56 protein-coding genes (1 of these 56 cut by a window edge) are annotated in these 57034 nt (G+C 67.9%); 37 read left to right on the forward strand and 19 right to left on the reverse strand.

All coding sequences use genetic code 11. The features are described from left to right. Positions 1-715, reverse strand: the 5' portion of a protein-coding gene (gene fdhD, locus G6N18_RS00795) for a formate dehydrogenase accessory sulfurtransferase FdhD (protein ID WP_083001327.1). 110 nt of this gene lie to the left of the window's left edge; 715 of the gene's 825 nt are visible here — the first part of the coding sequence; its start codon is at positions 713-715; its stop codon lies beyond the left edge, outside the window. Positions 716-823: 108 nt separating this feature from the next. On the opposite strand from fdhD, the gene G6N18_RS00800 reads away from it, so the two are divergent. From G6N18_RS00800 to G6N18_RS00825, 6 genes are all read left to right on the forward strand, one after another. Continuing rightward, a complete protein-coding gene (locus tag G6N18_RS00800; protein WP_163689778.1) occupies positions 824-973 on the forward strand; it encodes a hypothetical protein in 150 nt (49 codons plus the stop codon). 301 nt (positions 974-1274) lie between these two features. Beyond that, positions 1275-3230, forward strand: coding sequence for a 2-oxoacid:acceptor oxidoreductase subunit alpha (locus tag G6N18_RS00805; protein WP_083001408.1), 1956 nt, complete (start codon positions 1275-1277; stop codon positions 3228-3230). Beyond that, positions 3227-4297: a 2-oxoacid:ferredoxin oxidoreductase subunit beta gene (locus G6N18_RS00810; RefSeq protein WP_083001325.1), complete on the forward strand. Its 1071-nt coding sequence runs from the start codon at positions 3227-3229 to the stop codon at positions 4295-4297. Before G6N18_RS00805 ends, G6N18_RS00810 begins: the two co-directional genes overlap by 4 nt. A 10-nt stretch (positions 4298-4307) precedes the next feature. Continuing rightward, on the forward strand, positions 4308-4898 hold the full coding sequence (mobA, locus tag G6N18_RS00815; RefSeq protein ID WP_083001323.1) for a molybdenum cofactor guanylyltransferase: 591 nt from the start codon (positions 4308-4310) through the stop codon (positions 4896-4898). Positions 4899-5913: 1015 nt separating this feature from the next. Further along, positions 5914-6240 (forward strand): transglycosylase family protein, encoded by a 327-nt coding sequence (locus tag G6N18_RS00820; protein ID WP_059102489.1) that lies wholly within the window; start codon positions 5914-5916, stop codon positions 6238-6240. Positions 6241-6456: 216 nt separating this feature from the next. Then, on the forward strand, positions 6457-6963 hold the full coding sequence (locus tag G6N18_RS00825; protein ID WP_083001322.1) for a transglycosylase family protein: 507 nt from the start codon (positions 6457-6459) through the stop codon (positions 6961-6963). A gap of 6 nt (positions 6964-6969) precedes the next feature. Here the strand turns inward: G6N18_RS00825 and G6N18_RS00830 are convergent, their stop codons facing one another. Continuing rightward, complete coding sequence (locus G6N18_RS00830; RefSeq protein WP_083001320.1) at positions 6970-8136, reverse strand: FAD-dependent oxidoreductase; 1167 nt, start codon at positions 8134-8136, stop codon at positions 6970-6972. A 74-nt stretch (positions 8137-8210) separates the two neighbouring features. On the opposite strand from G6N18_RS00830, the gene G6N18_RS00835 reads away from it, so the two are divergent. The 12 genes from G6N18_RS00835 to proB all read left to right on the forward strand — a co-directional run bounded on the left by G6N18_RS00835 (position 8211) and on the right by proB (position 23674). Continuing rightward, on the forward strand, positions 8211-10244 hold the full coding sequence (locus tag G6N18_RS00835) for an alpha/beta hydrolase family protein (protein WP_083001318.1): 2034 nt from the start codon (positions 8211-8213) through the stop codon (positions 10242-10244). A 10-nt stretch (positions 10245-10254) separates the two neighbouring features. Continuing rightward, complete coding sequence (locus G6N18_RS00840; protein WP_083001317.1) at positions 10255-11511, forward strand: saccharopine dehydrogenase family protein; 1257 nt, start codon at positions 10255-10257, stop codon at positions 11509-11511. A gap of 94 nt (positions 11512-11605) precedes the next feature. Further along, entirely contained in the window at positions 11606-12232 is a 627-nt protein-coding gene (locus G6N18_RS00845; protein ID WP_083001407.1) for a DUF937 domain-containing protein, read from the forward strand. Between the two features lie 52 nt (positions 12233-12284). Then, on the forward strand, positions 12285-14951 hold the full coding sequence (locus G6N18_RS00850) for a valine--tRNA ligase (RefSeq protein WP_083001315.1): 2667 nt from the start codon (positions 12285-12287) through the stop codon (positions 14949-14951). Then, positions 14948-16369, forward strand: a complete 1422-nt coding sequence (folC, locus tag G6N18_RS00855; RefSeq protein ID WP_083001313.1) for a bifunctional tetrahydrofolate synthase/dihydrofolate synthase — start codon at positions 14948-14950, stop codon at positions 16367-16369. The genes G6N18_RS00850 and folC overlap by 4 nt, the downstream gene beginning before the upstream one ends. Before the next feature lie 113 nt (positions 16370-16482). Further along, positions 16483-16824, forward strand: a complete 342-nt coding sequence (locus G6N18_RS00860) for a DUF4233 domain-containing protein (protein WP_083001406.1) — start codon at positions 16483-16485, stop codon at positions 16822-16824. A gap of 24 nt (positions 16825-16848) precedes the next feature. Next, positions 16849-17268: a nucleoside-diphosphate kinase gene (gene ndk, locus G6N18_RS00865; RefSeq protein ID WP_109749415.1), complete on the forward strand. Its 420-nt coding sequence runs from the start codon at positions 16849-16851 to the stop codon at positions 17266-17268. Between the two features lie 295 nt (positions 17269-17563). Continuing rightward, complete coding sequence (locus G6N18_RS00870; protein WP_083001309.1) at positions 17564-20269, forward strand: ribonuclease E; 2706 nt, start codon at positions 17564-17566, stop codon at positions 20267-20269. A gap of 193 nt (positions 20270-20462) precedes the next feature. Next, positions 20463-20774 carry a 50S ribosomal protein L21 gene (gene rplU, locus G6N18_RS00875; RefSeq protein WP_083001307.1) on the forward strand — a complete coding sequence of 104 codons (312 nt, stop codon included), beginning with the start codon at positions 20463-20465 and terminating at the stop codon, positions 20772-20774. A gap of 10 nt (positions 20775-20784) precedes the next feature. Further along, positions 20785-21042: a 50S ribosomal protein L27 gene (gene rpmA, locus G6N18_RS00880; protein WP_067226446.1), complete on the forward strand. Its 258-nt coding sequence runs from the start codon at positions 20785-20787 to the stop codon at positions 21040-21042. A 77-nt stretch (positions 21043-21119) separates the two neighbouring features. Further along, positions 21120-22568: a GTPase ObgE gene (gene obgE, locus G6N18_RS00885; RefSeq protein WP_083001305.1), complete on the forward strand. Its 1449-nt coding sequence runs from the start codon at positions 21120-21122 to the stop codon at positions 22566-22568. Next, entirely contained in the window at positions 22565-23674 is a 1110-nt protein-coding gene (gene proB, locus G6N18_RS00890) for a glutamate 5-kinase (RefSeq protein ID WP_407663539.1), read from the forward strand. Before obgE ends, proB begins: the two co-directional genes overlap by 4 nt. 17 nt (positions 23675-23691) lie before the next feature. Here the strand turns inward: proB and G6N18_RS00895 are convergent, their stop codons facing one another. From G6N18_RS00895 to G6N18_RS00915, 5 genes are read right to left on the reverse strand one after another with little or no spacing between them, the layout of a single operon-like run. Beyond that, on the reverse strand, positions 23692-24363 hold the full coding sequence (locus tag G6N18_RS00895) for a hypothetical protein (RefSeq protein ID WP_083001303.1): 672 nt from the start codon (positions 24361-24363) through the stop codon (positions 23692-23694). Between the two features lie 8 nt (positions 24364-24371). After that, a complete protein-coding gene (locus G6N18_RS00900) occupies positions 24372-25211 on the reverse strand; it encodes an NAD-dependent protein deacetylase (RefSeq protein ID WP_083001301.1) in 840 nt (279 codons plus the stop codon). 43 nt (positions 25212-25254) lie between these two features. Beyond that, the gene (locus tag G6N18_RS00905) at positions 25255-25734 is read right to left on the reverse strand and encodes a hypothetical protein (RefSeq protein ID WP_067226433.1); all 480 of its coding nucleotides are present in this window, start codon (positions 25732-25734) and stop codon (positions 25255-25257) included. Then, positions 25731-28181 (reverse strand): molybdopterin oxidoreductase family protein, encoded by a 2451-nt coding sequence (locus G6N18_RS00910; RefSeq protein ID WP_083001299.1) that lies wholly within the window; start codon positions 28179-28181, stop codon positions 25731-25733. Before G6N18_RS00910 ends, G6N18_RS00905 begins: the two co-directional genes overlap by 4 nt. A 41-nt stretch (positions 28182-28222) precedes the next feature. Beyond that, positions 28223-28762 (reverse strand): cysteine hydrolase family protein, encoded by a 540-nt coding sequence (locus G6N18_RS00915; RefSeq protein ID WP_067226428.1) that lies wholly within the window; start codon positions 28760-28762, stop codon positions 28223-28225. 43 nt (positions 28763-28805) lie between these two features. On the opposite strand from G6N18_RS00915, the gene G6N18_RS00920 reads away from it, so the two are divergent. Further along, a complete protein-coding gene (locus G6N18_RS00920) occupies positions 28806-30860 on the forward strand; it encodes an NAD(+) synthase (RefSeq protein ID WP_083001297.1) in 2055 nt (684 codons plus the stop codon). 51 nt (positions 30861-30911) lie between these two features. Here G6N18_RS00920 and G6N18_RS00925 read toward each other — a convergent pair whose 3' ends face one another. From G6N18_RS00925 to G6N18_RS00945, 5 genes are all read right to left on the reverse strand, one after another. Further along, positions 30912-31517: a methyltransferase family protein gene (locus tag G6N18_RS00925; RefSeq protein WP_083001295.1), complete on the reverse strand. Its 606-nt coding sequence runs from the start codon at positions 31515-31517 to the stop codon at positions 30912-30914. 21 nt (positions 31518-31538) lie between these two features. After that, a complete protein-coding gene (locus G6N18_RS00930) occupies positions 31539-32144 on the reverse strand; it encodes a cation efflux transmembrane domain-containing protein (protein ID WP_083001293.1) in 606 nt (201 codons plus the stop codon). Next, a complete protein-coding gene (locus tag G6N18_RS00935; RefSeq protein ID WP_083001292.1) occupies positions 32144-32473 on the reverse strand; it encodes an ArsR/SmtB family transcription factor in 330 nt (109 codons plus the stop codon). Before G6N18_RS00935 ends, G6N18_RS00930 begins: the two co-directional genes overlap by 1 nt. Before the next feature lie 110 nt (positions 32474-32583). Continuing rightward, entirely contained in the window at positions 32584-33423 is an 840-nt protein-coding gene (locus G6N18_RS00940) for an enoyl-CoA hydratase/isomerase family protein (protein WP_083001290.1), read from the reverse strand. Then, positions 33420-34310 (reverse strand): ribokinase, encoded by an 891-nt coding sequence (locus G6N18_RS00945; protein ID WP_083001404.1) that lies wholly within the window; start codon positions 34308-34310, stop codon positions 33420-33422. The genes G6N18_RS00940 and G6N18_RS00945 overlap by 4 nt, the downstream gene beginning before the upstream one ends. Positions 34311-34384: 74 nt before the next feature. Between G6N18_RS00945 and G6N18_RS00950 the strand changes: the two genes are divergently transcribed. The 11 genes from G6N18_RS00950 to G6N18_RS01000 are packed head-to-tail and all read left to right on the forward strand — an operon-like array spanning position 34385 to position 42718. Continuing rightward, complete coding sequence (locus G6N18_RS00950; RefSeq protein WP_083001288.1) at positions 34385-35641, forward strand: glutamate-5-semialdehyde dehydrogenase; 1257 nt, start codon at positions 34385-34387, stop codon at positions 35639-35641. A gap of 17 nt (positions 35642-35658) precedes the next feature. Next, positions 35659-36534, forward strand: a complete 876-nt coding sequence (locus tag G6N18_RS00955) for an AAA family ATPase (RefSeq protein ID WP_083001287.1) — start codon at positions 35659-35661, stop codon at positions 36532-36534. Between the two features lies 1 nt (position 36535). After that, entirely contained in the window at positions 36536-37984 is a 1449-nt protein-coding gene (locus G6N18_RS00960) for a vWA domain-containing protein (RefSeq protein WP_083001285.1), read from the forward strand. Between the two features lie 32 nt (positions 37985-38016). Beyond that, entirely contained in the window at positions 38017-38655 is a 639-nt protein-coding gene (nadD, locus tag G6N18_RS00965) for a nicotinate-nucleotide adenylyltransferase (RefSeq protein WP_083001283.1), read from the forward strand. Then, a complete protein-coding gene (gene rsfS / locus G6N18_RS00970) occupies positions 38652-39020 on the forward strand; it encodes a ribosome silencing factor (protein ID WP_083001281.1) in 369 nt (122 codons plus the stop codon). Before nadD ends, rsfS begins: the two co-directional genes overlap by 4 nt. 20 nt (positions 39021-39040) lie before the next feature. Beyond that, positions 39041-39700, forward strand: a complete 660-nt coding sequence (gene gpgP / locus G6N18_RS00975) for a glucosyl-3-phosphoglycerate phosphatase (protein ID WP_083001403.1) — start codon at positions 39041-39043, stop codon at positions 39698-39700. Further along, positions 39690-40421, forward strand: coding sequence for a diglucosylglycerate octanoyltransferase (gene octT, locus G6N18_RS00980; protein WP_083001279.1), 732 nt, complete (start codon positions 39690-39692; stop codon positions 40419-40421). Before gpgP ends, octT begins: the two co-directional genes overlap by 11 nt. Continuing rightward, on the forward strand, positions 40412-41248 hold the full coding sequence (locus G6N18_RS00985) for a DegV family protein (protein WP_083001277.1): 837 nt from the start codon (positions 40412-40414) through the stop codon (positions 41246-41248). The genes octT and G6N18_RS00985 overlap by 10 nt, the downstream gene beginning before the upstream one ends. A 44-nt stretch (positions 41249-41292) precedes the next feature. Continuing rightward, positions 41293-41610: an ArsR/SmtB family transcription factor gene (locus G6N18_RS00990; protein ID WP_067226377.1), complete on the forward strand. Its 318-nt coding sequence runs from the start codon at positions 41293-41295 to the stop codon at positions 41608-41610. Continuing rightward, positions 41610-42089 (forward strand): SRPBCC family protein, encoded by a 480-nt coding sequence (locus G6N18_RS00995; RefSeq protein WP_083001402.1) that lies wholly within the window; start codon positions 41610-41612, stop codon positions 42087-42089. Before G6N18_RS00990 ends, G6N18_RS00995 begins: the two co-directional genes overlap by 1 nt. Further along, entirely contained in the window at positions 42089-42718 is a 630-nt protein-coding gene (locus tag G6N18_RS01000) for a maleylpyruvate isomerase family mycothiol-dependent enzyme (protein ID WP_083001276.1), read from the forward strand. Before G6N18_RS00995 ends, G6N18_RS01000 begins: the two co-directional genes overlap by 1 nt. Before the next feature lie 28 nt (positions 42719-42746). Here the strand turns inward: G6N18_RS01000 and G6N18_RS01005 are convergent, their stop codons facing one another. Genes G6N18_RS01005 through G6N18_RS01015 form a run of 3 tightly spaced genes read right to left on the reverse strand, consistent with a single transcriptional unit; the run spans position 42747 to position 45363 of the window. Then, a complete protein-coding gene (locus G6N18_RS01005; protein ID WP_109749414.1) occupies positions 42747-43799 on the reverse strand; it encodes an NAD(P)H-dependent amine dehydrogenase family protein in 1053 nt (350 codons plus the stop codon). A 25-nt stretch (positions 43800-43824) separates the two neighbouring features. Beyond that, the gene (locus tag G6N18_RS01010; RefSeq protein ID WP_179962343.1) at positions 43825-44631 is read right to left on the reverse strand and encodes an SDR family NAD(P)-dependent oxidoreductase; all 807 of its coding nucleotides are present in this window, start codon (positions 44629-44631) and stop codon (positions 43825-43827) included. Between the two features lie 27 nt (positions 44632-44658). Then, positions 44659-45363: a hypothetical protein gene (locus G6N18_RS01015; protein ID WP_083001273.1), complete on the reverse strand. Its 705-nt coding sequence runs from the start codon at positions 45361-45363 to the stop codon at positions 44659-44661. A 113-nt stretch (positions 45364-45476) separates the two neighbouring features. On the opposite strand from G6N18_RS01015, the gene G6N18_RS01020 reads away from it, so the two are divergent. From G6N18_RS01020 to holA, 3 genes are read left to right on the forward strand one after another with little or no spacing between them, the layout of a single operon-like run. After that, positions 45477-46295: a ComEA family DNA-binding protein gene (locus G6N18_RS01020; protein ID WP_083001272.1), complete on the forward strand. Its 819-nt coding sequence runs from the start codon at positions 45477-45479 to the stop codon at positions 46293-46295. Further along, a complete protein-coding gene (locus G6N18_RS01025; protein WP_407663540.1) occupies positions 46292-47857 on the forward strand; it encodes a ComEC/Rec2 family competence protein in 1566 nt (521 codons plus the stop codon). The genes G6N18_RS01020 and G6N18_RS01025 overlap by 4 nt, the downstream gene beginning before the upstream one ends. Further along, positions 47854-48813, forward strand: a complete 960-nt coding sequence (gene holA, locus G6N18_RS01030; protein WP_083001270.1) for a DNA polymerase III subunit delta — start codon at positions 47854-47856, stop codon at positions 48811-48813. Before G6N18_RS01025 ends, holA begins: the two co-directional genes overlap by 4 nt. 82 nt (positions 48814-48895) lie before the next feature. On the opposite strand, the gene rpsT is transcribed toward holA, so the two are convergent. Further along, positions 48896-49156, reverse strand: a complete 261-nt coding sequence (gene rpsT / locus G6N18_RS01035; protein ID WP_067226357.1) for a 30S ribosomal protein S20 — start codon at positions 49154-49156, stop codon at positions 48896-48898. Positions 49157-49305: 149 nt separating this feature from the next. Next, positions 49306-50166, reverse strand: a complete 861-nt coding sequence (locus G6N18_RS01040) for a ribonuclease Z (RefSeq protein ID WP_083001268.1) — start codon at positions 50164-50166, stop codon at positions 49306-49308. Positions 50167-50340: 174 nt separating this feature from the next. Here G6N18_RS01040 and G6N18_RS01045 point away from each other — a divergent pair, with 174 nt between their 5' ends. Both G6N18_RS01045 and G6N18_RS01050 read left to right on the forward strand, forming a co-directional pair. Then, positions 50341-50769 (forward strand): CBS domain-containing protein, encoded by a 429-nt coding sequence (locus tag G6N18_RS01045; RefSeq protein WP_059102414.1) that lies wholly within the window; start codon positions 50341-50343, stop codon positions 50767-50769. Beyond that, positions 50762-51367 carry a GNAT family N-acetyltransferase gene (locus tag G6N18_RS01050; protein ID WP_179962344.1) on the forward strand — a complete coding sequence of 202 codons (606 nt, stop codon included), beginning with the start codon at positions 50762-50764 and terminating at the stop codon, positions 51365-51367. The genes G6N18_RS01045 and G6N18_RS01050 overlap by 8 nt, the downstream gene beginning before the upstream one ends. A 70-nt stretch (positions 51368-51437) precedes the next feature. On the opposite strand, the gene G6N18_RS01055 is transcribed toward G6N18_RS01050, so the two are convergent. Beyond that, entirely contained in the window at positions 51438-52028 is a 591-nt protein-coding gene (locus G6N18_RS01055; RefSeq protein WP_083001267.1) for a type II toxin-antitoxin system PemK/MazF family toxin, read from the reverse strand. A gap of 49 nt (positions 52029-52077) precedes the next feature. Between G6N18_RS01055 and lepA the strand changes: the two genes are divergently transcribed. Together lepA and G6N18_RS01065 are read left to right on the forward strand one after the other, a co-directional pair. Continuing rightward, positions 52078-53988 carry a translation elongation factor 4 gene (lepA, locus tag G6N18_RS01060; protein ID WP_083001265.1) on the forward strand — a complete coding sequence of 637 codons (1911 nt, stop codon included), beginning with the start codon at positions 52078-52080 and terminating at the stop codon, positions 53986-53988. Between the two features lie 5 nt (positions 53989-53993). Beyond that, complete coding sequence (locus tag G6N18_RS01065) at positions 53994-54704, forward strand: sensor domain-containing protein (RefSeq protein ID WP_083001263.1); 711 nt, start codon at positions 53994-53996, stop codon at positions 54702-54704. A gap of 258 nt (positions 54705-54962) precedes the next feature. Here the strand turns inward: G6N18_RS01065 and G6N18_RS01070 are convergent, their stop codons facing one another. Then, entirely contained in the window at positions 54963-56345 is a 1383-nt protein-coding gene (locus tag G6N18_RS01070) for a hypothetical protein (RefSeq protein ID WP_109749411.1), read from the reverse strand. Between the last annotated feature and the right edge of the window lie 689 nt (positions 56346-57034).

Raw genomic sequence — 57034 nt, forward strand, 5'->3', positions numbered from 1 at the left:
GCGCCGACACCGCGGCCAGCACCGGAACGCCCGCCATCACCGCCTTCTGGGTCAATTCGAACGACGCTCGTCCGCTCACCAGCAGCACGGTGCCGGCCAGCGGTATGCGACCGTGCTCCACGGCCCACCCGATGACCTTGTCGACGGCGTTGTGCCTGCCGACGTCTTCGCGGACGGCGAGCATGGTGCCGTCGGCGTCGAACAAGGCAGCGCCGTGCAGGCCGCCGGTGCTGGCAAACACCTTCTGCGCCTTGTGCAGTCGGGCCGGCAGCGCCGAAAGCGTGTCGGCGGTCACGGTCGTCGGATCGTCACCGGGACCGTGGCGGCTGCTCAACTGCACCGCCTCCAGCGAGGCCTTGCCGCAGACCCCGCAGGACGAGGTGGTGTAGAAGTTGCGTGTCACATCGACATCGGGCGCCGGAACATTCTGCGCGAGCCGCACGTCGAGCACGTTGTACGTGTTGAGATTGTCTGGGCCGGCGCCCTTGCAGTAGCGCGCGGCGAGCACGTCCCCACGGTCGCCGATGACCCCCTCGGTCAGCAGGAAGCCCTGCGCGAGTTCGACATCCGAACCGGGAGTGCGCATCGTCACGGTGATCGGCGCACCGTTGACGCGGATCTCCAAGGGCTCCTCGACCACCAGGGTTTCGGGCCGCGCAACCGCGGTGTCAGCGGTCATGTGCTGTGCCCGTCGCCTGGCTGTGACCCGACCCATGAGACCACCCTATGACCTGCAGGTGCGGGCGAGCGTTCCAATGCCGTTCACCCCGCAGGCACGCGCGCCGGGCGGCGGTACCGCCGCAGAGACGGCACAATGTAGGACGTGCACAACGATCTCGAACCGAAGCGCCATTCGCCGGTCTGGCGTGACCCGCTGTCGGCTGGATTCCGCGCGCACCAGCATCTGTTGCTGTTGAGACTGCGCTGGCGCGAGCGGCGCGTGGAATCCCAGCCGGCCGACGCCGATAGCTGACGCGTCGACCCTGCTAGCTGACAGCTACTGAGCGGTAACCATTTCCTTAGAAAACGCTGTCTCGCGAACGTGACGAACAACACAGTAATGTCTCATCCGCGCCATCGACACACCGCATGAGCTGTGTGTTCATCGCCGCGGAACCGACGCGCCGTCCGCGAGTCCGGTAAAGGGCTGCCTAAGAGAAGTGCAATAATCGGTACTGGCAGTGACATAAAAACTTTGGTGGGTGTTTTCCGGCGGCGCGTCGGCCCGACTGCGACTCGGAGGCATCACCAAGACAGCGTGGGAGGCAGGCTTCGTGGCAGCGAAGGACAACGCCGTCAGCCCGGGGACGGCGGGCCCCCGGCAGAAGCTCGAGAAGGTCGTCATCCGCTTCGCCGGCGACTCGGGCGACGGGATGCAGCTCACCGGTGACCGGTTCACCTCCGAGGCCGCATTGTTCGGCAACGACCTGGCCACGCAGCCCAACTACCCGGCCGAGATCCGCGCGCCGCAGGGGACGCTGCCCGGTGTGTCGTCGTTCCAGATCCAGATCGCCGACTACGACATCCTCACCGCCGGTGACCGCCCCGACGTGCTCGTCGCGATGAATCCCGCCGCGCTGAAGGCCAATGTCTCGGATCTGCCCCGGGGCGGCCTGATCATCGCCAACTCCGACGAGTTCACCAAGCGCAACCTGGCCAAGGTCGGCTACGACGGCAACCCGCTGGAGAGTGACGAGCTGTCCGACTACGTCGTGCAGGCCGTTCCGATGACCACGTTGACGTTGGGTGCGGTCGAGTCGATCGGCGCCTCGAAGAAGGACGGTCAGCGCGCGAAGAACATGTTCGCGCTCGGGCTGCTGTCGTGGATGTACGGCCGCGAGCTACGGCACAGCGAATCGTTCATCCGAGAGAAGTTCGCCCGCAAACCTGACATCGCCGAGGCCAACGTGCTGGCGCTCAAGGCCGGCTGGAACTACGGCGAAACCACCGAGGCGTTCGCCAGCACCTACGAGGTCGCGCCCGCCAAGCTCAAGACCGGCGAGTACCGCCAGATCTCCGGCAACACCGCGCTGGCCTACGGCATCGTCACCGCCGGGCAGCTCGCCGATCTGCAGGTCGTGCTCGGGACCTACCCGATCACCCCCGCGTCGGACATCCTGCACGAGCTGTCCAAGCACAAGAACTTCAACGTGCTGACCTTTCAGGCCGAAGACGAGATCGCCGGCATCGGCGCGGCGATCGGCGCCTCCTACGGCGGGGCACTCGGCGTGACCAGCACGTCGGGTCCCGGTATCTCGCTGAAGTCGGAGGCGATCGGCCTGGCCGTGATGACCGAACTGCCGCTGATCATCATCGACGTCCAGCGCGGCGGCCCGTCGACGGGCCTGCCCACCAAGACCGAGCAGGCCGACCTCCTTCAGGTGATGTACGGCCGCAACGGCGAGTCGCCGGTTGCGGTGGTTGCGCCCCGCTCACCCTCGGACTGCTTCGACGTGGCTGTCGAGGCGGCCCGGATCGCGGTGAACTACCACACGCCGGTGGTCATCCTGTCCGACGGCGCGATCGCCAACGGCTCCGAGCCATGGCGCATCCCCGACGTCAGCACGTACAAGCGCATCGAGCACAATTTCGCCAGCGCGGACGAACCCTTCCAGCCCTACGCCCGCGACCCGGAAACCCTCGCCCGGCAGTTCGCCATCCCGGGCACGCCCGGCCTGGAGCACCGGATCGGCGGGCTCGAGGCGGCCAACGGGTCGGGCAACATCTCCTACGAGCCGAAGAACCACGACCTGATGGTCCGACTGCGGCAAGCCAAGATCGACGGCGTCGCCGTTCCTGACCTCGAGGTCGATGACCCGACCGGTGACGCGGAGTTGCTGATGGTCGGTTGGGGCAGTAGCTACGGGCCGATCGGCGAGGCGTGCCGACGCGCGCGGCGCAAGGGCATCAAGGTCGCCCAGGCGCATCTGCGCAACCTCAACCCGTTCCCGGCGAACCTGGGGGAGGTGCTGCGGCGCTATCCGAATGTTGTGTGCCCGGAGATGAACCTCGGCCAGCTCGCGCTGCTGCTGCGCGGCCGGTACCTGGTCGACGTGCAGTCGGTGACCAAGGTGGAAGGTATGGCGTTTCTGGCCGACGAGGTCGAGGGCATCATCGACGCCGCGTTGGACGGGACATTGGGTGAGAAGGAAAGCGACAAGGCCGAGTTCGCGCGGTTGGCGGCGGCGACCGTCGAGATCGGTGCGGCTGGTGTGGGAGCAAGCGCATGACTGACCTGATCGGTAGTGACCTCGGATTGACGGCAGGCACCAGCCGGGTGCCCACGTCGGACCAGCCGCAGAAGTCCAAGGACTTCACCAGCGACCAGGAGGTCCGATGGTGCCCCGGTTGCGGCGACTACGTCATCCTCAACACGATCCGCAACTTCCTGCCCGAATTGGGGTTGCGGCGCGAGAACATCGCGTTCGTCAGCGGCATCGGGTGCTCGAGTCGGTTCCCCTACTACCTGGAGACCTACGGGTTTCACTCCATCCACGGCCGGGCCCCGACGATCGCCACCGGTCTGGCCTTGGCGCGCGAGGACCTGTCGGTGTGGGTGGTCACCGGTGACGGCGACGCGCTCTCCATCGGCGGCAACCATCTGATCCACGCGCTGCGCCGCAATATCAACATCACGATCCTGCTGTTCAACAACCGGATCTACGGGCTGACCAAGGGCCAGTACTCACCGACCTCGGAGGTCGGCAAGGTCACCAAGTCCACCCCGATGGGCTCGCTGGACTACCCGTTCAACCCGGTGTCGCTGGCGCTGGGCGCCGACGCGACGTTCGTCGGCCGGGCGCTGGACTCCGACCGCAAGGGCCTGTCCGAGGTGTTGCGCGCGGCCGCTGCGCACCGCGGCGCCGCGCTGGTCGAGATTCTGCAGGACTGCCCGATCTTCAACGACGGCTCCTTCGACGCATTGCGCAAGGAGGGCGCCGAGGAGCGACTGATCGGCCTCACCCACGGCGAGCCGATCACCTTCGGCGCCGATGGCGAGTACTGCGTGGTGAAGTCGGGTTACGGCCTGGAGATCGCCAAGACCGCCGATGTGTCGGCCGAGGAGATCGTGATCCACGACGCCAACCTCGAGGATTCGGCGTACGCGTTCGCGCTTTCGCGGTTGAGCGAGCAGAACCTCGAGCACATGGTGATGGGCATCTTCCGCCAGGTGAGCAAGCCGACCTACGACGACGCCGCACGCCAGCAGGTCGTCGCAGCGCGTAACGAGAAGGCGCACGACACGACCGCGCTTCAGTCACTGCTTCGCGGCAAAGACACCTGGACCGTCGACTAACGTCACGGTCATGACGACCGACGTTCCGTTGGCCGCGGTGATCCTGGCGGGCGGGGCTTCCCGCCGCATGGGCCGCGACAAGGCCACGCTGCCGTATGAAGGAACCACGCTCGTCCAGCGGATGGTCGACATTCTCAAGCCGCGCTGTGCGCCGGTCTTCGTGATCGCGGCGCCCGGGCAGGCGCTGCCCGCGCTGGACGCCGAGATTCTGCGTGACGAGGCGCGTGGGGTGGGGCCATTGCTGGCCACCGGGCGAGGGCTGCGGGCCGCCGCGGAGGCCGGGTCGGCCCTGGCATTCGTCGCGGCGGTCGACATGCCGCTGCTGACCGTCGAGTTGATCGACGAGCTCGCCGGGCCGGCCGAGCGTCTCGGCGCGGACGTGGTGCTGCCGTGGGACGGTCGCGACCACTATCTGGCCGGCGTCTACCGAACTGCGCTGGCCGGCCGTGTCGCGGAGTTGGTGGCCGCGGGCGAGCGCAGCATGCGGGCACTGGTCCAGAGGGTCGACACGCAGCGGATCGTGATGACCGAACAAGCGGCCCTGACCAACGTCAACACGGCCGCCGACCTCGCCGCGATGCGCGGCCCAAAAATCGCCTAGCAAATTCGCGATATCAAATGCGCATAATTCCGAATTTCGCCGGCAGAATTCCTGACAGTGAATTACTCGGGTTACGGCCGTGATATTCCGTTCGTTGCGCATCGGTGCCGGGGACGAATGGTTCCAGCCGATCGCAGACCGGCGCCTTCCGAATGACCATGTCCGGGAAGCACTCTCACGGAGTGCGATGCGCCATCTGGTGACCAATTCAAGTGACTTGGCGCCCATTCTGGCGCGTTGACGGGTGAGAAAAGCCATCGGATGCAGCCGCGCGCGACTATCGGCGACCGGCCACGACCGCCGCCGTGACGACAACTGCACCGTGCCGAACACCTAAACTGGGCTTGTCTCTACTAAACACATTGTCGGACAAGCTGATTAGGCCGATCCTGGCAGATGCACAACAACTTGCCGGCAGCCTACCGCAACCGGACGACATCGAGATAACCTGAGCTGCAGGTCATTTCGATGACCTCATCAGTCGGCGGTCAGCGAACCGATCTACCAACACCGCCATCCAACAGCACGTCATCACGATTTACGCGTTCGCACTGAGCGTTTCGACCCACACCGGCGGCGTCGTGAAGGTGGTCCAGCTCACAATTAACCCGTGAGATGGCTCACGCGGACCTGCGATCCACTGCGGTCATGCAGCTGCGTCAATGTCCGTTATGACCTGCGATAACGAAAAGACGCCGGCACCGTGATCAGTCCGTGATCTCGCCGCAACACGTCCGTCGCCAATATGACTTTCGGCGGGCCGGTTTGTACGGTCCCAAACGGCTCTACCCGGAGCAAATAATTTCAAAACCACGAACCTGCGTGTGAGTGGGGCTGTCGGAGGCGTCGCGACCTCCAGCGGCCGCCGGCGCTGAGGCCCGGCGAGGCACTTCTGGCCTCCCGCTGTCGCACCTGACCGAGACGGTGCGGCCCAACTCCCTGCCTGGATGCCAGGCATGTCCACCCGTGCGCTTTGCGCGGGTGTGTTGGTGCGCGCGTGGCGAAAGGATCGACGTTGAAGAACATCCGCAAGACATTTGGCCTGGCGACCTTTGCCGGTGCGCTCGCGTTGGCGCCGATGGCACTGGCCACCGGCACTGCCAATGCGGACAGCGGTGTGGACTGGGACGCCATCGCGGCGTGCGAGTCCGGTGGCAATTGGTCCATCAACACCGGTAATGGCTACTACGGCGGCCTGCAGTTCACCATGGGGACCTGGCGGGCCAACGGCGGCAGCGGCTCTCCTCACAACGCAAGCCGTGAGGAGCAGATCCGCGTCGCCGAGAACGTGCTGCAGTCGCAGGGGATCGGCGCTTGGCCGTCCTGCGGCGGCAACGGCTGACCAGCCGATCGTCGACAAGAACAGGCGGTGCCGGGACATCCCGGCACCGCCTCTTCTTTCTCAGAGGGCTCTTACACCAGATAAGTAACGATTAAAACTTTTGACCCTTCCGTAACACGTGACGTTCATCACCCGACAGACCTGATGACCGCAGCGGAGATCGAGGGGTTCTCAGATGCGGTCCTTGTGTCAAACGGTCGGGGAAGGACCGCAGTGATGAACATTCGTACCGCAGTAATCAAGGGCCTGTTGGCCACCGCGATCTCGGGAGCCCTCGCGCTTGTGCCGATGGCGCTGTCAGAGGCTTCTATCGCCACCGCCAGCGCCGACTCGGTGAACTGGGACGCGATCGCCCAGTGCGAATCGGGCGGCAACTGGGCGATCAACACCGGCAACGGTCACTACGGCGGCCTGCAGTTCAAGCAGGCGACGTGGACGGCCAACGGTGGCGTCGGCAACCCGGCGACCGCGTCGCGGGCCGAGCAGATCCGCGTCGCGGAGAACGTCCTGCGGACCCAGGGGCTCAAGGCCTGGCCCAAGTGCGGCCCTCGCGGCGCGACACCCGCCGTGTGGACCACCAACCCGTCGGCGCCGACCGCACGGACCGCGCCTGCCGCGTCGACCGGCTGCGCGGCGATGCCGTCCAGCGGCCTGTTCGGGTTCGTCAATCCGCGTCAGATGTGCTCGGCGCTGCTCAACCCGATCGGCGCACTCGCGCGCTGAACCGGGTCACGCCCCAGCCAGATCGCGGTCGGTCGGCAGGGCGAATGCCGACCGCGCCGCCACGGCGGCCAGATGCCGGGTCACCAGCGCCTCGGGTGCCAGCACCGTCGCGCGGGCAAGCAGCGCGCTGAGCAACGGAGGAAGGTTCATCACGCGGCCGATGAATCGCGACTCGCGCATCAGCGACCGGACCCGCGGGCGGCGGAACGCCACGAACCGCGCGAATGCCGACGCGGTGACGTCGTCGCCCTCGAGGAATCTCGCGAGGATCACGGCGTCCTCCAGCCCTTGGCAGCCGCCCTGTCCGAGATGCGGCCGCATGGGATGCGCGGCGTCGCCGACCACCACGACCGGACCCCGCGCCCACTGTCGCGCCTCATCGCGGTCATACAGGTCGTTACGCAACACGGCGACGCGCTCCGTGGTCGCCAGAATCTCGGGGATCGGCTGCGCCCAGGCGGCGAATCGCTCCTGGAGATAAGCCAACTCCCCTTGCGGCGCGGTTTGTCCTTCGGTCACACGTTCGGTGGCGAACCAGTAGGTGTGTTCCGCGCCGAGCGGCACGTGGCCGAACTCGACCGCGGGGCCGAGTGTCTCCCCCGCGAGGTCCGGGTCGATCCGGCAGTGCGCCACGCCGCGCCACGCCGTGTAGCCGACGTACCTGTTGTGCAGAGGACCGTTGAGGTGGCGGGCCACCATCGAATGGGTGCCGTCCGCGCCGACGACGGCGTCGGCCTCCAGCACCGTGTTGTCCGTCAGCGTGACCCGGACCCCGTCGGCGCCTACCGCCAGCGCGTCCGCGGCCACTCCGGCGCGCAGCGTGCCGTCGCTGAGTGCGTCCGCGAGGATCGAGTTCAGCGCCGACCGCCGGATGACGACCAGCGGCTCGCCGAGGGCTGTGACGATGCGCGCCGGTGCGGGCCGTCGCAGCCAGGTGCCGTCGCGCCAGCGCGCTGCGCCCGCGCTCACCCGGCCGCCGGCCTGGCGCACCGGGTCACCCAGGCCGAGGTCGTCGAGTGCGGCCAACGCGTTCGGCCAGATGCTGATCCCGGCGCCTGACGACGTGTCGGTGCGCTCCTCGATCAACGTGATGTCGTGCCCGCGCTGTTGCAGCGCGACGGCGGTCGCCAGCCCGGCGATGCCCGCGCCGATCACCACGATCCGCTTCGGCATTCGTCGAACGTAGCCTGTGCCGCGGTCGTGGCCGGTGCGACGGCTCGAGGAAGCCGGTGTGCTACGAACGGGGAGTGACCGCGACGACCCCTGGCGCCACGGCCTCCCCGTTCTCCACCCCGTTCGACGACCTCGACGAGTACGTCGCCCTGCCGCGGGTGTCGGGGCTGGCGCTCTCACCCGACGGGACCCGGCTGGTGACCACCGTCGCGGAACTCGACGACAAGAGAACCGAATACATCAGCGCCGTATGGGAGATCGACCCAGCGGGTGTGCAACCGGCGCGCCGGTTGACGCGCGGCGCCAAGGGCGAGACGTCGCCGGCCTTCACCGCCGACGGCGATCTGCTGTTCGTCGCCGTGCGCGCGAGCGCCGACGACGACAAGCCCCCTGCCGCGCTGTGGCGGCTACCGGCAGCCGGCGGCGAGGCGGTGGAGGCGCTGTCGCTGCCCGGTGGTGTCGAGGCCGTGCGTCCCGCCCGCGAGGCCGACGTCGCGGTGGTGCGCTCACCGCCGATGCCCTCGGCGCGCACCGTCGACGATGACCGCCGGTTGCGGAATCTGCGCAAGGACAACAAGATCACCGCGATCCTGCACACCGGCTATCCGATCCGGCACTGGGACTCCGATCTCGGGCCATCGGAACCGCACCTGCTCGGCATCGATCTGGCCGGCGACCCGCCCGGTGATCACGCCGTGCGCGACCTGACCGCCGCCCCGGGTGGTGCGCTGCGCGACTCGGACTTCGACGTCAGTTCCGACGGGCGCTTCCTGGTCACCACCTGGCAGCGGCCGGCGCCTGGAGCGTCTCGGCACTCGGTGCTCGTGCGTATCGACCTGGACAGCGGTGAGCGCACCGTGCTGGTGGACGAGCCGGACGCGGACGTGTGGCGGCCCGCGGTGTCACCGGACGGTTCGACGGTCGTCTACCTCCGCGAATCATTCTCGACACCCGAGACCGCGCCGCGAATCACGTTGAGCTGCCTGCGCTTCGGCGGGGAACCCGTCGTGCTCGCAGCCGATTGGGACCGGTCGCCGGCGTCGGTGACATGGTCGCGTGACGGCTCGACGGTGATCGTGACCGCCGATCAGGACGGCCGCTCGCCGGTGTTTCGCGTCGATGCCGCCGACGGCGCGGTGACGCAGGTGACGTTCGACGACTATTGCTACTCCGACGTGGTGACCGCACCGGACGGGGTGTTGTTCGCGTTGCGAAGCTCCTACGCGGCGCCGCCGCATTCCGTGCGCATCGGTCCCGACGGGGCGGTCACCGAACTGCCCTGCGTGGCGTTGCCGCCGCTGCCGGGCGCGCTGAGCGAGCTCGAGGCGACGGCCGACGACGGCACCCGGCTGCGCTCGTGGCTGGTGCTACCGCCCGGCGACGACAAGGCGCCGCTGCTGCTGTGGATCCACGGCGGCCCGCTGAGCAGCTGGAACGCCTGGTCCTGGCGATGGAACCCGTGGCTGCTGGCCGCGCGGGGATACGCGGTGCTGCTGCCGGATCCCGGGCTGTCCACCGGATACGGCCAGCGGTTCATCCAACGCGGCTGGGGAGCATGGGGCGGCGCCCCGTTCGACGACCTGATGGTGGCAACCGACGCGGCGTGCGCACATCCCCGCATCGACGCCGACCGCACGGCGGCGATGGGCGGATCCTTCGGCGGTTACATGGCCAACTGGGTTGCGGGCCACACCGACAGGTTCGACGCGATCGTCACCCACGCCAGCCTCTGGGCGCTGGATCAGTTCGGCGCCACCACCGACTCGTCGTACTACTGGCTGCGTGAGATGACCCGAGAGATGGCGCAGAAGAACTCGCCGCACCACTATGTCGCGCAGATCCGCACACCGATGCTGGTGATCCACGGCGACAAGGACTATCGCGTCCCGATCGGTGAAGCGCTGCGGCTGTGGTACGAGTTGCTGACCCACTCCGCGCTGCCGGCCGACGACGACGGCGACACCCCCCACCGGTTTCTCTATTTCCCGTCGGAGAATCACTGGGTGCTCACCCCGCAGCACGCCAAGATCTGGTACCAGGTGGTGACAGGGTTCCTGGCCCGTCACGTGCTGGGTGAGGACGTCGAGGTGCCCGAGACGCTCGGGTAGCGTCGCGGGCATGACCACATCGGAGCGGGAATTCGACATCGTCCTGTACGGGGCCAGCGGCTTCGTCGGAAAATTGACCGCCGAATACCTGGCGAAGGCGGGTTCGCAGGCCCGGATCGCGTTGGCGGGCCGATCGCGTGAAAAACTGCTCGCCGTCCGGGACACGCTGGGGGACAAGGCGCAATCGTGGCCACTGATCACCGCCGACGCGTCGCAGCCGTCGACACTGAACGCGATGGCCGCGCAGACCCGGGTCGTGGTGACCACCGTGGGGCCCTACGCGAAGTACGGTCTGCCGTTGGTGGCGGCCTGTGCGTCGGCGGGCACCGACTACGCGGATCTGACCGGCGAATCGTTGTTCATCCGCGAGAGCATCGAGCTGTATCACAAGCAGGCCGCCGACACCGGTGCGCGCATTGTGCACTCGTGCGGGTTCGACTCCATCCCTTCGGATCTCACCGTTTTCGCGCTGTACCGCCGCGCGCAGGAGGACGGCGCGGGTGAACTCACCGACGCCAACCTGGTGGTGCGCACCTTCAAAGGCGGCGTCTCCGGCGGCACGGCTGCGTCGATGATCGAGGTGATGTACGCGGCATCGTCGGACGCCGAGGCGCGACGGGTGATGAACGACCCGTACACGCTCACCCCGGACCGCGCCGCCGAACCCGAACTCGGCGCCCAACCGGACCTGCGGTGGCGCCGGGGCGGCGAGATCGCGCCCGAACTTCAGGGTTACTGGGTCGCGCCGTTCGTGATGGCGGCGGTGAACACCCGAATCGTGCGGCGCAGCAACGCATTGCTCGACTACGCCTACGGTCGGCGGCTGGAGTACGGCGAGCAGATGAGCATGGGTAAGTCGGTGCTCGCGCCGGTCACCTCAGCGCTGGCCGCGGCCGGCAACGCGGCGACGATGGCATTGGGCAGTCGCTACTTTCACCGGATACCGGGCAAGCTGGTCGACCGTGTGATGCCGAAACCCGGCACCGGTCCGAGCGAAAAAGTGCGGGAGAACGGCCACTACACCGTCGAGACGTACGCGTCGACCACGTCCGGCGCGCGTTACCGGGCGACCATGTCGCAGAACGGCGATCCGGGCTACAAGGCGACGTCGGTGTTGCTGGGCGAGTCCGGACTGGCGCTGGCGCTGGACCGCGACAAGCTGTCGGATCTCCACGGTGTGCTCACCCCGGCGGCCGCGATGGGCGACGCGCTGATGGCCCGATTTCCCGCTGCCAGTGTGACATTGGAGACCACCCGACTGAATTAGTCGGGCCTCCTCCGAACGCCTGTGCGCCAAGATCAGGTGGACTAGTGTCGGCTCCGAGGTTGTGTCACATCCCAGCAACGAAGGTGGACAGGTCATGGCTGGTCTCGACGAACTCATCTCGCAGATCCCCGTCAAGGACATCGCGAGCAAAGTCGGCGCCGATGAAGCGGAGGTGAACAACGCGATCCGCACGCTGGTGCCTGCGCTCGTCGGCGGCTTGGCCGAGAACGTCCAGGCCGACTCGATCGACTCGAGCAAGCTCGAGTCCGACGTGGTCCAGCAGGGCGCCAGTGGACTGCTCGACGGCGGCGTCAGCGTCGACCAGGTCGATCCGAACCAGGGCGACCAGTTCGTCTCGCGCATCTTCGGCGGCAACGACAGCAACGCGGTCGCGTCGGCTCTCGCAGGCGGCGGCGCCGGAAACGGCGATCTGCTCCAGAAGCTGCTGCCGATCCTCACGCCGATCGTGCTCGCGTATATCGGCAAGCAACTGACGAAGGGCAGTGGAAGTGGTCAGGCCCCGGCCGAGCCTGCGGCGCAATCCGCTGGCGGTGGTGGCCTGGCCGACGTGCTGGGCAGCATCCTCGGCGGTGCCGGCGGCGCCGGTGGCGGCGGGAACAATCCGCTCGGCAGCATCCTGGGCAGCGTGCTCGGCGGTGGGGGCGGCCAGAGTGGGGGACTCGGCGACATCCTCGGGGGATTGCTCGGCGGCAAGAGGTAGGCAGGTCGTACCGCATGAGCCCGACCTGGCGCTGGCTCCCTAGAATTGCGGGGTGACCGCCAGCGCTCGTTCCGAATCCGGCACTTCGCCGGCGACCGCCCTGCCCAAGTCCTGGAACCCGGGCGAGGTGGAGAGCGACATCTACGAGGGCTGGGTCAGGGCCGGCTACTTCACCGCCGACGCGACCAGCAGTAAACCCGGTTACTCCATCGTTCTGCCTCCGCCGAACGTGACGGGCAACCTGCACATGGGGCACGCGCTGGACCACACGTTGATGGACGCGCTGACCCGGCGCAAGCGGATGCAGGGCTACGAGGTGCTGTGGCTGCCCGGCATGGACCATGCCGGCATCGCCACCCAGTCGGTGGTGGAGAAGCAACTCGCCGTCGACGGCAAGACCAAGGAGGATTTCGGCCGCGAACTGTTCGTCGAAAAGGTCTGGGACTGGAAGCGGGAATCCGGCGGCACCATCGGCGCGCAGATGCGCCGCCTCGGCGACGGCGTGGACTGGAGCCGGGAGCGGTTCACCATGGACGACGGCCTGTCGCGCGCGGTGCGCACCATCTTCAAGCGCCTCTACGACGCCGGGCTGATCTACCAGGCTGAGCGACTGGTCAACTGGTCGCCGGTGCTACAGACCGCGATCTCCGACCTCGAGGTCAAATACGAAGACATCGAGGGCGAGCTGGTGTCGTTCCGCTACGGCTCACTCAACGATGACGAACCGCACATCGTGGTCGCCACCACCCGTGTCGAGACGATGCTGGGCGACACCGCGATCGCCGTGCACCCCGACGACGATCGCTACCGCGACCTGGTCGGCAAGACGCTGCCGCACCCGTTCATCGACCGCGAAATCATGATTGTCGCCGACGAGCACGTTGACCCCGAGTTCGGCACCGGCGCCGTCAAGGTCACCCCCGCGCACGACCCGAACGACTTCGAGATCGGCCTGCGGCATGCGCTGCCGATGCCGTCGATCATGGACACCAAGGGGCGGATCACCGGCACCGGAACGGAATTCGACGGCCAGGACCGCTTCGAGGCGCGCGTCAAGGTGCGCGAGGCGCTGGCCAGCGAGGGCCGTATCGTCGCCGAGAAACGGCCCTATGTGCACAGCGTCGGGCACTCCGAGCGCAGCGGTGAGCCGATCGAGCCGCGGCTGTCGCTGCAGTGGTGGGTCAAGGTCGAGGCGTTGGCCAAGGCCGCGGGTGACGCCGTTCGTAACGGCGACACCGTGATTCACCCGCCCAGCCTCGAACCGCGCTGGTTCGCATGGGTGGACAACATGCACGACTGGTGCATCTCCAGGCAGTTGTGGTGGGGCCACCGCATCCCGATCTGGCACGGCCCCGGCGGCGAGACGGTGTGCGTCGGTCCGGACGAGACTCCGCCCGAGGGCTGGGAGCAGGACCCCGACGTGCTCGACACCTGGTTCAGCTCCGCGCTGTGGCCCTTCTCCACGATGGGTTGGCCCGAGCACACCGCCGACCTCGCCAAGTTCTATCCGACCACCGTCCTGGTGACCGGCTACGACATCCTGTTCTTCTGGGTGGCGCGGATGATGATGTTCGGCACGTTCGTCTCCGACGATCCCGCGATCACCCTCGGCGGTCAGCGCGGCCCCCAGGTGCCGTTCCAGAACGTCTTCCTGCACGGCCTGATTCGCGACGAGCACGGTCGCAAGATGAGCAAGTCGCGCGGTAACGGGATCGACCCCCTGGACTGGGTGGAGATCTTCGGCGCCGACGCGTTGCGGTTCACGTTGGCGCGGGGGGCGAGCCCCGGCGGTGACCTGTCCATCGGGGAGGACCACGCCCGCGCGTCACGGAACTTCGCCACCAAGCTCTTCAACGCAACCCGGTTCGCGCTGATGAACGGCGCCGCGCCCGCGCCGCTGCCGGCCGCCGGCGAACTCACCGACGCCGACCGGTGGATCCTCGGCCGGATGGAACAGGTTCGCGCCGAAGTGGATTCGGCATTCGACGCCTACGAGTTCAACCGCGCGTGCGAGTCGCTCTACCACTTCGCCTGGGACGAGTTCTGTGACTGGTACGTGGAGCTGGCCAAGGTGCAACTGGCTGATGGCGTGGACCACACGACTGCGGTGTTGGCGGCCGTGCTCGACACCCTGCTCAAGCTGTTGCATCCGGTGATGCCGTTCGTCACCGAGGTGTTGTGGAAGACCCTGACCGGCGGTGAGTCGCTGGTGATCGCCGACTGGCCGGCGCCTTCTGGATACGAGCTGGATTCGGTTGCCGGGCAACGGGTCGCCGATATGCAGAAGCTGATCACCGTGGTGCGTCGATTCCGCAGCGACCAGGGTCTCAACGACCGGCAGAAGGTGCCGGCGCGGTTGTCCGACATCGCCGGCGCGGACCTGCGGGCGCAGGTGCCTGCGGTTCGGTCGCTTGCCTGGCTGACCGCTGACGGCGACGCGTTTGCCCCGACCGCCGCGATCGAGGTGCGGCTGTCCCGCGGCACCGTGACCGTCGAGGTGGACACGTCGGGCACCGTGGACGTCGCCGCCGAGCGGCGTCGGCTGGAGAAGGACCTGGCGGCCGCGCAGAAGGAACTGGCTGCCACCACAGGCAAACTCGGCAACGAGGCGTTTCTGGCCAAGGCACCCGCCGACGTCGTCGAGAAGATTCGCGGGCGTCAGCAGCTGGCGCAGGAAGAGGTCGACCGCATCACGGCTCGGCTGGCCGACTTCGCATGACCGAGCCGGTTCCGACGCCGGACGAGATTGCAGCGCTTCTCCAGGTCGAGCACCTGCTCGACCAGCGCTGGCCCGAGACGAAACTCGAGCCCAGCACGACGCGCATCTCGGCGCTGTTGGAACTGCTCGGCGCACCCCAGCGCGGCTACCCGTCCATCCACATCGCGGGCACCAACGGCAAGACCTCGGTGGCTCGGATGGTCGACGCCCTGCTGACCGCGCTGCACCGCCGCACCGGCCGGACCACCAGCCCGCACCTGCAGTCCGCGGTCGAGCGGATCTCGATCGACGGCAAGCCGATCAGCCCGGCGCTGTATGTGGAGACCTACCGCGAGGTCGAGCCGTTCGTGCAACTGGTCGACCAGCAGTCTGAAGCGGGGCTGCTCGGGGACGAGGGCCCGCCATTGAGCAAGTTCGAAGTGGTGACGGCAATGGCGTTCGCCGCGTTCGCCGACGCGCCGATCGACGTCGCCGTCGTCGAGGTCGGGCTCGGCGGGCGCTGGGACGCCACGAACGTCGTCAACGCACCCGTCGCGGTCATCACGCCGATCGGGGTGGACCATGCCGAATACCTCGGCGACACCATCGCCGAGATCGCAGCGGAGAAGGCCGGAATCATCACCAAGCAGGACGACGACCTCGTTCCGACGGACACCGTCGCCGTGATCGGTCGTCAGGCGCCAGAGGCGATGGAGGTGCTGCTGGCCCAGGCGGTTCGCGCGGATGCGGCCGTCGCGCGGGGGGACTCCGAGTTCGCGGTGCTGGGCAGGCAGGTCGCCGTCGGCGGGCAGCTGCTCGAACTGCAAGGACTCGGCGGCCGCTACTCCGACATCTTCCTGCCGCTGCACGGCGAACACCAGGCGCACAACGCCGTCCTGGCGCTGGCGGCCGTCGAGGCGTTCTTCGGCGCGGGCGCACAACGCCAGCTCGACGTCGAGGCGGTGCGGGCGGGCTTCGCCGCGGCGACCAGTCCGGGCCGGCTGGAGCGGATGCGCAGCGCACCAACGGTTTTCATCGATGCCGCCCATAATCCGGCGGGCGCCTCGGCGCTGGCGCAGGCGCTGCAGGAGGAGTTCGACTTCCGCTTCCTGGTCGGCGTCGTCTCGGTGATGGGCGACAAGGACGTCGACGGCATCCTGGCCGCGCTGGAACCGGTGTTCGACCAGATCGTCGTCACCCACAATGGATCCCCGCGCGCTCTCGACGTCGAAGCGCTGGCGTTGCGGGCCGAGGAGAGGTTCGGGCCCGAACGGGTGATCACCGCCGCCACGCTGCCCGACGCGATCGAGACCGCAACCGCGATCGTCGAGGAGTCCAGCGACGAAGGGGAACTGTTCGGCGGCGCCGGGATGGTGATCACCGGCTCGGTGGTCACCGCAGGGGCGGCGCGCACGCTGTTCGGAAAGGACCCCCAGTGACCGAACCTGCGCCGCAACAGCAGCCTGATCCGAATGTCGCCGGCTCCGCGGCTCCGGACCCGAATGTCGCCGGCTCCGCGGCTCCGGACCCGTGGCGGAGCTTCCGTGGCGTGATGGCCGGCACGCTGATACTGGAAGCCATCGTGGTGCTGCTGGCACTGCCGGTGGTGGGACGGGTCGGCGGCGGCCTCACCGCGGTCAGCGGCGGCTACCTGGTCGGACTGGCGGTGGTACTGGTGCTGCTGGCCGGCGTGCAGGGCAAGTCATGGGCCATCTGGGTGAACCTGTTCATGCAGGTGGTGCTGATCGCCGGTGTTGTTGTGCACGGCGCGATCGGCTTCATCGGCGTCGTCTTCCTGGTGGTCTGGCTCGTGATCGCGTATCTGCGCGCCGAGGTGCTGCGCCGGCAGAAGCGTGGCCTCCTGCCGGGACAGCAGCAGCGCCCTCCCGAGTAGCCTTCGGCGGCTATTCTGTCGGCCGTGACTGAGCCGACTGAGCGGACCCTCGTGTTGATCAAGCCAGACGGCGTCAAGCGACGCCTCGTCGGCGAGATTCTCGGCCGAATCGAACGCAAGGGCCTGTCCATCGCGGCGCTGCAACTCGTGACCGTCAGCGACGACCTCGCCCGCCGGCACTACGCCGAGCACGAGGGCAAGCCGTTCTTCGGGTCGCTGCTCGAATTCATTACCTCCGGCCCGGTCGTGGCGGCGATCGTCGAGGGGCCACGCGCGATCGCGGCGTTCCGGCAGATTGCCGGCGGAACGGACCCGGTGGAGAAGGCCACGCCGGGCACGATCCGCGGTGATCTGGCGCTGATCACCCAGGACAACCTCGTGCACGGCTCGGATTCGGGGGAGTCGGCGGCTCGCGAGATCGAACTCTGGTTCCCCGGCAGGTAGCGGGATCCGCCCAGCCTGGTCAGGCCGGTTGGCGTGATGTGGGATACTTGGCTCGGGTAGCCGGCCATCAACCGGGGCCGGACACCCGAATGAAGACTTAGACGTGCGCGACCATCGCCACGCGTGATGCGGCGCCGACCGTCCAGCCATCATTCAGACCGGCACCGGGTTCGTTCACCAGTGGACTGCCCGGAGCGAGACCACAACAAGCCCGGGCGAAGTTACCCGGGTCAATAGCGGAAGCCCTCGCGTGGCCGCGTCGAACGAGACGCGCCCGGGGGCTTAAGGAGACTACGTGGCCGAAGATGCCTCAACCGAAGACCTTTCAGAAGACACGCGACACGCGGAGGACACCCAGCCGGAGGAGTCGGCGACCGAAACCGCCGATACGGCCGGGCCTCCTCCCGACGGTGACCAGTCCGAACCCCGACTGATCCCGGAAGAGTCCGCGGCGAGCACCCAGGAGCACGCCGACTACCTCCCGCTGTTCGTGGCGCCGCAACCCGTCCGGTTTGAATATGACGCCGACGCCGACGCTGACGATGAAGAGGACGACGACGACAGCGACGACGGCCAGGACAGCGACACCGACGATGACCAGTCCGAACGGCCATCCGGGCGGCGTCGCCGCCGGGGTCGGCGCGGACGGGGCCGCGGCCGGGGTGAGCAGAACGGCGACGACGCCGACTCCGACAGTGACCAGGGCGGCGAGCAGGACAGCGACGACTCGGACGACTCCGATGACGACTCCGGTGACGACGAGAACTCCGGCGCCGACGGTGCCACCCGGCGCCGCCGCCGTCGTCGTCGCCGCAAATCGGGCTCGAGCGACGACAACGACGGAGGCACGTCGCCCGACGACCCGCCCAACACCGTCGTCCACGAGCGGGAGCCGCGGAAGTCCTCGAAAGCCGACAAGTCAGGCCAAGGTGGCGACGGCGAGATCCAGGGCATCAGTGGATCGACCCGGCTGGAGGCCAAACGGCAACGCAGGCGCGACGGCCGCGATGCCGGCAGGCGCCGCCCGCCGATCCTGAGCGAAGCCGAGTTCCTGGCCAGGCGCGAGGCCGTCGAGCGGATGATGGTCGTGCGCGACAAGGTCCGCACCGAACCACCTCACGAAGGCGCCCGCTACACCCAGATCGCCGTGCTCGAGGACGGCGTCGTGGTGGAGCACTTCGTTACCTCAGCGGCGCAGACGTCACTGGTGGGCAACATCTACCTGGGCATCGTGCAGAACGTGCTGCCGTCGATGGAGGCGGCATTCGTCGACATCGGCCGCGGCCGCAACGGTGTGCTGTACGCCGGCGAGGTGAACTGGGAGGCCGCGGGCCTCGGCGGGCAGAACCGCAAGATCGAGCAGGCCCTCAAGCCGGGCGACTACGTCGTCGTGCAGGTCAGCAAGGACCCGGTCGGCCACAAGGGCGCCCGGTTGACGACGCAGGTTTCGCTCGCCGGCCGCTACCTCGTCTACGTGCCGGGAGCCTCGTCGACCGGCATCAGCCGCAAGCTGCCCGACACCGAGCGTCAGCGGCTCAAAGAGATTCTGCGGGAGGTCGTGCCGCCCGACGCCGGGGTGATCATCCGCACCGCGTCGGAGGGCGTGAAGGAAGAAGACATCCGCAACGACGTCGAACGCCTCGCCAAGCGGTGGGCGGAGATCGAGGCCAAGGCCGCGGAGATCACCGCGAAGAAGGCCGGCGCGGCGGTCGCGCTGTATGAAGAGCCCGATGTGCTGGTCAAGGTGATCCGCGACCTGTTCAACGAGGACTTCACCGGCCTGACGGTGTCCGGCGACGAGGCCTGGAACACCATCAACGAGTATGTGAACTCCGTTGCCCCCGAACTGCTTCCGCGCCTGACGAAGTACGAGCCGGTGGTGTCTTCCGAAGGCCAGACGGGCCCTGACGTGTTCGCCGTGCACCGCATCGACGAGCAGCTGACCAAGGCGATGGACCGCAAGGTGTGGTTGCCGTCGGGCGGCACACTGGTCATCGACCGCACCGAGGCGATGACGGTCGTCGACGTCAACACCGGCAAGTTCACCGGCTCCGGCGGCAACCTCGAGCAGACCGTCACTCGCAACAACCTCGAGGCGGCCGAGGAGATCGTCCGCCAATTACGGTTGCGCGACATCGGCGGCATCGTCGTCATCGACTTCATCGACATGGTGCTCGAGTCGAACCGCGACCTGGTGCTGCGCAGACTGACCGAGGCGCTGGCGCGGGACCGCACCAGACACCAGGTCTCCGAGGTGACATCGCTGGGCCTGGTGCAGTTGACGCGCAAGCGGCTCGGCACCGGTCTGGTGGAGGCGTTCTCGACCTCGTGCACCCACTGCGGCGGGCGGGGGATCGTGCTGCACGGCGACCCCGTGGACTCCACGTCGAGCAGCGGACGCAAGTCCGAGGGCGGCGGCGGTCGGCGAGGTAAGCGCGGTAAGCGCAGCGGGAAGTCGGACGACGTCGCGGTCGCCAAGGTGCCGCCGCATCCCGCGGGCGAACACCCGATGTTCAAGGCGATGGCGGCCGCCAACGGCCGTCACGACGAGGACGACGAGGACGAGACCGACGAGCAGAAGCCCGCCGAGGAGGTCGGTGAGGCCGATTCGGAGGCCATCCGTGCCGCGGTCACCGAGACCGACGACGAGGACCTCGAGGACGAGGATTTCGACGATTCGGACGAGGACTCCGACGAGGACTCCGAGGACGACGAGGACGACGACTCCGAGGACGACGACTCCGAGGACGACGAGATCGACCTTGATTCCGACGACGATGAAGACGACATCGACGACGACATCGAGGTCATCGACGAAGACTCTGACGACTCCGAAGACGAATCCGACGACGATTCCGACGAGGATGACGACGATTCGGACGACGACTCGCAGGAGTACGACGCAAACGGGGCTTCGCCGGCCGCGGTGACCGGCTCCGGTGGGCGGCATCGGCGCCGCGCGGCCGCTCGGCCTGCGGGCCCGCCCGCCCACGAAGGCTGATCGGTGGCAGTCCCCGGTCCACGACGCGTGACCTGCGGTGATTTGACCCTCTCGGCGCCGTTCAAGTACTCTTGAGCGGTTGTCGCCAGGCTCTGGATCAAGTGGAGTCGGCGACACTCCGAGATCCGGAAACCCAGACATGCGCAGCAGCAAGTCGCGCGCGCCCAGTGAACGACGTAGGAGTAACAGCACGATGGCGACATACGCAATCGTCAAGACCGGCGGCAAGCAGTACAAGGTCGCCGTCGGCGACGTGGTGAAGGTCGAGAAGCTCGACTCCGAGCCCGGCGCCAACGTCTCGCTGCCCGTCGCGCTGGTCGTCGACGGGGCGAAGGTCACCGCGGACGCCAAGGCGCTGGCGAAGGTCGCCGTCACCGGCGAGGTGCTCGAGCACACCAAGGGCCCGAAGATCCGCATCCACAAGTTCAAGAACAAGACCGGCTATCACAAGCGGCAGGGACACCGTCAGCAGCTGACGGTCCTCAAGGTCACCGGGATCAAGTAGGAGCGACGACATGGCACACAAGAAGGGCGCTTCCAGCTCACGTAACGGTCGCGACTCCGCCGCACAGCGGCTCGGCGTCAAGCGGTTCGGCGGCCAGATCGTCAAGGCCGGCGAGATCCTGGTCCGCCAGCGGGGTACTCATTTCCATCCCGGCACCAACGTCGGGCGCGGCGGTGACGACACCCTGTTCGCCACGGCTCCCGGCGCTGTCACATTCGGCAGCAAGCGCGGCCGCAAGACGGTCAGCGTTCTCCGACCAGAGGCGTGAGCTCGCGAAGGTAACGCTGCGGCGGTCTCGCGAGCTGACGGTCCGCCATGGCGTTACGTTCGAAGGAGTGATCACCGATGCCTCGGTTCGTCGACCGCGTCGTGATCCACGCGCGGGCCGGCAACGGCGGTAACGGCTGCGCCTCGGTCCACCGCGAGAAATTCAAACCCCTCGGCGGCCCCGACGGCGGGAACGGCGGTCGTGGCGGCAGCGTGATGCTGGTCGTCGATCCGCAAGTGCACACGCTGCTCGACTTCCATTTCCACCCGCATGTCGTGGCGCCGTCCGGCAAGCAAGGGGCGGGCGACAACCGGGACGGGGCCGCAGGCGCGGACCTCGAGGTCAAGGTTCCTGACGGCACCGTCGTGCTCGACGAGGACGGTCGACTGCTCGCCGACCTGGTCGGTGCCGGCACCCGCTTCGAGGCCGCCGCCGGCGGCCGCGGTGGCCTGGGCAACGCCGCGCTGGCGTCACGCGCCCGCAAGGCCCCCGGCTTCGCGTTGCTCGGCGAAAAGGGTCAGGTCCGGGACCTGACGCTCGAACTCAAGACCGTGGCCGACGTTGGACTGGTCGGGTTTCCGTCCGCGGGCAAGTCGTCGCTGGTGTCGGTCATCTCGGCGGCCAAACCGAAAATCGCGGACTACCCGTTCACCACGCTGGCGCCCAACCTCGGCGTGGTGTCTGCCGGCGAGAACACGTTCACCGTCGCCGACGTGCCCGGTCTGATCCCCGGTGCTTCGCAGGGCCGCGGGCTCGGCCTGGACTTCCTGCGGCACATCGAGCGCTGCGCGGTGCTGGTCCACGTGGTGGACTGCGCGACGCTCGAGCCGGGACGCGACCCGGTCTCCGACATCGACGCCCTGGAAGCCGAGTTGGCGGCCTACACCCCGACGCTGCAGGGTGATGCGACACTGGGCGACCTCGCGGAGCGTCCGCGGGCGGTGGTCCTCAACAAAATCGATGTGCCCGACGCGCGGGAGCTGGCCGACTTCGTCCGCGACGAGGTTGCGCGCCGGTACGGTTGGCCGGTCTTCGAGGTCTCCACGGTGACCCGGGAAGGGTTGCGCCCGTTGACGTTCGCGCTATGGGAGATGGTGTCGGCCTACCGCGAATCGCAGCCCGCGGTGGTGCCGCGTCGGCCAGTCATCCGGCCCGTCGCCGTGGACGAGAGTGGGTTCACCGTCGAGCCGGACGGCCACGGCGGCTTCGTCGTCCACGGCACCCGTCCCGAACGATGGGTCGCCCAAACCGATTTCGACAACGACGAGGCGGTCGGTTATCTCGGTGACCGGCTGGCGCGCCTGGGCGTCGAGGAGGAGCTATTCAAGCTCGGCGCACGGCCCGGATGCGCCGTCACCATCGGAGAAGTCACATTCGACTGGGAGCCGCAGACCCCCGCGGGGGTCGATGTGCCGATGTCGGGTCGAGGCACCGATCAGCGGCTGGAGCAGACCGACCGCGTCGGCGCCGCCGAACGCAAGGCGGCCCGGCGGGAGCGGCGACGGCCGGGCGGGGACCCCGGATGAGCGCACCGCTGAGCACTCGGGATGCGATCCGCACCGCGCGCAGCGTCGTCGTCAAGGTCGGCACGACCGCACTGACCACGCCGTCGGGAGTGTTCGACGGGCGCCGGCTGGCGACGTTGGTCGATGCGATCGAAAAGCGCATGCAGGCGGGCTCGGATGTGGTGATCGTCTCGTCGGGTGCCATCGCGGCGGGCATCGAACCGCTCAAACTGTCCAGGCGACCGACGGATCTGGCCACCAAGCAGGCCGCGGCCAGCGTCGGGCAGGTGGCGCTGGTGAACTCCTGGAGCGCGGCGTTCGACCGTTATGACCGCGTCGTCGGCCAGGTGTTGCTGACCGCGCACGATATCGCGATGCGGGTGCAGCACACCAACGCCCAGCGCACGCTCGACCGGCTGCGCGCGCTGCACGCGGTGGCGATCGTCAACGAGAACGACACGGTGGCCACCAACGAGATCCGGTTCGGCGACAATGACCGGCTCTCGGCGCTGGTCGCGCATCTGGTCGGCGCCGACGCCCTGATCCTGCTGTCCGACATCGACGGGCTCTACGACTCGGACCCGCGAAAAGGCGACGCCCGCTTCATTTCCGAGGTGACGCGGCCGGAGGATCTGGACGGTGTGGTGGCCGGCCGCGGCAGTCATCTGGGCACCGGTGGCATGGCGTCGAAGCTGTCGTCCGCGCTGCTGGCGGCCGACGCGGGCGTGCCGGTGCTGCTCGCCGGGGCCACGGACGCCGCCACGGCGCTCACCGACGCGTCGGTGGGCACGGTCTTCGCGCCGCGGCCCGAACGGATGTCGGCGCGCCGGTTCTGGGTGCGCTACGCCGCCGAGGTCGCGGGCGCTCTGACGCTCGACGACGGTGCGGTGCGGGCGGTGGTGCGTCAGCGGCGGTCGCTGCTGCCGGCTGGCATCACCGCGGTGTCGGGCCGGTTCTACGGCGGCGACGTCGTCGAGTTGCGGTCGCAGGACGCGAAGATGGTGGCCCGCGGCGTGGTGGCCTACGACCACAGCGAACTCGCCACCATGTTGGGCCGCTCGACATCGGACCTGCCGCCGGAGCTGCGCCGTCCCGCGGTGCACGCCGACGACCTGGTGGCCATCTGACCTGCGGTTTGGGTGCGCTACTGATCGCTGAGCGATCGAATGCGCGCCGAAATCCCATCGAGCATCGACTTGATCTGCTCGGCGCGCTCGTCGGCGTCGGCCATCACGTCGTCGTCGGCCGCACACACTGTCACGCCGTGCGCCTGTGCGGTCGCTTCGAAGCACTGGCGGACGGCGGGATCGGCGAGGATCACCGCGGCGAGCATCCCCGGAGCGAGTTCGCGGGTCCACAACAGGCCGTCGTACCGCACCTCGGCGGGGATCCGGATCTCCAGCGCACCGCCTTCCAGCTGCTGCTTGGCTGCGGCCAGTAGCAGCGTCAGCGCGGCACGGGAGATCGCGCCGAGCACCTTGCGGCGAAACGGGAACCACGGCAGCGGCAGCTTGTCGACCTGCTTGTCGACGCCCCCGGTGAACAGGTACTCGATCAGGCTGCGGGTGCGGATCTGCTCCACCTTCGCCCACTCGACGGCGTCGCCGTCGAATTCGACCGAGTCCTCGCTGATCGCCACCCCGCCGAAGTGGTTGAGCTTGCGGACCAGCCAGCGCAACTTGGCCGGTGTCAGCGAGTGCTCGGCGACCATGTCCCCGACGCCCAGCGCCCACCGGCCGATGACCGGCCCCGGTTCGGGTCGCCGCCGTTCCAGCAGCGCACTTAGCCACGAGGCGTCCTCGGTGGTTTCCGTCACGCCGTCATTCAAGCCGAAGTGGCGACCTCGGGCAGCTCGTCGGCCAACAACGCCAGCATGGGGGAGCACCCGTTGTCGATCTTCACCGTCGCCAGGTGATCGCCGCGCGTCGGTCCGCGGTTGACGATCGCGATCGGCATGCTCGCCGCCGCGGCGTGCCGCACAAACCGGTACCCCGAATACACCGTCAGCGACGATCCCGCGACCAGCAGCGCGTCCGCCGCGTCGAGGAGAGAATATGCTTGTGCGACATGGCCTTTGGGCACACTTTCGCCGAAGTAGACGATGTCGGGTTTGAGCATCCCGCCACAGCCTGGGCAGTCCACGATGCGGAACACCGCGGTGTCGCGGACGACGGCGTCGGCGTCCGGAGCGACAGCGATGCCACCGACGGATTGAGCGGCGCGCCGGGCGAAACCCGGATTGGCGGCCTCCAGCATTTCGGCGAGCACCGCCCGCGGCATCGTGTTCCCGCAGTCCAGGCAGACCACCTGCGCGTAGGTGCCGTGCAGGTTGACGACGTTGCCGCTGCCCGCCTTGGTGTGCAGCAGGTCGACGTTCTGGGTGATCACCCCGGACACCACGCCCGCGGTTTCGAGCGCGGCAATGGCTCGGTGGCCAGCGTTGGGCAGCGTGGCATCCATGTGGCGCCAGCCGAGGTGGTTGCGTGCCCAGTAGCGCTGGCGGAACACCGGGTCGCCGGTGAACTGCCGGATGGTCATCGGATTGCTCGGCGGCGAGTCCGGGCCGCGGTAGTCAGGGATGCCCGAGTCGGTGGAGATGCCCGCCCCGGTGAGCACGGCGACCCGGCGGCCACGCAACAGGGTGACGAGTTCGGGTGCTTCCACCTGATCGAGAGTAGGCGCTTGTCGAGCGGTCAAGGCGGCCGTGTCAGTTCATCAGCGCCTGCGGCGACAGCTCCTTGAGCATCGCATTGGCCCAGCGCATCTGGCGCAACGCCTGCGGATGGCACCGCTGAGTCAGCTCCAGCAGCCGATCGTCCTTGGCGGCCTGCGCGCCCTGCGCCAGCAGCTCCCAGTCGAGGGAGACCCCGGCCGCCAGGCGGTGCAGCCGCCGCAGATCGGCGAGCAACAGCAGCGCGGGTTCGGGACGGCGGCCGACGCGGTCGCTGATCCACTGCTGGGCGGACTCGGTGAGCGCGGAGGTGCGGGGGTGGGCACGCAGTCGAACGCCGTAGCGCCGGCCGGTTTCGGCAATCAGCTCCACATGCTCGCGTGACCATCCGGCAAGGCCGAGCGCCACGTAGTAGATGGCTTGGTCGTTGTGGTGCCGGGCGGCGGTCGCGTCCAGCGAGCGGGCCAGCCGCAGTTCCGACCGGTGCAGCTCCCGCAGCGCCATGCCGAGTTTCATGGTGTCTCCGACGATGTCAGGGCTTCAGTCGCTTCGGCCACCGCGCCACCGCTTGTCGCATCGACGTCGACCGAAACGGGTGCCGAGGCGGCAGTGGTCGGCGCTGGCGCGGGCGACGTCGAACCGTTTATCCGATGCAGCTTCGCCGCCGCGGTCTTGTAGAGCGGCTGTTTGGACACGGGGTCCCAGTCGGTGATGGTCAGCTCGTTGGCGGCGCGGTGATGGCCGTCGGCGTCGACATCCCAGTAGCCGTAGTGAAACGGTAGGAACAGCACGCCGGTGCGGATCCCGCAGATGCGGGCCTTGGCGGTGACCGAGCCGCGCGGGGTACCGACCTCGACGACGTCGCCCTCTGCGATGGCCAGCCGTTGGGCGTCGGCCTGCGACACCTCCACCCACACCTCCGGTGCTGCGGCCTGCAGTTGTGGCACACGGCCTGTTTTGGTCCGGGTGTGGAACTGGTAGAGAGTCCGACCGGTGGTCAACGCGAACGGATACTCTGGGCGCGGCGGCTCGTGCGGTGAAATGTATTCGGCCGCTTTGATGATCGCCTTGCCTGCCGGATTCATTGCGCGGTACTCGGTGGGCTCCAGCGGTGCGCCGGTGATCAGGTCCTTGCCGTAGGCCTCGCAGTATTCGGGTGAGGCCCAGAACCGGCCGTTGGCGTACAGCCGCTCCGTGCCGTCGGGACTGTCCGCGTTGCAAGGCCATTGGACGCCGCCGGAACCGCGGAGTTTGTCGTAGCTCAGGGCGGTGTAGTCGCACGGGCGGCCGGCGCTGCAGCGTTTCCATGCTTCGAACGCCGATTCGGCGTCGGTCCACGACGGCAGCGGGGCGCCGTCGTTGTCGCGGAAGTCCATCCGGCGCGCGTAGTCGAGGAAGATGTCCAGGTCTGGCCGAGCCGCACCGGGCGGATCGACGGCTTTCTCCGAGAGGTGAACGGTGCGATCGGCGTTGGTGAACGTGCCGGTCTTCTCACCCCACGCTGCGGCAGGGAGGACCACGTCGGCGAGTTCTGTCGTCTCGGTGCAGAAGATGTCCTGCACGATCACAAAGAGCCGGTCCTGGCCCAGAATGCCTCGGATACGCCGCAGCTCGGGAAGCGATACGGCGGGGTTCGTGGCGCTGATCCACAGCAGCCGAAGCGTGCCCTGCTCGGCGTAGCGGAACATCTGCATCGCGTGCGTCGGCGGCGCGTAGTGGGGGATCTGCAGTGCGTCGATGTTCCACAGTCGGGCGAGCTCTTCGATGTGGGAGTCGTTGGACCAGTTACGGAATCCCGCCAGGTCACCGTCCGCGCCACACTCGCGGGTGTTCTCCGCCGTGGGCTGGCCGTTCATCTGCAGGATGCCGCAGCCCGGCCTGCCGAGCATTCCGCGGACGATGTGAATGTTGTTGACCTGCACCGCCGCCGCCGTCGCCTGATGGGACTGGTAAAAGCCCTGCAAGACTGTCGAGAGCAGCGCATGCGCGGTACCGAGCAGCCGCGCCGCCTCCCGGATGTCCTCGGCGGGCACATCGCAGATCTTCGCGGCGCGCTCGGGTGGGAACTCGGCCACCCGCTTTCGCAGTTCGTCGAAGCCGACCGCATGGGCGTCGACGTAGTCGTGGTCCACCCAGTCGTTGCGCAAGATCTCGTGCAACAGTCCGTTCATCAACGCCACGTTGGTCCCCGGCATTGGCGCGAGATGCACTGTGGCGTGCTGTGCGACGGGAGTCGGCCGCGGGTCGACGCATACGATGGCGGGCGGGTCATCACCGGCCAGTCGGTCGAGCATTCGCATCCACAACACGGTTTGGGTTTCGGCCACGTTGTGCCCGAAAAGGGCGATCACGTCGGCGTGGTCGACGTCGGTGTACGACCCGGGCTGACCGTCGCAGCCGAACGATTCCTTGAGCGCCTCGGCGGCGGTCGCGGTGCACAGCCGGGTGTTGCCGTCGACGTGGTTGGTGCCGATCGCACCGTGGGCGATCACGCCCTGCGTGTAGTACTCCTCGAGGAACAGTTGGCCGCTGGTATAGAACCCGAATGCGCTCGGACCCACCGTGTCGAGCAGCTCCTTGCTGCGGCCTACGATCCTGTTCATCGCTGTGTCCCAGTCGGTTTCGACCAGCTTGCCGTTCTCGCGCACCAGCGGTGTGGTGAGCCGGTCGGTGGAGGCGTTGGCCTGCCACCCGAAGAGGTCCTTGGTATCGACCCGGCCGCGGTTGACGCGATCAACGGACCGGCCGCGGATTCCGACGATGCGGCCGTCTTTCACGGCGATGTCGAGGCCGTCACCGTTGGAATGCAGCACCGACGCCGACTGCACCCATCGGTCGACCGCTTCGGGGGCCAGCCCGTTGACCAGGTGCATGTCGACGCGTTCAGGCCAGTGTCCGCCCTTTCCGTAAGGCGTCCGCGTGCCCCACGGTTCGGCGATCCGATCGCGTTTGTTGTCGGTCATGGGTGAAGTCGGGCTACCCGGGAACCGCTGCGTCAAACGCGCTACCGCAAACACTCTGCGACGGGAGTGATGTCGGCGCTCATATTGCTCTTCATCATGGTCAGCGCCGCGTCGCTGAGTTCCGGGTCGATGTGGGCGACCGCATCCGGGGGCACGACGACCGGAAAATGCCGGACGTAGGCGTCCAGCGCGGTGTAGAGGATGCACTGCTCCGTGACCTGGCCGGTGAGGATCACCCGCTCGGGCTTCAGTTGGCCCAGTAAGTACGCCAGCGCGGTGGCGTAGAAGGCGCTGTGGCGCACTTTGGTGAGCATCCGGCAACCCTTGCGGGGGACGATCGGCTCGACCAGGTCGGGGTGCTCACCGCGCAGCGCCGACTGCACGATATCGCCGAACTCCGCGCTGAAATCGCCGTAGTTGTCGTTGACGTAGATGAGGTCCACGTCGTCGCGATCGTGGGCCTCGTCGACGAGCCGGGTCAGCGGGTCGATGATTTCGGCGACGTGCGGAGCCAACTTCTCGGCGTCGGGATGGCGGTAGGCGTTCATCATGTCGATGACCAGCACAGCGGTCGGACTCATGGGGACTTGCATACCCCGTTCCGTTTTCGGGCAACAATGAGGCATGGATTTCTACTCGGCGTACCGGCACGGCTTCGTCCGCGTCGCCGCCTGTACGCACCACACGGCGCTCGCCGACCCGCGCGCCAACGCCGAGTCCGTGCTGCGGATGGCGCGGGACTGTCACGACGACAGTGTCGCGCTCGCGGTCTTCCCGGAGCTGACGCTGTCGGGGTATTCGATCGAAGACATCCTCATGCAGGACACGCTGCTCGATGCGGTCGAAGACGCGGTGCTCGACATCGTCGTGGCCTCGGCCGATCTGATGCCCGTGTTGGTGGTCGGCGCTCCGCTGCGCTACCGGCACCGGGTGTACAACACCGCCGTGGTGATCCACCGCGGGCGCGTGCTCGGCGTGGCGCCGAAGTCTTACCTGCCGACCTACCGCGAGTTCTACGAGCGACGTCAGATGGCGCCCGGCGACGACGTGCGCGGGGCGATCCGGATGGGACGCGGAGACCATTGGGCGGACGTGCCGTTCGGCCCCGACCTGTTGTTCACCGCGACCGACATGCCGGGCTTCGTGTTGCATGTCGAGATCTGCGAGGACATGTTCGTGCCGATTCCGCCGAGCGCGTCGGCGGCATTGGCCGGCGCAACGGTGTTGGCGAACCTGTCGGGGAGCCCGATCACCATCGGCCGATCCGAAGACCGCTGCCTGCTGGCGCGCTCCGCGTCGGCACGCTGCCTGGCCGCGTACGTCTATTCCGCGGCGGGGCCAGGGGAGTCGACCACCGACCTCGCCTGGGACGGCCAGACGATGATCTGGGAGAACGGCGAGTGCCTGGCACAGTCCGAGCGGTTCCCGAAAAGCGAGCAACGCTCGGTCGCCGACGTCGACCTTGAACGGCTGCGCTCCGAACGCATCCGGATGGGCACCTTCGACGACAACCGGCGTCACCACGGCGCGTCGACGGAATCCTACCGGCGGGTGGAGTTTGCGCTCGATCCGCCGTCCGGTGACATCGGGCTGCTTCGGCACGTCGAACGCTTCCCGTTTGTCCCGTCGGATCCCCAACGGCTGGAACAGGATTGCTACGAGGCGTACAACATCCAGGTGGCCGGGCTCGAGCAGCGGTTGCGTGCGCTCGACTATCCCAAGGTCGTGCTCGGGTTGTCCGGTGGCCTGGACTCGACCCACGCGCTGATCGTCGCGGCGCGGGCGATGGATCGCGAACAACGGCCGCGCAGCGACATCCTCGCGTTCACCATGCCGGGGTTCGCCACGGGCGACCGCACCAAGGGCAATGCGCTGCGGTTGGCCGAGGCGTTGGGCGTGACATTCGACGAACTCGACATCAAGTCGACCGCGGAACTGATGCTCAAGAACATGGACCATCCGTTCGGGCGCGGCGAGGAGGTCTACGACGTCACGTTCGAGAACGTGCAAGCCGGGCTTCGCACCGACTACCTGTTCCGGCTGGCCAATCAGCGCGGCGGGATCGTGCTGGGCACCGGCGACCTGTCCGAACTCGCGCTCGGGTGGTCCACCTACGGTGTCGGCGACCAGATGTCGCACTACAACGTCAACGGCGGCGTGCCGAAAACGTTGATTCAGCACCTGATTCGCTGGGTGATCTCGTCCAACCAGTTCGACGAGACCGTCAACGAGGTACTGCAGTCGGTGCTCGACACGGAGATCTCCCCGGAACTGATACCCGCCGGTGAGGACGAGGAGATCCAGAGCAGCGAATCCAAGGTCGGACCCTACGTGCTGCAGGACTTCTCGTTGTTTCAGGTGCTGCGCTTCGGGTTTCGGCCCTCGAAGGTCGCGTTCCTGGCCTGGCACGCCTGGAGCGATCCGGCGCGCGGCGACTGGCCGACCGGCTATCCCGAGGACAACCGGCCGGCGTATTCCCTCAAGGAGATTCGGCACTGGCTACAGGTGTTCGCGCAGCGCTACTACTCCTTCGCCCAGTTCAAGCGGTCGGCGCTGCCCAACGGGCCGAAGGTCTCCCACGGCGGATCGCTCTCGCCACGCGGTGACTGGCGGGCGCCGTCGGACATGTCCGCGCGCACCTGGCTCGACGAGATCGAACGGGAAATCCCCGAGGACTGACTGTGATTTCGGTGTAGTTGGTCGCGCTCGGCGCGACCACGTACACCGAAATCACATTTCCCGGCCTACGCCCGGCACGAACCGGCCGACGGCCGCGAGGTAGTCACGGTAACTGTCGCCGTGCGTCGCGAGCAGATACGGCTCTTCGACGACACGCACCTGCGCCTCGATCGTCGCGACGAGAAGCGCGAAGCCGACAACCGCTACGAGATTCGGTGTGACCAACGCGATTCCGAAGCCGAAGATCATCATCGCGGTGAAGATCGGGTTACGCACCCGGCCGAACACGCCGCTGCGGATCAGAGTCGTGGTCTCGCTCGCGTCGACGCCGATCCGCCACGAGTCGCCCATGTCGAACTGCGCGTAGAGCGTCGCGCCGATGCCGACCACGGCGAGCACGATGCCGATGACATTCAGCCACGGCCGGTCGAGAACCTCCAACGGCGCGACCATGCCGGCGAGCTGCAGGATCGGCGCGAACACGGCGGCGGCCATCGCGACGACGAATCCCACCCCGGCGAACCACTCGGGCGACAGCGGTCGCCCACTGATGCCGCGGAATCCCGTCGATCCGGTGCGGCGCCGCTGTCGCCAACTGCGCCAACCGAATCCGAGCGCGGCGAACACCACGAAGAGCACGAGTGAGACGATCGGCATGCTGACCCTTTCCCTAGACCTTCACGCGCAGCACGGGTCGCCGCGCCAGGCCTCGATACCTTCGCGAACCGCGATCACCGCGATGCCCAGCGCCGCGACCGGATCGGCCCACGACCAGCCGAGCAGGCTGTTGAGCAGCAGCCCCCCCAGCAGGATCGCCGACAGGTAGGTGCACAACAGCGTCTGCTTGGAGTCGGCGACCGCCGACGTCGACCCGAACTCACGGCCGGCGCGCCGCTGCGCCAGGGACAGCACGGGCATGATCGCCAGGCTCAGGGCGGCGAGGACGATGCCGACCAGCGACGGTGCAGCCTCGCCGCGGCCGGTCAGCGCGAGCACCGCGTCGACGGCGACGTATGCCGCGAGGGCGAAGAACGAGAACGCGATGAAGCGCAGCGCCGCCTTTTCCCGCGTCTGTGGGTCACGCGCCGAGAACTGCCAGGCGACGGCCGCCGCCGAGGCGACTTCGACGACTGAATCCAGCCCGAACCCGATCAGCGCTGACGACGACACCCGGGCGCCCTCGGCCAGCGCGACGACGGCCTCGATGACGTTGTAGGTGATGGTGGCCGTCACCAGCCATCGGATGCGGCGGGCGAGCACCTCGCGCCGGGTGGTGGCGGGCATCAGCAGCAGTCGTCGGCGACCGCGGACGGGCAGCAGGCCGGATCGACGTCGAGCACCAGGCCGACCAGGTCGCCGAGCGCGTGTGAGATTCGCTCGTCGGCGAGCTCGTAGCGGCTGCGGCGGCCCTCCGGCTGCGCGATCACCAGGCCGCAGCCGCGCAGACAAGCCAGGTGGTTGGACAGAATCTGGCGGGAGACGCCGATCTTGTCGGCGAGGTCCGAGGGATAGCCGGGCCCGTCACGCAACATCAACAGGATCTCGGCGCGGGTCGGGTCCGACAGCGCGCAACCGAACCGCGACAGCGCATCGCTGTGGGTGATCGTCTGCATGGCGCAGACAGTACATCAAATGCTGTATTCAGCCAAGCCTGAACTATTGCGTGGCGGGTTCGGTGCGCTACATGTCGCTCATCGACCAGTAGCGCGCCGAAATCGCCACGTCAGAGGCGGCCGTCGACGCGGAGGTCGGGGTGCACCCAGGCCGGGGAACGGCGCTCCTTGAACGACCGGAAGCCCTCCATCGCCTCCGCCGAGGAGTAGCTGGCCTGCATCCCGATGCGGTCGAACAGCCCCAGATAGTTGTCCAGACTCGACTTGACCACGCCGCGGGCGCCGGGCGCGGTCCGACAGCACTGGCCGAGCACATCACGCGCCGCGTCGAGCAGATCGTCGTGCGGCACCACACGCGTCACCATGCCCCACTCCAGCGCCTCCTGCGCGGTCAAGGTCCGACCGGTGAACATCAGGTCCCGCGTGCGGACCGGGCCGATCAGGCGGGCCAGCATCTGGCTGTAGTACGTGTCGGCGATACCACGCAGCAGTTCGGGGACCCGGAACGTGGCCCGGTCACTGACGACCGTCATGTCGCTGCACAGCGCGATCTGCAGCCCGCCGCCCTGACACAACCCGTTGACCGCCGACACCACCGGCTTGACCGACTGCCGCAGGGTCTCGAACGGTGTCACGTCCATGCCGAGCGCCGACCCGAACGTCAGCCAGTTGTCGCTGCCGTCGCCTCCGCCCATGTCACCGCCGGGCGCGAAGACGTCGCCGGTGCCGGTGATCAGCAGCCCCGCCAGATCCGGATCGGCGTCGACGTGGCGCACCGCGTAGCGGATCCCGAAGTACATCGCGGGCGTCATCGCGTTGCGCGCTTCCGGTCGGTCGAGCCGGCACACCCCGAACGGGCCCTCGCGGGTGAACTTCAGGTACGGGGTGCCGAGCCAGTCGCCTTCGGGTGGTCGCGGGCTGTCGGTGGTGCTCGGCTGGATGCTCGTCATAACTGCCTTTCTGTCGCTCGGTTGGATACCGCGTCGTCGATGGCTTCGGTGTACGGCGCACAGTCGCCGGCGCCCGGAACGAGCGTGGACAAGGCCGCCGCCGCGCACGCCCGGCGCAGCGCGGTCTCGTGGCCGTCGAGCCAGTGCGCGGCGAGCACACCGGCGAACACGTCGCCCGCACCGGTGGTGTCCACCGCGCGCACGGCGGGGGCGGGGACGACGAACCGCTCGCCGTCGCCCAGATAACTCGCACCGTGCGGACCCCGGGTGATGACCAGATGCGGAACCGGCCAGTGCCACTCGCCGGCCTCGGTCTCGTTGACCACGACGACGTCGGCCGACTCGGACAGGGCAAGCAGCTCGTGCGGCGGGGCACCCGGCGGTGAGGCGTTGACGACGACGACCGCACCAGCCGCGCGTGCCACCCGGGCGGCGGCGATGGCGGTGGGAAGAGGGATCTCCAATTGCAGCAGCAACACGTCGCAGTCGGCGATGACGGCCCGCACGTCTGCGGAGTCGACGTTCAGCGCGGCGTTCGCCCCCGCGGCGACAACGATCGTGTTCTCCGCCGACGAGTCCACCAGGATCACGGCCGATCCGCTCGGCCCGGGCACCGTGACGACGCCGTCCAGACCGATCCCGTTGGCGGCGAGGTGAGCCCGCAGCATCTCTGCGGCCCCGTCACTGCCGAGCGCGGCGACCAGTTGCACCGCCGCGCCTGCCCTCGCCGCGGCCACCGCCTGGTTGCCGCCCTTACCGCCCGGTGAGGTCGACAGGCCGGACGCCAGCACGGTCTGACCGGGGCGGGGCAGGGCGCTCACCGTGAACGTGTGGTCGGCGTTGACACTGCCGACCACACATACCCGGCTGCAGACCCGCGCCACCATGACCCCCAACGCTAATGCAGCACGGCTACCTGACACGTGTCGAACGCCCGAAGCCCGTTCGATACGCTGGTTTGATGAGTGTGCAGGTCCCACTGGCCGCTGATGCCGCCGATCTGCGAGGTCAGGTACACCACGCCGCCCGCCGAGCCCGCGTGGCGGCGCGCACGCTGGCCACCCTCAGCTCGGAGACCAAGAACCGCGCGCTGAACACCGCCGCCGACCACGTGTTGATGTCGACGCGGCAGATCCTGGAGGCCAACGAGCAGGACCTCGCCGCCGCCCGCGCCGCGGGCACGCCTGATGCGATGCTCGACCGGCTCGCGCTGAACCCGGACCGGATCGACGGCATCGCCGATGGGCTGCGCCAGGTGTCGCGACTCCCCGACCCGCTGGGTGAGGTGCTGCAGGGCCGCACACTGCCCAACGGTCTGCAACTGCGGCAACTGCGTGTGCCGCTCGGTGTCGTCGGCATCGTCTACGAAGGCAGGCCGAACGTCACCGTCGACGCGTTCGGGTTGACGCTGAAGTCCGGCAACGCGGTGCTGCTTCGCGGCAGCTCCTCGGCGGCCAACTCCAACGCCGCGCTGGTGAACGCGCTGCGCGCCGCGCTGGCCACCGAACTGCTCGACGTCGACGCCGTGCAGTTGCTGCCCAGCTCCGATCGTGCCAGCGTCACCCACCTGATCCAGGCCCGCGGGCTGGTCGACGTCGTCATCCCGCGCGGCGGCGCAGGGCTGATCGACGCGGTTGTCCGGGATGCGACGGTGCCGACGATCGAGACCGGCGTGGGCAATTGCCATGTGTACGTGCACGAGTCGGCCGATATGGATGTCGCCGAACGCATCCTGCTCAACGCCAAGACGCGCAGACCCAGCGTGTGCAACGCAGCCGAATCGGTTCTGGTCGACGCCGCGATCGCCGATCGGGCGGTGCCGCGGCTGACCCGCGCGCTGCAGGACGCCGGTGTGACGGTGCACGACAACCCGTCAGAAGAGGAGTTGCGTGCCGAGTTCCTGTCGATGGACATCGCGTTGGCGGTGGTCGACGGTGTCGACGCAGCCATCGCCCACGTCAACGAATTCGGCACCGGGCACACCGAAGCCATCGTCGCCACGGATCTCGCTGCGGCGCAACGGTTCACCGAGCGGGTCGATGCGGCTGCGGTGATGGTGAACGCGTCGACGGCCTTCACCGACGGTGAGCAGTTCGGGTTCGGCGCCGAGATCGGAATCTCCACCCAGAAACTGCACGCCCGCGGACCCATGGGTCTGCCCGAACTGACGTCAACCAAGTGGATTGTGTGGGGAGACGGCCACACCCGCCCGTCCTGATATTAGGAGAGTTATCCGTGAGCCTCCCCGCGCGCCCCGCGCCGCTGTTCGCCGACATCGACGATGTCGGCAGGCGGCTGGCCGAAACCGGCTACCTGCCCGATACCGCAACCGCGACAGCGGTTTTCCTGGCCGACCGGCTGGGCAAGCCGTTGCTGGTGGAAGGACCTGCGGGTGTCGGCAAAACCGAACTGGCCCGCGCCGTCGCACAGTCGACCGGATCGGGACTGGTGCGGCTTCAGTGCTACGAGGGCGTCGACGAGGCCCGTGCGCTCTACGAGTGGAACCACGCCAAGCAGATCCTGCGGATCCAGGCCGGACACGGCGACTGGGACTCCACCCGCGACGACGTGTTCAGCGAGGAGTTCCTGTTGTCGCGGCCACTGCTGACCGCCATCCGGCGCACCGAGCCGACCGTGCTGCTGATCGACGAGACCGACAAGGCCGACATCGAGATCGAAGGCCTGCTGCTGGAGGTGCTCTCCGACTTCGCGGTGACCGTGCCGGAACTGGGCACGATCAGTGCGGAGCGCGCGCCGTTCGTCGTACTGACCTCCAACGCCACCCGCGAGCTGTCCGAGGCGCTCAAGCGCCGGTGTCTGTTCCTGCACATCGACTTTCCCGATCCCGACCTCGAGCGGCGCATCCTGCTGTCCCGCGTGCCGGAGTTGCCCGAGCGGCTCGCCGACGAGCTGGTCAAGATCATCGGCGTGCTGCGCGGAATGCAGCTCAAAAAGCTGCCGTCGGTGGCTGAGACCATCGACTGGGGTCGCACCATTCTGGCGCTCGGCCTGGACACCATCGACGACGCGACGATCGCAGCCACCCTGGGTGTGGTGCTCAAACATCAGTCCGACCAGATCAAGGCCTCCGGCGAGCTGAGGCTGAACTGAGATGGCCGTCCGCCGGACTCGACCGTCGCAGCCGTTGGCGCCGCACGGCCTGCCCGGCCACCTCGTCGGGTTCGTCGAAGCGCTACGCGCGCAGGGAATTTCGGTAGGACCGTCAGAGACGGTCGACGCCGGGCAGGTGATCGCCGTGCTGGGCTTGACCGATCGCGAGGCACTGCGGGAGGGCATCGCGTGCGCGGTGTTGCGCCGCCCCGACCACCGCGACACCTACGACGCGATGTTCGACCTGTGGTTCCCCGCCGCGCTGGGTGCCAGGACGGTTCTGGTGGACGACGAAGGCGAAGCGGACGACAGCGACCCGGGTCTACCGCCCGAGGACGTCGAGGCGATGCGGTCGGCGCTGCTGGACATGCTGGCCGACAACGAGGACCTGGCCAATCTCGATGAGCGGATGGCCGCCATGATCGCCCAGATCGTCGAGGCGTACGGCCGCTACAACTCCAGTCGAGGCCCGTCGTATTCGTCTTATCAGGCACTCAAGGCAATGAACCTCGACGACCTCGAGGGCCGGTTGCTCGCCGGCCTGCTGGCGCCGTACGGCGAAGAACCCACACCGACCCAGGAGCAGATCGCCAAAGCACTTGCCGCGCAGCGCATCAACCAGTTGCGCAAGATGGTCGAGGCGGAGACCAAACGCCGCACCGCCGAACAGCTCGGCCGTGACCACGTACAGATGTACGGTGTGCCGCAGCTCGCCGAGAACGTGGAGTTCCTGCGTGCCTCGGGTGAGCAGTTGCGCCAGATGCGCCGGGTGGTGGCGCCGCTGGCCCGGACGCTGGCGACCCGGCTGGCCGCGCGGCGGCGGCGGTCGCGCGCCGGCGAGATCGACCTGCGCAAGACGCTGCGCAAGTCGATGTCCACCGGCGGGGTGCCGATCGACGTGGTGCTGAAGAAGCCGCATCCCGCCCGGCCCGAACTGGTCGTGCTGTGCGACGTGTCGGGGTCGGTCGCCGGGTTCAGCCACTTCACGCTGCTGCTCGTGCATGCGCTGCGCCAGCAGTTCTCCCGCGTGCGCGTCTTCGCCTTCATCGACACCACCGACGAGGTCACCGAGCTGTTCGGGCCGGACGCCGACCTCGCGGTGGCGGTGCAGCGCATCACCCGGGAAGCGGGTGTGTACACCCGCGACGGGCACTCCGACTACGGCCACGCGTTCGCGTCGTTCATGGACAGGTGGCCCAATGTGCTCTCGCCGCGCAGCGCGCTGCTGATTCTCGGCGACGGCCGCAACAACTACCGCAACCCGGAGATCGACCTGCTCGCGCACATGGTCAACTCCAGCCGGCATGCGCACTGGCTGAACCCCGAACCGCGGCACCTGTGGGGCAGCGGGGACTCGGCGGTGCCGCGCTATGCGGACGTCATCACCATGCACGAATGCCGGTCAGCCAAGCAGTTGGCCTCGGTCATCGACCGGTTGCTACCCGTCTGACCGGCTCGGCCACTCCCGTAAGCTGGCTATTCGTGGCTCCTCGGCGCAGGCTCGGCGTGATGGGTGGGACGTTCGACCCCATCCACAACGGGCACCTCGTCGCGGCCAGCGAGGTCGCCGAACTGTTCGGACTCGACGAGGTGGTGTTCGTCCCGACCGGGCAACCGTGGCAGAAGGACCGCCACGTCACCGCCGCGGAAGACCGTTACCTGATGACCGTGATCGCCACCGCCTCCAATCCACGGTTCAGCGTGAGTCGAGTGGACATCGATCGGGGTGGCCCCACCTACACCAAGGACACGTTGCGCGATCTGCGGGCGCTCAACCCCGACGCCGACCTGTTCTTCATCACCGGTGCCGACGCGCTGGCGTCGATCCTGTCGTGGCAGAACTGGGAGGAGATGTTCGCCATCGCGAGTTTCGTCGGGGTCAGCCGGCCGGGTTACGAGCTGGACGGTAAGCACATCGCTGCGGCGATCAAGGAACTGCCCGACGATGCGCTGCAACTCGTCGAGGTGCCCGCGCTGGCGATCTCGTCGACCGACTGTCGTAAACGCGCGCAGGAGAACCGGCCGATCTGGTATCTGGTGCCCGACGGCGTCGTGCAGTACGTGGCCAAGCGCAAACTCTATGCCGCGCAACCACTCGCAACCCAGGGGAAGCATCGATGAGCGCCTCCGACGAAGCCGTTCGCATGGCGACGGTCGCCGCGCAGGCGGCCGCGGCCAAAGTCGCCGACGACGTCGTGGTGATCGACGTGTCGGGCCAACTCGTCATCACCGACTGCTTCGTGATCGCCTCGGCGTCCAACGAACGTCAGGTCAACGCGATCGTCGACGAGGTCGAGGAGAAGATGCGCGTCGCCGGTTATAAACCGGCCCGCCGCGAAGGTGCCCGCGAGGGCCGCTGGACCCTGCTCGACTATGTCGACATCGTGGTGCACATCCAGCACGAGGACGAGCGCAACTTCTATGCCCTGGATCGGTTGTGGCGGGACTGCCCGACGATCCCGGTCGATCTGGACGGCCGGCCGTGAGGCGCGTCCGCCGCCTGGTCATGCTGCGGCACGGGCAGACCGAGTACAACGCGGGCAGCAGGATGCAGGGTCAGCTGGACACGGAGCTGAGCGATCTGGGGCGGGAGCAGTCGGTCGCCGCGGCAGAGGTGCTGGCCAAGCGGCAGCCGTTGGCGATCGTGTCCTCGGATCTGCGGCGGGCGCTCGACACCGCGGTCGTCCTGGGCCACCGCGCCGGGGTGCCCGTGACGGCCGACGTGCGGTTGCGGGAGACACACCTCGGCGAGTGGCAGGGGCTGACCCACCTCGAGGTCGACGCCGCGGCTCCCGGTGCGCGGCTCGCGTGGCGGGACAACTCGCGATGGGCGCCGCCGGGTGGGGAGAGCCGCGTCGACGTCGCCGCGCGCAGCATGCCACTGGTCGACGAGCTGATCGCCGGGCAGCCGGAGTGGGGTTTGCACCAGCCCGGCGGTGACCCGGAACGGCCGGTCGTGCTGGTGGCCCACGGCGGGCTGATCGCGGCGCTGACCGCGGCGCTGCTGAGGCTGCCGGTCGACAACTGGCCGATCCTCGGCGGCATGGGCAACGCCAGCTGGGTGCAGCTGTCCGGTCACAGTGCCATCGACGCGGCACACGAGGCCGTCCGGTGGCGGCTCGACGTGTGGAACGCTTCGGCGCAGGTAGCCAACGATGTCTTGTGAATCGGGGGATCGCCGCACCCTTCTGGTCTTCTGCGACTCGCTGTCCTACTACGGTCCCAGCGGTGGACTACCGGCCGACGATCCGCGGATCTGGCCCAATATCGTTGCCGCCCAGCTTGGTTGGGATGTCGAGCTGATCGGCCGGATCGGCTGGACGTGTCGCGACGTGTGGTGGGCGGCGACGCAGGACCCGCGGACGTGGGCGGCGCTGCCGCGGGCCGGCGCGGTGGTGTTCGCCACGGGCGGCATGGACTCCCTGCCGTCGCCGCTGCCGACCGCGGCGCGTGAACTGATCCGCTACGTGCGCCCGCCATGGCTGCGGCGCTGGGTGCGCGACGGCTACTGCTGGGTGCAACCGCGGCTCTCACCGGTGGCGCGCGCTGCGCTGCCGCCGCATTTGTCCGCGGAGTATCTCGAGATGACCCGCGGCGCCATCGACTTCAACCGGCCCGGCATACCCGTCGTCGCGTGTCTGCCCTCGGTGCACATTGCCGACACGTACGGCAGGGCGCATCATGGCCGCGACGGCACCGTCAGGGCGCTCACCGGATGGGCTGAGCAGCATGCCATTCCGCTCGTCGACCTGAAGGCGGCGGTCGGGGAGTACGTCATGAACGGCCAGGGCAACCCCGACGGCATCCACTGGAACTTCGAAGCTCATCAAGCCGTGGCAGACTCGATGCTCAAGGCGCTCGCCGAGGCCGGCGTGCCGTGTCCGTAGTCGTGGTGACCGACTCGTCGTCGCGCCTGACGCCTGATGAGTTGAAGCAGTGGGACATCCGGCAGGTGCCGTTGCATGTGCTCGTCGATCTGATCGACCTGCGGGACGGTGTCGACGAGGTGCCCTACGACGTGCACGAGGTGCCCCGCGCGAGCACCGCGGGCGCGACACCCACCGACCTCGCGGAGATGTACCGACAGGCGCTGCGGGACAGCGGCGGCGACGGCGTTGTGGCCGTGCACCTCTCGGCGGCGCTGTCGAGTTCGTACAGCTCGGCGGTGCAGGCCGCCCGGGAGTTCGGATCGTCGGTACGGGTCGTCAATTCGCGGTCGGCCGCGATGGGGGTGGGGTTCACCGCACTCACCACTGCGCGCGCCGCGGCCGGCGGCTCGGATCTGAATTCGGTTGAAGCCGTTGCTCGTTCGGCGGTGCAACGCACCCGCGCGTTCATCGTGGTGCACCGGCTGGACAATCTGCGACGAAGCGGGCGGATCGGGACCGCGGCATCCTGGTTGGGCACCGCGTTGTCGGTCAAGCCGCTGCTGTGTCTCGACGTCGACGGCCGACTCGTGCTCGACCAACGGATCCGGACGATCAGCAAGGCGCACGCGACGATGGTCGACCAGGTCGCCGATCTTGTCGGGGACCGCCAGGCGTCGATCGCGGTACACCACGTCGACAACCACGACGGCGCCGACGAGGTCGGTGCCGCACTGACGGACCGGCTCCCTCAGCTCGAGGCGCTCACCGTGAGGGATATGGGTGCGGTGCTGTCGATCCATGTCGGGGCGGGCGCGATCGGTGTGGTTGTCCAGCTCGCCGACTGATCCGGTCATTGCGCGCGGCTTTGGTAAGTGATAACTTACGGTTCGTGCCGACTTACCAAGACGCCGATGCGTGGGTGGCGATGGCGGACCGCACCCGGCGGTCGATCGTCGAACGTCTCGCGCACCGGCCGATGGCGGTCGGGGAGCTGGCCCGCGACCTCCCGGTCAGCAGACCCGCGGTTTCTCAGCACCTCAAGGTGCTCAAACGCGCCGGGCTGGTCTGCGACCGCGCCGACGGGACCCGGCGCGTCTACCAGCTGGACCCGTCGGGCCTGGCCGCCATGCGCGCCGACCTCGATCGCTTCTGGGGGCAGGCGCTGGCCGGCTTCAAGGAAATAGTGCAGCGCGAAGGAGAGCAATGATGACTTCTGCCCAATCGGCCGTCGTCCGCCACGACGTCACCGTTGACGCCCCGCTCGAACGGGCTTTTCGGGTGTTCACCGAACGGTTCGGCGACTTCAAGCCACGCGAGCACAACCTGTTGGGCACGCCGATCGTCGAGTCGGTGTTCGAGCCGCACGTCGGCGGCCGCATCTACGACCGCGGAGAGGACGGCAGTGTGTGCGCGTGGTCGCGGGTGCTCGTCTTCGAGCCACCGAACCGCATCGTCTTCTCGTGGGACATCGGCCCGACCTGGCAGCTCGAATCCGATCCCGCGCGATGCAGCGAAGTCGAGGTCGTGTTCAGCGCCCAGGGCGACGGGCGAACGCGCGTGACCCTCGAGCATCGCCACCTCGAAAGGCATGGCGATGGTTGGGATTCGGTCGCCTCGGGTGTCGGCGGTGATGGCGGCTGGCCCCTATATCTGCGCCGCTACGGCGATCTGTTGGACCGTGAGTGATGTCCGTCGACGGCGAACCGGGACTGAAGGAATTGGCCCGCGCCGAACGGGCCGACCTTGCGGCGTTTCTGGCCGAGCTGAGTCCCGAGCAGTGGCATCACTCGAGTCTATGCACCCGGTGGACCGTCAAAGACGTTGTCGCGCATGTGATCAGCTACGAGGAACTCGGCTTCGGCGGACTGCTGAAGCGGTTCGCCAAGGGCCGGGTGGTCAACGCGAACCAGGTCGGCGTCGACGAGTTCGCCGGGCTGTCGCCCGCTGAGCTGCTCGAGTATCTGAATCGGCATCTGTATCCGAGCGGCTTGACCGCCGGCTTTGGCGGCATGATCGGTTTTGTCGACGCCACGGTGCACCACCAGGACATTCGCCGCGCGCTCAACCGGCCGCGCACCATCCCCGCCGATCGCCTGGCGCGCATCCTGCCGTTGATCCCCGGTAATCCACGGCTGGGGGCGGGCCGGCGGATCCGAGGGCTTGCCCTGCGCGCCACCGACGTCGACTGGACACACGGGCGCGGTGCCGAGGTGACCGGTCCGGGTGAAGCGCTGATGATGGTTATGACGGGCCGCCCGGCGGCGCTCACGGATCTCGACGGGCCAGGGAAAAGTACTCTCGCCCAACGACTCTAGGCGCAGGGGCCCGCACGCTCGGCGGTGGTCAAATCGCGACGCGGCCGGTGACCGGCGGCAGGTCCTTGAGCGTGACGATGCCCGGCGGGGCTGCGACGACCGCGGGCACGGCGTTGGTCACCGGCAGCGCGGTGTAGATCATGCCCAGGCCCATGAAACCGGGTTCGGTCCAATCCTTCGGCGGCAGGCAGTGCAGCACAGTACGCATATTGGGCAGCCCGAAAACCTGAATCACATGGCCGTGTTCCAGCGGCTTCGGCGGCGTGACGTGTTCACCCATGATCCAGTTGAATCCGACGCTGACGACGTTCTTCTCGCCGACCCAGCCGCGGTGATATCCGTGCACGCCTGCGACGGTGCCTTCGGGGATCTGCATGAACCCGAGATCGGAATCTCCTGTCGCCGCGGTGAACGTGACGTCGAAGGTCATCCTGTCGAGGTCGGCGCCGATCGCGTCCGCCATCATCGCAGCGGATTCGGCGAACACCTCGCTTTCCCGCCGTACACTCTCGGCCAACCCGGGAGTGGCGGGATCTTGTGAAAACCCCATCGCGGTCTGCGTGCCCGCCGACTCGTACGTCGAACAGTCCACCGACTCGGTGATGCGGATCTCGTCGACCCGTTCACAGGCGCCGGACAACACCATCCCCACCATGTTGCTCATCCCGGGGTGCGCGCCGCTTCCGAAGATCGTCGAATTCCCTGTCGCGCAGGCTTTTCGGATTCGGTCGAGGTCCGCGGGTGACTGCTTGCCGCCGGTGATCCATGCCGCGCTCGAGCAGACGTTGACGCCGGCCTCGAGCAGTCGGGTCAGCTCGTCGATGTCGGGCCACAGCGGGTTGTAGCAGCAGGCGTCGGGGCGTTGTGCCAGCAGTGCCTCGACGTCATTGGTGGCCGCCACCCCGGTGAGTTCGGGCCAGCCGGCCAGCTCTGCCGCGTCGACGCCGACTTTGTCCGGGCCGTGGGCGTAGACGCCGACCAGCTCCATGTCATCGCGTCCGATGATCGCGTGCAGCGACCGCCGGCCGATGTTGCCGGTGGTCCACTGGATCACGCGAAGTGGCCGATCGGGTGTGGTCAACGAAATCTCCTCGGTGCCAAAGGGACTACATGTGGGTGCCGCCGTCGATGCGGACTTCCGTGCCGGTGACGAAGTAGGCTTCCGGCGCCGCGAGCATGGCGACCACGGCCGCCACCGCGTCGGGCTTGGCGAACATCCCGTCGCCGTCGACGGGGAGCGTCGGCATGATCTTGCCGAACAACGTATAGTCCGCATCTGCCGGCAGTCCAGGCCCGATGCTCTGCCCAGATTGTCCTGAGCCGTCGGTCATTCCGGAGGAGATCGATCCCGGCTGCACGCAGTTGAATCGGATGCCTGCCTTGCTGAACTCCAGGGCCAAGGTGTGCGTCATGGCCTGGATGCCGCCCTTGGAGGCGGCGTACGCCGACATGTACGGGTGCGCGAAGTTCGCGGAGGTGGAGCTGAAGTTGACGACCGCGGGTGCCGTGCCGTCGCGCAGTGCGGGTAGGGCCTCGCGAGTGACGAGAAACGTACCGATGAGGTTGATCCGCAGCACATGCTCGAAGTCGGCCAGGGTGGTGTCGGCGAAGTGTGACGACCGAAGGATGCCCGCCGCGTTCACCAGTGCGTCCAAACCGTTCATCGCTGCGACGGCGCGAGACACCCCGGCCGAGACCGATTCCTCGCTGCCGACGTCGATCACCACGGTGGTGAGGCGGTCACCGGTCCCGTCCGCCTTGGCCTCGGTATCGGCCAACCCGGTCTCGCTGACATCGGCGGCGACGACCGTCCCGCCCTCGTCGAGGATCCGAAGGGCCGTCGCCTGGCCGATGCCCGACCCGGCCCCGGTGATCAGCACGCGACGGTCGGTGTATCGCTGCAACGTCGTCACCTGGGGAAGCCTAATGGCTTCATCCGACTATTCCGGATCCGGTTCGGTGTTCTCGACCGCATCGGGCCCGGCCGATTCGTCAGTTCCTGACGCGAGCGCCTCGGTTTCGTCGGGTAGGGACAGCGCCACGCCGAGCGCCAGAAAAAACAGGATGAACAGCGGCGCGCCGAGGTAGAAGTTCATCGGGCCGCCCGGCGAGATGAAGCTTCCCGGCGGTCCGATGATCGTGATCGTCTCGATGAGCTGCTCGACCGCGAAGGCCGCGGCGGCGTAACCAAGCCAGCGTGGAAAACGACCTTCGTTGGCCGCCAACAAGATTGGTGCGGCAACCAGGATGTTGGACACGGTGAGCAGGGGGCCCCACATCGTGACGATGTCCGTGATCGTCCGAGCGGTCCCCGAACCGAGTTCGGCGGGATGCAGCGCCAGTCCGGAGGTGAACCAGGTGGTGATGCTGATCTGCACGACGACCACGGCGGAGCCGATCGTGAACATGAAGGCATACGGCCCCGCCAGCCGGTCGCGGGCGTGGGCGAGGACCACCACCAGCGCCAGCGAGCCGAACGCCACCAACAGCGCCTGAGTGCGCATCGCACCGGAGTTCTCTTGGATGTGGGTGACGATGTCGAGGCCCGGCTTGTCGATGCCCGGCAGCGCCGGAACCATCAGCAACGCAACGGCATACAGAACCGCGAACGCGATGGCCGCGACCATCGGGACTCGACGATCCACAGCAACACTGTAGACACCGGCGTTATCCCCAACGCTCATTTCATCCACAGGGCGCGTCGTCGACTGTCGACGACGCGCTTTGCGGTCGGCGTGCGCGCTTATCTTCGGCAACCATGCGAACCGAATTGGCCGCCGAGCGCCTGCAGCGCCGACTGGGCGGCGAAGTAGAGCCCGACACCGACGTCGAGGAGCGCCAACCGGACACGTCGCTGACCCGCTGGCTGCCCGAAACCACCGGCGACGGTGCCGCGGGTTGGGTCGCTGCGGTGCGCGCCGACCCCGGTCGCGCCGGCGTCCTCGCGCTCGCCGGGGTAGGTGTCATCGCGGTGCTGATCACGGTGTTCGTGCTGGTTCGTGACGATACCCCCGCGGTGGCAGCGGCCGAACTTCCGCCGGTGCAGATGGTTTCGTCGGCGAGCCCGACGGCGGATGCGGCGAGCTCGGCGTCGGGCGGGCCGGTCGTCGTCAGCGTCGTGGGCCTGGTGCACAAGCCGGGACTGGTCACGCTCGAGGCGGGCGCACGGATCGCCGACGCGCTCGCCGCGGCGGGCGGTCCGCTGGACGGCGCGGACATGGTGGGACTCAACATGGCCAGACGGCTCACCGACGGCGAGCAGATCGTCGTCGGTATCGCGGCGCCGCCAGGTGAACCGACCGCCATGGGCAGCTCGGTCAGTCCCGGTGCGACGGCCACATCGGCGGACTCACCGCCGACCGGGACAGGCGACAAACCGTCGGGCGAGAAGGTGAACCTGAACACCGCGACCGTCGAGCAACTCGAGACGCTGCCCGGCATCGGTCCGGTGACCGCCGCGGCGATCGTGGCATGGCGCGACGCGAATGGCCGGTTCACCAGCGTCGATCAGCTCGGTGACGTGGACGGCATCGGACCGGCGCGGCTCGACAAGCTACGCAGCCTCGTTCATGTGTGACGACGGTGGCGGACGCCGGCGCGACCCCGCTCGATCTTCGGCTGGTCCCGGCGGCGCTGACCAGCTGGGCGGTGACCGGCGCCGGAATCGTCTGGCACCTCGGCGGAGCGGTCGGCGCCGCTGTTGTAGCAGTGGCGACAACAGCGGCGCTGGGATGGTGGGGTGGTGGACGTAGTGGCCGGAGGGCGCAGGCCGACCGAACGGCCGTCGGCGCGAGTGTGGTCGCGGTCGCGGTGGTGGCCACCGCGTTCGCGATCGCGATCGGCCTGCAGGTCGACCAGCTGCGCGCCCACCCGCTTACCCAGCGCTACGGCACGGCCGCCACCGTCGTCGTCACACCGACGGAAAGTCCCCGAGCGCTCGGCGGCAACCGGACGGTGTTCCGCGGCTCGCTGCTGACGTTCGACGGGCGCGAAATGTCGGGCAGGGTGGTGGTATTCGCGTCGACCTCCGGCGTTGCCGACCTGACGGCCGGCACACCCGTGGCGTTCCGAGCCCGGATCGGCCGACCCACCCGGCGCGACCTCAGCGTGGCGGTGCTCTCGGCGACCGGCGAGCCCACCTACGGCGAGGCGGCCGCGGTCCACCGGGCCGCCCACGGAATCCGCGCCGGATTCGCCGACGCTGCACGGCGGTCACTGCCTGCGGACCAGGCCGCGATGCTGCCCGCGCTGGTGCTCGGCGACACGTCGGGGGTTCCGAAACACACGACGGCCGAATTCCGCGCCGCCGGCCTGACGCATCTGACCGCGGTCTCGGGCGCCAACGTCACGATCGTGTGCGGGGCAGTCCTGTTGACGGCTGGACTGGTCGGCCCACGGGCGGCAGTCGGCCTCGCAGCGGTCGCGCTGCTCGCATTCGTCGTGGTCGTGCAGCCGACGGCGAGTGTGTTGCGCGCCGCGGTGATGGGTGCGATCACCTTGTTGGCGGTGCTGACGCATCGGCGCCGACAGGCGATTCCGGCGTTGTCGGCCAGCGTGTTGGTGTTGCTGATCGCATCCCCGGAGTTGGCGGTCGACGCTGGGTTCGCGTTGTCGGTGTCGGCGACCGCGGCCCTCGTCGTACTCGCTCCGATGTGGTCTCGGCGACTCGCCGACCGCGGCTGGCCCAAGCCGGCCGCCGACGCGGTCAGCGTGGCCACCGCCGCGCAACTGGTCACGGCGCCGCTCGTCGCGGGGATGGCGGGCACGTTCAGCATCGTGTCGGTCGCGGCCAATGTCGCGGTCGCGCCGGTGATTCCGCCGATCACAGTTGTCGGCACCGCCGCCGCCGCACTGGGCCGCATCTGGCCCGCCGGTGCCGATTTGCTGATCCGCTTCACCGGTCCGGAACTGTGGTGGCTGTTGCATGTAGCCCGCTGGGCAGCCGGCGTCCCCGGATCCACGGTGCCCGTGCCGTCGGGGCTGGCCGGGGTCATGCTGCTCGCCGCCGCCGGTTTCGGGGCGGTGATGGCTTGGCGCTGGCGCTGGGTGCGCGTCGGGGCGGGCGCCGCCGCGGTGTGCCTGCTGGCATGGACGGTGGCGGGGCTGCTGTCGGGCGGCCGTGACACGATCGTGGGGTGAGCGAAGCGTCGCGGTTGCATCTGATCCTCGGAGACGAGGAATTGCTGGTCGAACGCGCGGTCGCGGCGGTTCTGCGGGACGCGCGCAAGCAGGCGGGCACTCACGACATCCCGGTCGACCGGCTGCGCGCGGGCGACGTCAGCACAAGCGAACTCGCCGAACTGTTGAGCCCGTCATTGTTCGCCGACGAGCGGGTGGTGGTGCTGGAGTCGGCGGCGGAGGCGGGCAAAGACGCGGTCGCGCTGATCGCCGACGCCGCAGCCGATCTGCCGCCCGGCACCGTGCTGGTCGTCGCGCACTCCGGTGGCGGCCGCGCGAAGGCGCTCGCCGATCAACTCAAGAAGCTGGGCGCGCAGGTGCATCCCTGCGCGCGTATCGCCAAGGCCGCCGAGCGGGCCGACTTCGTCCGGCGTGAGTTCCGCGCCCTGAAGGTCAAGGTCGGCGACGACACGGTCACCGCAGTGCTCGACGCGATCGGCTCGGACATCCGGGAACTGGCCGCCGCGTGTTCGCAGTTGGTCACCGACACCGGCGGCGCGGTCGACGCGGCGGCGGTGCGTCGCTACCACTCGGGCAAGGCCGAGGTGAAGGGGTTCGACATCGCCGACAAGGCCGTCGTCGGCGACGTCGCGGGAGCAGCCGAAGCGCTACGGTGGGCGATGTTGCGCGGCGAACCGCATGTCGTGCTGGCCGACGCGCTGGCCGAAGCCGTGCACACCATCGCCCGGGTGCGTCCGTTGTCGGGTGATCCCTATCGGCTGGCCTCAGAGTTGGGCATGCCGCCGTGGCGGGTGCAGAAGGCGCAGAAGCAGGCGCGGCGGTGGTCGAACACCTCGGTCGCCGAGGCGATGCGATTGGTGGCCGCGCTCAATGCGGATGTCAAGGGCGCCGCGGCCGACCCGGACTACGCGTTGGAGGCAACCGTCAGGAGGGTCGCCGAACTCATAGCAGACTGAGCGGCTTGATTGCGCGGAGTGCACGCCTCACGTACGGATTCTCGCGATTCGCGTACACCAGCCGTGTACTCGGCGAGGAAGATCAGAGCTTGTTGAACGCCGAGGCCAGAGCCGATTTGCGGTTCGCGGCCTGGTTCTTGTGGATGACGCCCTTGCTGGCGGCCTTGTCCAGCTGGCGGCTGGTCGACGCCAGCAGGTCACGAGCCTTGTCCTTGTCGCCGGCCTCGACGGCCTGCCGGAATCCGCGGACCGCCGTGTGAAGCGACGACTTGACCGACTTGTTGCGCAGCCTGCGGCGCTCGTTGGTCTTGATCCGCTTTTCCTGCGACTTGATGTTGGCCACGCGTGTAGTCCTTCGTAAATCCTGTTGGAGTTTCCCAAAGTCTGGTAGGCGCCCGGCGTGCGGGCTGCGACGGTTCAGGTTACCAGCGTAGCGGGCAAATGCCCAAAGCGAGCCGGCCGACCGTCGGCCTCACCGCAGCGGCTTCGGCGTCACCGGGCCGGCTTCGCGCCGACGCCGGGATGCACCTCGACGCGATGCAGGTCGTCACCGACTTCGATCTGCCGGTCGAACACCGACGCGGCCAGCGCGCGCCAATCGTCTTCCTGTCCGGCCTCGATGGCCGGCACGTAGTGCGTCAGGATGAGGATCCCGACCCCGGCCCGCGCCGCGGTCGTCGCCGCCTCCTCGACCGAGGAGTGGTAGTCGCAGATGTCGCGGATGCGCTGCATGGGCATCTTGTCGATCAGGTCTTTGCGGATGACGGTGTGCACCAACGCGCCTGCGCCCGCGGCCAGCGCGTCGAGGCTTTCGCACGGCACCGTATCGCCGGCCAGGACAACCGACGCATCGGCGTGCTCGACACGGAACCCGATCGTCGGTGCGACGGGTCGGTGGTCGGTCGGTGCGACCCGGATCGTCACCCCGTCGCTGTTCCACACTTCACCGTCGGTGTACTCGTGTACCTGCAGTGGCGGCGGCGACGTCAGATCGGCGTGGTGGGCGATGCGGTATCCGATGTCGAAGCCGAACGCCTTGAGCGTGGCGTCGACCACCTCCGCGGTGCCCGGCGGCCCGATGATCTGCAGCGGGGCGGGATCGGGCGTGAAGGTCGACACCCAACGGGTGATGATCACGTCGCCCAGATCCGCGATGTGGTCGCTGTGCAGGTGGGTCAACAGCAGCGCAGACAAACCGTTGGCCGCGGCGCCCGCGGCGGTCAGCCGTTGTTGTACGCCGCGGCCGCAGTCGACCAGAAACGTCTGCCCGCCCGCACGCACCAGCGTCGACGGGCCGGCCCGGCGGGCGTCGGGGATGGGGCTTCCGGTACCGAGCAGTGTCACCTCGATCATGGGCCCACATATACCTGACGGCCGCGTCGAAAACCTGCCATTGACGGCCCGCCGGCCCGGGCTCGAGGCGCAGAGCAGCGTTGCGCAGGCGTGACCCGGTTGCAACCGTGCAAACCCTTCCGCGTGGACCGCGGCGCACCTAGCCTGTGAGGTACATCACGAGCGGAGGCAACGATGCGGATCGCGGACGTGTTGCGGAGCAAGGGCGCCGCGGTGGCCACGATTACCCCGGAGACATCGGTCGCGGGGTTGCTCACCGAGTTGGCCGTACACAACATCGGGGCGATGGTGGTGGTGTCGCCCGACGGTGTGGTGGGCATCGTCTCCGAGCGCGATGTGGTGCGCGCACTGCATGCGCACGGTGCCGACCTGTTGCGACGGCCGGTGTCAGAGATCATGACCAGCTTCGTGGCGACCTGCGCACCGGATGATTCGGTCGACAGCCTGAGCGCGTTGATGACGACGAACCGGGTCCGGCACGTGCCGGTGATGGAGAACGGCAGGCTGGCGGGCATCGTCAGCATCGGCGACGTGGTCAAGACGCGGATGGAAGAACTCGAAACGCAGCAGGAGCAGTTGCAGGCCTACATCACCCGTGGCTGACGTCGAGGTCGCGCCCGCCCGGCGGCGCGACGTCCGCACCCTGTCCGAGGTCCTGGGCCGCGCGTTCTACCAGGACCCGGTGATGAGGTGGATGCTGCCCGACGACGCCACGCGGGCTCGCGGCCTCACGCGGATGTTCGCGACCATGACCCGACACCACTTCCTGCGAACCGACGCCGTCGAGGTGGCCGGTGGCGAACGGATCGGCGCCGCGGCGCTGTGGGCCCCGCCCGGGCAGTGGAAGCAGGGGCGCCTCGAAGAGCTGCTGATGATGCCCGGCTTCATCCGGGCGTTCGGCTCGCGGGTCAGACGCGGTCAGCAGGTCTCCGAGCTGATGAAGCAACACCATCCGGAGGAGCCGCACTGGTATCTCGCGGTGATCGGCAGCGATCCGACCGTCCGCGGCACCGGCTTCGGCCAAGCGCTGATGCGCTCGCGACTCGATCGGTGCGACGCCGAGTACGCGCCGGCCTATCTCGAGTCGAGCAACCCCGACAACATCCCGTACTACCAGCGCTTCGGATTCGAGGTCACCGGCGAGATCACGTTGCCCGACGGCGGCCCCAGCATGTGGCCGATGTGGCGAAACCCGCGCTAGTTCTTCGCCGAACAGACGCAAACTGCCCCGAGAAAATGGAGCACTTTGTGTCTGCTCGCGGGATGAGCGGTCAGCTCCAGGAGTACTCGGCGCGGAGGCGGATGGCGACCGCTTCGAACTTCTCGCGCGTGAGGATCGCGCCTTCGCGCCGGATGCCGGCCTCGGGGACGTCGAGCACCCGGTCCAGCCGCACCCAACTCTGCCGACCCTCGTAGTCCCAGGTGCCGCTGCCGATGCCGACCCAGTTGGGGTCGTCGCGATGGTGGTCTCGGCTGGACAGCATCAGGCCGAGCAGTGTCGAGCGGTCCCGCCCGACGACCAGCACGGGACGGTCCTTGCCCTGCGTCGGATCGTCCTCGTAGACCACCCACGTCCACACGATCTCGCCGGGGTCGGCGCGACCGTCCAGGTTGGGCGCGTACACCACCTTGCGGGCGCGATGTGCCGTCGGCACGAAGTTGCCGCTGACCGGCCGTCCCACGGTGATCGCCGGGGCATCCTCTTTCGGCGTGCCGGCGATCGCGTCCAGGCCGATCTTGATGCCCTGCTGGATTCCGCGCTGAACGGTGTCGGACTGGCCGATCTGACGGATGAACTTCGGCGCCTCGTTGAACACCAAATTCTCCGCGAACCTCTGGAATGTTCTCCACGGCGGAGCCATGTCCCGAGCATAAGCGAGGGTCGGGGACGCGCGATTGTGTGCGCAGGCCATGCCCTCGATACGCTGTTGGCACCCTCAGCACCGTCCTACCAGGAGAAACCCAATCAGCAATTTCGCCGATCAGACCTTCACGGCGCCGGCGCAGATCCGGAACTTCTGCATCATCGCCCACATCGATCACGGCAAGTCGACGTTGGCCGATCGGATGCTGCAACTCACCGGCGTCGTCGCCGAGCGAGACATGCGCGCGCAATACCTCGACCGGATGGACATCGAGCGCGAGCGCGGCATCACGATCAAGGCGCAGAACGTCCGCCTGCCCTGGCGGGTCACCGACGACGACGGCATCGAAAAAGACTTTGTGCTGCATCTGATCGACACCCCCGGCCACGTCGACTTCACCTATGAGGTGTCGCGCGCACTCGAGGCGTGCGAAGGCGCAGTGCTACTCGTCGACGCCGCCCAGGGCATCGAGGCGCAGACGCTGGCCAACCTGTACCTGGCGTTGGATCGCGACCTGCACATCATCCCGGTGCTCAACAAGATCGACCTGCCCGCGGCCGACCCGGACCGGTACGCCGCCGAACTCGCCCACATCATCGGTTGTGAGCCCACCGATGTTCTGCGGGTGTCGGGTAAGACCGGCGAAGGCGTGCGCGACCTGCTCGACCACGTCGTGCGCGAGGTGCCGCCACCGACCGGTGAGGCCGACGCGCCTGCCCGCGCCATGATCTTCGACTCCGTCTACGACACCTACCGCGGCGTGGTGACCTACGTGCGCGTCGTCGACGGCAAGATCGTCCCGCGCGAGCGCATCAAGATGATGTCCACCGGCGCCACGCACGAACTGCTCGAGGTCGGCATCGTCTCACCGGAACCGAAAGCCTCGGCGGGCTTGGGTGTTGGGGAGGTCGGCTACCTCATCACCGGTGTGAAGGACGTGCGCCAGAGCAAGGTCGGAGACACCGTGACGACGGCGCGCCACGGCGCCGCCGAACCGCTCACGGGGTACCGCGAGCCGCGGCCGATGGTGTACTCGGGGCTGTATCCCGTTGACGGCTCGGATTATCCGGTGCTGCGTGACGCGCTGGACAAGCTGCAACTCAACGACGCCGCGCTGACCTACGAACCGGAAACGTCCGTGGCGCTCGGATTCGGCTTCCGCAGCGGCTTTCTCGGCCTGCTGCACATGGAGATCACCCGCGAGCGCCTCGAGCGCGAGTTCAACCTCGACCTGATCTCGACGTCGCCGAACGTGGTGTATCGCGTTGTCCAAGAAGATTCTTCGGAAATCGTGGTCACCAATCCGTCGGACTGGCCGGACGGCAAAATCCGCACGGTCTACGAGCCGGTGGTCAAGACCACGATCATCGCGCCGAGCGAGTTCATCGGCACGATCATGGAGCTGTGCCAGTCGCGCCGCGGCGAACTGGGCGGCATGGACTACCTGTCGCCGGAGCGGGTTGAGCTGCGCTACACGATGCCGCTGGGCGAGATCATCTTCGACTTCTTCGACGCGCTGAAATCGCGCACCCGCGGCTATGCCAGCCTCGATTACGAGGAGGCCGGCGAGCAGGAGGCCGAGTTGGTCAAGGTCGACATCCTGCTGCAGGGCGAGCCCGTCGACGCGTTCAGCGCGATCGTGCACAAGGAGTCGGCATACGCCTACGGCAACAAGATGACCACCAAGCTCAAGGAGCTGATCCCGCGTCAGCAGTTCGAGGTTCCGGTGCAGGCGGCGATCGGATCGAAGATCGTCGCTCGCGAAAACATCCGCGCGATCCGCAAAGACGTGCTATCGAAGTGTTACGGCGGCGACATCACGCGTAAGCGCAAGCTGCTGGAGAAGCAGAAGGAAGGCAAGAAGCGGATGAAGACCATCGGCCGGGTAGAGGTGCCACAGGAGGCGTTCGTCGCCGCCCTGTCCACCGACTCGTCCGCCGACAAGGCCAAGAAGTAGCTCCGATGCGCAGGGCGGCGATGGCGGCGGCGTTGGGCGCAATCGCGATACTCGCCGGCTGTTCGGCGCCGCCCGCCGAGGCGCCGGTCGTGCACATCGCCGAAGCCGTCCAACCATCTCCGACGCGCGCGCTGGAGAAGATTCTGCCCACCCAGGAAGAGCTGGCCGCCGTCCTCGGCTCGACCGGCATGATGGGCCAACGTGTACAGGGTGGCCCCGACATGCTGCTGGCGAGTGTCGGCGAAGGCGACGCGACGCCCGCCGAATGCGTCAGCCCGACATACCGGCTGCAGCGGGTGGTCTACGACGCAGGTCCGGTGCAATCGGTGGCGAGCCAGTCGTGGGCAGGCGGATCGTTCGACGGCCCGCCGGTGTCGGGGTTCTTCGGCGTCGTGCAGTTCTCGTCGAAGGCTGCCGCGCAGGCCTTCTTCGCCGACTCGGCCGACAAGTGGCATCGCTGCAACGGGCAGTCGCTGGTGTTGAACCAACCCGACCACGGCGCACAGCGGACGAGCAGGGTCACCGATGTGACGGTCGATGGCCGGATCGTATCGGCGATGGTGATGCACGACGGCGATTCGATGACCGAACGTGCGCTCGGGATCGGCGCCGATTGTGTTGTGGACGTTGAGATTTCCGACGTCAACAGTCTCGGCGGCCCGCAAGCGGCTGCTACAGTGACCAGCCTGATGCTGGACAAGGTCGGCGCCGCTTAAGGCTTTCGCGACCCGGAAATTGAAGTGTGGCGCACACACTCCCGTAGGCGGTCCTAATAGCGCCATATGGGCTTCGTCGGTGAGCGACCGTCGGCGGGCGAGATCACCGCAGGGATATGAAACGAACCTTGGCCGCCAGCCGGCCCTGCATTTCGAAAGGTGTTCGGTGTGGGAAAGACTCACCCGTCCCGGACCCCGACGGCCGCCGTGTCCTTTAGCGGCAACACGCCGCCGCCGGGGCCGGGCAGTTGTTCGCGACTAGGGCTCTTCGTTGATCTCGCCGTCGGCTGCGGTGACGTCGAGGTCCTCGTTGCCATCGCTGCCGAACCCCGCCCACGCCTGGGTTGTGCTGTTGTCGACACCGTTTGTGGCGGTCGCGGTGTTGTTGATGTTGTCGTCGCCACCCGCGCCTGCAATGGCGGTGAGGAAGCTGTCGAGGCCGCTATTGGTGCCGGTTGCAGTGTTGCCGGTGTTGTTGTCGCCCTGATACCCGGAACCAGCCGCCGTAGTGGCGCCGTCGCCGCTGTTCGTGGCGGTTGCGGTGTTTCCGGTGTTGTTATCACCAATGACTCCAGCTACGGCCTGCGTGGTGGCGTCGTTCGCGGTGTTGGTCGCCGAGGCGCTGTTGTCGCTGTTGTTATCTCCCTGGGAGCCGGCCTCGACCGCAGTGCTGCTGCTGGTGCCGCTGTTTGTGGCGGTCCCGGTGTTGTTGTCGTTGTTGTCTCCCACGACGCCGGAGTATGCGAAGGCTGCGCTGTCGCTGCCCCCGGTGTTCGTGGCGGTGGCCACGTTGTCGTCGCTGTTGCTGCCGGGTCCACCGTTAAGGACGTCGCTGGTACCACCGCCAGCCCAGGCTTGGGCATTCTGGCCGACAGCGCTGGCGGTGTTGTCGGTGTTGTTGTCGCCGAAGGAGCCTGCGCTGGCCACGCTGTTGTCGCCGGGAACGCCGGTGGTGGTGTCGCCGGTGACGGTGGCCGTATTGTTGGTGTTGCCGTTGCCGTTGGCGCCCGCATAGGCGGTGCTGTTGTCGCCGTCGACGGTGGCTCTGTTGTTGTTGTTGTCGCTGCCGCCGCTGCCGGCGTAAGCCTCGCTGTTTTCGCCGGACGCCCGGGCGGTGTTGTTGTTGTTATTGACGCCGCCACCCGAGCCGGCAGCAGCGATGGCGCCATCTGCGTTGGCCTTGGCGCTGTTCTTCACGCCGCCGCCCGCAGTCGCGGTGGCACCGGCGCCCGTAGCAGTGGCCCTACTTTTGCTGCCGCTGGTCACGCTGGCTGTGGCGCCCTCACCGGTGGCCCTGGCCTTGGTGCCGGTACTACCCTCCGGGGTGAAGGCCACCGCGGTGCCGCCGCCATTTTTTACCACCACACCGTTCTTCGAGACCATCACATTCTTCGGCGGCTTCGGCGCCTTCGCCGCCGATGAATCGCTCGAGGCCTTGGTGTCTTTGTCCGCCTTGTCCGTCTTGTCCGCCTTGTCCGTCTTGTCCGCCTTGTCCGTCTTCGCCGTTGACGAATCGCTCGCGGCGTTGCTGTCCTTGTCCGGTTTGGCGAAAGCCTCGACCGGCGTCGCGAACAGCCCGACCCCGATGCCCAGCGCGACCGCTAACGCCCCGACGCGGCCGATGTAATTTGCGTTACCCATGATGAATCTCCCAGAGATGCGATGTGGTGATGTAGACCGCGTCGAAACGACGCGAAGAGTGGGTATGTCGCAGAAAACATGCAATACCCCCCGTGCCCAGCAGCGGCCCGTTGCAACAACGTTCTGGCTACACTTTCAACCGGGCTATCGAGACCGTAGCTCAGCAACTAGGGATTAATTGTCACTATTGGCAATTTTCCGTTACACAACCTTCATCGACATCGCTCCTCGGGCCAAAGAGGACTCTCGCCAAGCCGTTCCTATTCACTGAGAGTTAAGCGAAACAATTTGCTTGAGCAATGAGTCGGCCCACCGGAGGCAACCTAGTTGACGTGCTCTCTAAGAGGGGTCCATCGGGTTTAGAGTCCCGGGGCACGATGTCGGGTGCGAGGGACACGCAAGCTATGGCTGTCGGAAGCGGCATCCTCGGGGGACGACATTATGGGCACGTTGCGCCGCGCTGGTGAGTTGGCGGTACTCATCGTCGTTCCTCCGTCGATTCCAGGGTCGCCGACCCTGATTGAGGGCGAGCGCGACGGCTCAGGTCAACGACCCCAAGGGCTGGTAGATGGGGCGCATTGAGTAGTGGACTACCACAATTATCGGTGCGTCGGTCTCCGCTACTGAACCGACAACGGCGGCAGCTCCCACGCGGGCCGACGGTCATGACCACGCGCGTATGTACCGCG

Source organism: Mycolicibacterium celeriflavum (assembly GCF_010731795.1).
GTDB classification, from domain to species: Bacteria; Actinomycetota; Actinomycetes; order Mycobacteriales; family Mycobacteriaceae; genus Mycobacterium; species Mycobacterium celeriflavum.

Excerpts from the sequence above, each read along its gene's own strand:
- mobA (WP_083001323.1), top strand. The coding sequence starts at position 4,308 with ATGACGACCGACGTTCCGTTGGCCGCGGTGATCCTGGCGGGCGGGGCT.
- folC (WP_083001313.1), top strand. The coding sequence starts at position 14,948 with ATGACCGAGCCGGTTCCGACGCCGGACGAGATTGCAGCGCTTCTCCAG.
- octT (WP_083001279.1), top strand. The coding sequence starts at position 39,690 with ATGTCTTGTGAATCGGGGGATCGCCGCACCCTTCTGGTCTTCTGCGAC.
- G6N18_RS00935 (WP_083001292.1), bottom strand. The coding sequence starts at position 32,473 with ATGCAGACGATCACCCACAGCGATGCGCTGTCGCGGTTCGGTTGCGCG.
- G6N18_RS01055 (WP_083001267.1), bottom strand. The coding sequence starts at position 52,028 with ATGGCTCCGCCGTGGAGAACATTCCAGAGGTTCGCGGAGAATTTGGTG.
- G6N18_RS01020 (WP_083001272.1), top strand. The coding sequence starts at position 45,477 with ATGCGAACCGAATTGGCCGCCGAGCGCCTGCAGCGCCGACTGGGCGGC.
- proB (WP_407663539.1), top strand. The coding sequence starts at position 22,565 with ATGAGCGCACCGCTGAGCACTCGGGATGCGATCCGCACCGCGCGCAGC.
- G6N18_RS00905 (WP_067226433.1), bottom strand. The coding sequence starts at position 25,734 with ATGAAACTCGGCATGGCGCTGCGGGAGCTGCACCGGTCGGAACTGCGG.
- G6N18_RS00860 (WP_083001406.1), top strand. The coding sequence starts at position 16,483 with ATGGCCGGCACGCTGATACTGGAAGCCATCGTGGTGCTGCTGGCACTG.
- rpmA (WP_067226446.1), top strand. The coding sequence starts at position 20,785 with ATGGCACACAAGAAGGGCGCTTCCAGCTCACGTAACGGTCGCGACTCC.
- G6N18_RS00830 (WP_083001320.1), bottom strand. The coding sequence starts at position 8,136 with ATGCCGAAGCGGATCGTGGTGATCGGCGCGGGCATCGCCGGGCTGGCG.
- G6N18_RS01045 (WP_059102414.1), top strand. The coding sequence starts at position 50,341 with ATGCGGATCGCGGACGTGTTGCGGAGCAAGGGCGCCGCGGTGGCCACG.
- G6N18_RS00960 (WP_083001285.1), top strand. The coding sequence starts at position 36,536 with ATGGCCGTCCGCCGGACTCGACCGTCGCAGCCGTTGGCGCCGCACGGC.
- G6N18_RS00915 (WP_067226428.1), bottom strand. The coding sequence starts at position 28,762 with ATGAGTCCGACCGCTGTGCTGGTCATCGACATGATGAACGCCTACCGC.
- G6N18_RS00945 (WP_083001404.1), bottom strand. The coding sequence starts at position 34,310 with ATGGTGGCGCGGGTCTGCAGCCGGGTATGTGTGGTCGGCAGTGTCAAC.
- G6N18_RS00825 (WP_083001322.1), top strand. The coding sequence starts at position 6,457 with ATGAACATTCGTACCGCAGTAATCAAGGGCCTGTTGGCCACCGCGATC.
- rsfS (WP_083001281.1), top strand. The coding sequence starts at position 38,652 with ATGAGCGCCTCCGACGAAGCCGTTCGCATGGCGACGGTCGCCGCGCAG.
- G6N18_RS01000 (WP_083001276.1), top strand. The coding sequence starts at position 42,089 with ATGTCCGTCGACGGCGAACCGGGACTGAAGGAATTGGCCCGCGCCGAA.
- G6N18_RS00810 (WP_083001325.1), top strand. The coding sequence starts at position 3,227 with ATGACTGACCTGATCGGTAGTGACCTCGGATTGACGGCAGGCACCAGC.
- G6N18_RS01065 (WP_083001263.1), top strand. The coding sequence starts at position 53,994 with ATGCGCAGGGCGGCGATGGCGGCGGCGTTGGGCGCAATCGCGATACTC.
- obgE (WP_083001305.1), top strand. The coding sequence starts at position 21,120 with ATGCCTCGGTTCGTCGACCGCGTCGTGATCCACGCGCGGGCCGGCAAC.
- lepA (WP_083001265.1), top strand. The coding sequence starts at position 52,078 with ATGCCCTCGATACGCTGTTGGCACCCTCAGCACCGTCCTACCAGGAGA.
- G6N18_RS00950 (WP_083001288.1), top strand. The coding sequence starts at position 34,385 with ATGAGTGTGCAGGTCCCACTGGCCGCTGATGCCGCCGATCTGCGAGGT.
- G6N18_RS00925 (WP_083001295.1), bottom strand. The coding sequence starts at position 31,517 with ATGCCGATCGTCTCACTCGTGCTCTTCGTGGTGTTCGCCGCGCTCGGA.
- rplU (WP_083001307.1), top strand. The coding sequence starts at position 20,463 with ATGGCGACATACGCAATCGTCAAGACCGGCGGCAAGCAGTACAAGGTC.
- G6N18_RS01070 (WP_109749411.1), bottom strand. The coding sequence starts at position 56,345 with ATGGGTAACGCAAATTACATCGGCCGCGTCGGGGCGTTAGCGGTCGCG.
- G6N18_RS00920 (WP_083001297.1), top strand. The coding sequence starts at position 28,806 with ATGGATTTCTACTCGGCGTACCGGCACGGCTTCGTCCGCGTCGCCGCC.
- G6N18_RS00940 (WP_083001290.1), bottom strand. The coding sequence starts at position 33,423 with ATGACGAGCATCCAGCCGAGCACCACCGACAGCCCGCGACCACCCGAA.
- G6N18_RS00845 (WP_083001407.1), top strand. The coding sequence starts at position 11,606 with ATGGCTGGTCTCGACGAACTCATCTCGCAGATCCCCGTCAAGGACATC.
- G6N18_RS00995 (WP_083001402.1), top strand. The coding sequence starts at position 41,610 with ATGACTTCTGCCCAATCGGCCGTCGTCCGCCACGACGTCACCGTTGAC.
- G6N18_RS01040 (WP_083001268.1), bottom strand. The coding sequence starts at position 50,166 with ATGATCGAGGTGACACTGCTCGGTACCGGAAGCCCCATCCCCGACGCC.
- G6N18_RS00930 (WP_083001293.1), bottom strand. The coding sequence starts at position 32,144 with ATGCCCGCCACCACCCGGCGCGAGGTGCTCGCCCGCCGCATCCGATGG.
- G6N18_RS00840 (WP_083001317.1), top strand. The coding sequence starts at position 10,255 with ATGACCACATCGGAGCGGGAATTCGACATCGTCCTGTACGGGGCCAGC.
- gpgP (WP_083001403.1), top strand. The coding sequence starts at position 39,041 with ATGCTGCGGCACGGGCAGACCGAGTACAACGCGGGCAGCAGGATGCAG.
- G6N18_RS00910 (WP_083001299.1), bottom strand. The coding sequence starts at position 28,181 with ATGACCGACAACAAACGCGATCGGATCGCCGAACCGTGGGGCACGCGG.